Here is a 55,883-nt window from a genome sequence, read left to right as displayed (position 1 = left end):
TACATTTTGCGTGTGTTGATAAGTAAGATAGGTTGAATCTTTAAGTTAAGTTTTTGGGCGAGAATCTTTGCTCCGGGTTTAAACGGGAGTAATTTTTCGTTGCCTCTACCCCTCGTGCCTTCCGGGAATATAACAATAGGGCGATTTTGGGCTAGTTTTTCTTTGGCTTGTTTGAGGAGAAAAATAATACCATTTTTATCTTCTCTATCTATCAAGATCATTTCAGGTAGGGTAAGTGCAAGTCCATAGAGTGGAATCTCACCTAATTGTTTTTTTGCCACCCAACAAATATTGCTTGGGTGGAAGCCCTCTAAAAACATAATATCATTGACGCTTTGGTGATTTAACACAATAAGTTGCACACTCGTATCAAATTCCCCTATGCAATCCATATGAAAGCCATTGAGAGTGTAAAAATAACGGCATTGTAATCGGGCTTTTCTCCCGTTTTGATGATGGCGTGTCCAATAGATTTGCAAAATGATTATTGGAAGATATAGGGCAATAAGCGCTGTAGCGAAAAGACCCTTAATTTTTGCTAACATATTCACTCCTTACCCAACCAATTTGAGAATCTCCTATAAGCACTTTATGTAACAATACGCTTTGTCCTTGCAGATCCATTTTTCGTTCTCCTACAATTTGTATGGGTATATCAGATTCTGCTACACGCACAATTGTTGAATCTTTCATCGGTAATATGCTTACTGATGCCCCAGATTTAAGCGTGCCATAGCTATTGCTAAATGCAAGGCTATAGATTAAAATCCCACACAACAACGCCACAATAAACAAAAAGATTGTATAGCGTTTCCAAAGAAATAGCCCCAAAAAGAGGATAATCAATACACCAATAATTACAAGCTTAAAGAATGCGTAACTTGCCTTGGGATTGAGATCGCTTTGTGTGCTTACAAGCTCGGAATTTACCACAACAATAGGGATATTCACGCTTTCAAAGCGACGCACATCGGAATTAAAATATTCAAATGAAAGCTCACGTAAACTTTTTGGGACTATCACATAATACACCCCATACATACCGCCGTTGCGTTGGCTTAGCTCTTCAAAGCCTTGTGTCTCAAAGCCTTTGATATTCATATCTTTTAGGTTTTGGGATTGCATTTCAAATTCAAAGACTATGATATTATGCAATTCATCATAGTTTTGGCTTTTGTTTCGTAAGAGCTTGAAGTCTTTACCTAAAATTCCTGCGTATCGGGCATTGCTTCCTAAATCGATCACATTAAGCGCAATAGAATCTACGCGCACTTGCTCTTCATAGCTTCCATCCGCGGATACGGCTACTACATTGAGTGCAGGTATTGTTGCAGATGAGGCTTTTAGCTTAAAAACATAGGTGGTTTGCAGGTGTTGAGAATCTACATTTTTCCAAGTTGCATTTTTGTTTTTGAGCTCAACTTTGTCTTTGGGGCTTTTTTCAAAATTGCTTCCCTTGAGACTTGCTCCGGCAAAAAGTGAAGCCTCATATACTATAGATATCTCTTGCCCAACATAAAATGTCTGATCTTGGAGGGTTTGAGTGGCACTAAGGGCTTTTGCATAAACAATTTTTGGAGATGTCGTGAGGTCTTGGTCTGCCTGTGTGTCTATGGCTACAATAATGCCTATGATGAAAAAAAAGCTTAGCAAGGCTTTAGAAAATAATTGCATCATTACCTTCCTAATATTTTAATATTACAATGCTGCGTGATAAAGGCTTGCAAGCATCTCTAAGCCATCAACTCCACCTAAGAGATTTTCTATTGCACGTTCTGGATGAGGCATAAGCCCAAAGACATTTTTTTGTTCATTACAGATTCCTGCTATATCCGCTACAGATCCGTTTGGGTTATCAACATATGTAAGCAGAATCTGATCGTTTTTTTGTAATGCGTGTAAAGACTGATCATCAATAAAATAGCAACCATCGGCATGTGCGATTGGTAGAGAAATGACACTTTCTTTTTGGTAATGAGATAAAAATGCGTTGTTAGTGTTTTTTACATAAAGTTTTTGATTTTGGCTAATAAAATGTAGTGAATTATTGCGTTTAAGCACTCCGGGTAGAAGTCTCGCTTCACATAGAATCTGAAAGCCATTGCAGATTCCAAGCACATAGCCACCCTGCATAGCAAACTCGCGTACCGCCTGCATAATAGGAGAAAATCTCGCTATAGCCCCACTCCGCAAATAATCTCCATAACTAAAGCCACCAGGCACAATTACTAGTTTTGTATCTTTGGGTAATACCTGATCTTGATGCCATACGATTGTATGGGGTGCTCCTATGCATTTGTAAGCATATGCCATGTCCATTTCACAATTTGTCCCAGGAAATTGAAGTATCGCAACGCTCATTTATTTTCTCATCACCTCAAAGTCTTCTATAACCGTGTTTGCCAAGAGTTCTTGACACATTTTTTCTACTTGCACAATCGCATAAGATTCATCTTGAGAATCTATATCTAGCACGATTTCTTTAGCCATTTTGACACTTCTTACATCACTAAAATTATGATCCAAAAGTGCGTGATGAATGGCTTTAGCCTGTGGATCTAAGACACCATTTTTTAAAGTAATGAGGGCTTTTATTTCCATATATAATCCTTACTTTTGCAAAATTCGTTTTAAAACTTCCTCATACGCTACTTTTACGCTACCGAGATTTTGACGGAATCTATCTTTATCAAGTTTGTCATTTGTATCTTTATCCCAGAATCTACAACTATCAGGGCTAATCTCATCAGCAAGTAAAATATTACCCTCGCTGTCTTTACCAAATTCAAGCTTGAAGTCAATAAGGCGGAGGTTGCGTGTGATGAAAAATTCACTTAGTATTTGATTAATCTTGCGTGCTTGTGTGCGTAAAAAATCTAGCTCTGTTGTGTCTTGTGTGATATTTAAAATTTTGCAATGTTCGTCATTAATGATAGGATCACCAAGCGCATCGTCTTTGTAATAAAATTCCACAAGGGCAAAAGGCAAAATTTTCCCTTCTTCTATACCTAAGCGTTTTGTTAGCGAACCTGTAGCGACATTGCGCACCACAACTTCTATGGGAATAATTTGCACTTTTTTGCAAAACATATGTGTAGAATCTAATTTTTTGATAAAATGTGTTTGTATGCCATTTTGGATTAAAAGTTCAAAAATCGCAGTGCTAATCTCACAATTAAGCGCACCCTTACCTTGTTCAGAACCTTTTTTTTCAGCGTTAAAGGCGGTTAAATCATCTTTAAATTCTACAAGCACCTCTTGAGGATTGTTTGTAAGAAAAAGTTTCTTGCCCTTACCCTCATACAGCATTTGTTGTGTATCCATAATGCGCTCCTTTTGGTTATGTTATTGTTTTGGTTTAAAGATATTCCAAGCTTTTAGAATATCTATTGCGGTTTTAAGCTGAATGTCTTTATATATGTCTTCTTGTGTGAAGCTTGCATTTTTTGTTGTATTTTTAGAATCTGCTGGTGCTTTTTCTTGGATTTTTTCTAATTCACCTTTTAAATGTCGCTTTAGATCGGCTTCTTTAAGTGAGAAATTATTGTCATTTTCTGGCACACTGCCTGGATATACGACGACATCTGGTTGGATTCCAACAGCTTGAATTGTCCTACCACTTGGGAGATAATATTTTGCGATTGTGAGTTTTATACCTTCATTATTATCAAGCTTAATAACCATTTGCACGCTACCCTTACCAAATGTCTGTTCACCTACAAGCACTGCTCTGCTGTGATCTTGTAATGCTCCCGCGACAATCTCACTTGCACTTGCGCTTCCACCATTGACAAGCACGACAAGTGGCACATCAGCGTATGGTGCGCTACCATTGGCTTTAAACTCTATATTTTCGCCTTTATTGCGTCCTTTTTGTGAGACAATAACACCATTTTTGATAAAGAGTTTTGAGAGATCCACGGCTTGATCGAGCAAACCCCCGGGATTAGAACGTAAATCTAGCACAATGCCATCAACTTTGCCTAGTGATTTCAAGCCATTTTTCACTTCAAGGGTTACGTTTTTATCAAATGAATTGACACGCACATAGGCAAAATTTGTTTCATTAATACCGCGCACTTTGACAGATTCTACACGAATAATGTCTCTTGTAAGCTGGACAACTATAGGTTTTGGCTCACCACTTCTTACAAGCGTAAGTTCAAGCTTTGTTTTTGGCTTACCGCGCATGAGATTTACCGCATCATCAATATTCATATTAAGTGCGGTTTCATTATTGATTTTTAGGATTACATCACCACTTTTTATACCTGCTTTGAATGCTGGAGTATCATCAATAGGGGCGATGACGGTTAGGGCTCCATCTTTCATACCAAGTGTGATACCTATTCCTCCAAATTCTCCCTCGGTTTGCGATCGTAAGTCATCAAATTTTTTCTTATCAAGGTAGGCAGAATGTGCATCGAGGTTGCTTAAAAGCCCATCTATGGCTTTATTAATAATTTCATCAATTTGCACTCCATCAACATAGTTTTCTTCTATGACATTAATAACTTTGCGTAGTTTTTTATGTGCATCAAGCCTATTTTGCTCTTTATTATCTGCACCAAATACAATCCCAAATCCAAGCACACAGCACACACAAAGCAATAATATCTTTTGGTATTTCATCAATCCTCACCTCTATTTTTTCGTTCTGTAACCTAAAGATTCTAAAAAATTTAGACTTTAGATTCTATCAAAAATTCTCTATTTTTCAGTAAATACTCATTTTTTTGCTATAATCCAAAACATAGCACATTTCAAATAAGGAATACTATGAAAGATAGGATAAAGAGTTTGGGTGCGGATAAACAGCGCTATATCACAGGTGCTTTGCTTGTTGTAGCACTTGCATTGATTTTGTTGCTTAATAGCACATTGCTTATTTGGTTTGTATTGGGTGTGCTTTTTGTGATTACTATTAGAGAATCTCTAGCTTTTTATTCTTTGGAATCTGCGTGGCATTTTTATGTATGGGGGGTGTTATTGTGGATTAGTGTGTATTTTACCAAAGCCCCTCTGTATAATGGTTTGTGTGTGCTTATCGTGTATGCTTCTTATATCGCTTATAATAAAAAACTTCCCTTGAAAGTGTTGCTACCCTTTTTGTATCCTACCTTGCCATTTTTGTGTATTTGGTCTGTGTATGAGTCATTTGGTAGATTGGGGCTTATTTGTCTTATTGTAGTGGTGGTTTGCACTGATATAGGTGCATATTTTGGTGGGAGACTTTTTGGCAAAACCCCATTTTCAGCTACATCACCAAAGAAGACTATTGAAGGTGTCGTTATAGGGGTTGCTTGTGGCACTGCTTTAGGATCTGTGTTGTGTCTTGGTATCACACATAACTTTTTTATAGCTGTGTTGATAACATGTTGTATTGCGCTTAGTTCCGTTTTTGGTGATTTATTTGAGAGTTATCTTAAGCGCGAAGTAAATCTCAAGGATAGTGGCTCGATTTTTCCCGGTCATGGTGGTGTGCTAGATAGAGTTGATGCATTATTATTTGGTGGTGTTATGATGCTTTTTGCGCTTTCTACTTTATCGCCCTATAGCGAAATATATTTTCCATAAACATTGCTTCTAGTATATGATTCTTTTAGGTAGCACTGGTTCTATTGGGACAAATACCCTTAAGGTCGCAAATGTCTTTGGGCTTCCTATAGAATCTCTTAGCGCAGGTAAGAATATTGCACTTTTTAATACACAAATATATCAATACCACCCAAAAAATATCTGCATAGCTGATACAAATGATGTAACAAGGCTTGATATGGAATATATCAAGGCACAGAATATACGCGTTTTCTTTGGAGAAGAGGGGCTTTTGGATATGATTAAAGCTTCTCAAAGCACGTTAGCGGTTAATGCTTTGGTGGGTTATGCTGGACTTGCTCCAAGCCTTGTGATTAAGCAATGTGGCAAAAAACTTGCTCTTGCAAATAAAGAAAGCCTTGTGAATGCTGGGTGGCTTTTTGCTGATTATCCAATCACACCTATTGATAGTGAGCATTTTGGATTATGGTATCTACATACTACACGAGAAATACATAGGCTTTGTATTACTGCTAGTGGTGGGGCATTGCGTGATATGCCATTAGAAAAACTACCTTTTGCCACACCTGCTGAAGCACTCAAGCACCCAAATTGGTCTATGGGACAAAAAATTACGATAGATAGCGCAACAATGGTCAATAAGCTTTTTGAGGTTTTGGAGGCATATTGGCTGTTTGGCATACAGCATATTGACGCATATATCGAGGAGCACTCTGCGATACACGCACTTGTGGAGTTTGCAGATGGATCTATCACGGCACATATTTCTCACGCTGATATGCAACTTCCCATAGCATATGCACTTGATGAGCAAAAGGCAAAGTCTATGCGCCTTATCCCACGCTTTGACATGAGTACGCTCACAAACATACATCTTAAGCCCATAGATTCTAAACGTTATCCTGTATGGGATCTTAAATCAACACTCTTAGCGTATCCAAAGCTTGGTATTGTGCTGAATGCTAGTAATGAAATTGCAGTGAGTGCATTTTTGGATTCACGCATTAATTTTGGGAGAATTAGCGCGTGTATTTTGGAAAGTATGCGATATTTTGATAGTATCAAAACACACGCACTTACAGATATTCAAGACATTAGGGCTTTAGATTCTGAAGTGCGCACCTTTAGTGCATCGTGGATTCATGCCATGCGCCCATAAGACATATTGCACTAAAAGAGAGCATTATCCATTTCTTTTGGTTTTGGTAGATTCATAAGTTTGAGGATCGTTGGAGCGATATTATTTAGCCCGCCTTCTTTTGCCACTTCTTTGACGTTTTCATCAAGCACAAAAGCCCATACATCACCTATGGTATGGTTTGTTAGCGTATTGCCTTGTGAATCTTTCATTTCTTCACAATTACCATGATCGCTTGTAATCACAACAGCATAACCCAATTTTTTTGCAGATTCAATAATCCTGCCTAATTGTGTATCAACTGCTTCTACAGCCTTGATGGCGGCTTGAAAATTCCCAGTGTGTCCCACCATATCACCATTTGCAAAATTAACCACAACAAAATCATAACCTTCTTGCATAGCTTCAAGCACGGCATCACCCACCGCTTCTGCGCTCATTTGTGGTTGTAAATCATATGTTGTAACCTTTGGTGAAGGGATAAGCACACGCTTTTCGCCCTCAAACTCTTCCTCGTGTCCGCCATTTAAAAAGAATGTAACATGTGCATATTTTTCTGTTTCTGCAGTGTGGAATTGCTTTAGTGATGCGCTTGAAATTACTTCGGCTAGAGTATTTTGGACCTTATCTTTGGGGAACATAATGGGAAACTCAAAGCTACTATCGTACTCACACATTGTTGCGATATGCAGTTTTAGTACGCGTTTTCGCACAAATCCATTAAATGATTTATTGCCAATCGCATCAACAATTTGCCTTGCTCTATCTGATCGAAAATTAATGAAGATAAATCCATCATTATCGTGCATACCTTGATATGGAGCAAAGCTCACAGGTGGGATAAATTCATCAAAAATTTCTTGTTTATATTGGGATTGGATATATTCTTTTGGCGTTTTGGTCGTTGCATTATCTGCGCATACAATGGCATTATATGCAGATTCTATACGATCCCAGCGTTTATCTCTATCCATTGCATAGAATCTCCCGCTAAGTGTGGCAATATGAATATTTGGATACGCATTAATGGTGTGTTGCACTTCGTTAAGATATTCTAAGGCACTTTGAGGCAAAACATCTCGCCCATCGGTAATAAGATGAAGCCATACGTGTTTATTTTTTGTCGCACAGATTGTAGCAAGACCTAGTAAGTGCGAGAGATGAGAATGCACACCACCATCACTCATAAGCCCACAGAGATGTATATCCTCACATGAATCTGCAACACGTAAAAATGCTTGGTTGTGTTGTATCTCACCATTTTCTAAGGCAAGCGATATTTTGACAAGATCTTGATAAAGCACACGCCCAGATCCTATGCACATATGTCCTACTTCAGAGTTACCCATTTGTTCTTCTGGCAATCCTACACTTAGTCCATATGTGTGAATCATTGCATAAGGGACATTTTCAAAGAGATAATCATAAGTAGGTTTTTTGGCGTGATAAAAGGCATTATATGTGGTATGTTGGCTATAGCCAATACCATCTGTGATAACCAAAACAGCTTTTTTATGCATTCTTGCTCCTTAAGTAAGAGGGTTGAAGTTTGTTGGCAAGGATTTTAGTCTAAAAAACATTAAAATTTAGCCTAGTTTTACAAAATTAGAGATACAATCCCTGATTTATTTTGTGTAAGTTTATGGGGGGATGGATATGCTATATTGGCTGTGGAGCACGGCACATATTAATTTGTTTCAATATATTACATTTCGTGCAGGTGTAAGTTTTTTTCTCGCTTTTATTCTAAGTATTGCATTATTTCCCTATTTTATTCGTTGGGCAAAAGCCAAAAAAGCCAATCAGCCTATCTCGCATTTTGTCCCTCACGAGGAGAAAAAAAATACTCCAACTATGGGTGGCGTAGTGTTTGTGTTTTGCACTCTTATTGCGACATTTTTGTGTGCAGATATGACAAACTCATATATTATATTGGGTATTGTTGGGCTTGTAGGCTTTAGTCTCATTGGTGCAAGAGATGATTTTATGAAGATCTCGGCTAACTCTAATGCCGGTATGAGTGCCAAAGTCAAAATGCTTTTGCTTGTTGTGTTATCGTGTTGTATTGCCTTATGTCTTGCAAATCTTGGGCATGCTGGGAATTTTTATCTCCCTTTTATGAAAGAGCCACTTTTTGATATGAGTGCTTTTGCAAATATCCGCGTAGATTCTATCCATATCCCTATTGTGAGTATTATGTTTTGGATGCTTGTATTTGTAGCAAGTGCAAATGCCGTCAATATTACCGATGGACTTGATGGTTTGGCGACTGCACCAAGTATATTTGCACTCTTTAGTCTTTCTATATTTGTGTATATTGGCGGACACATCGGGCTATCATCATATTTGTATTGGCCTAAAGTTATTTATAGCGGAGAACTTATCGTGATGAGTTGTGCGCTTATAGGTGCACTTTTTGGCTTTTTGTGGTATAACTGCCACCCTGCGCAAGTATTTATGGGAGATAGTGGCAGTCTAGCACTTGGCGGATTTATCGCATATATGGCAATCATTTCACATAATGAAATTTTGCTTATACTCATTGGTATTGTGTTTGTGTTTGAAACCCTTTCTGTAATGCTCCAAATTGGGAGTTATAAATACAGACAAAAGCGGATTTTTCTTATGGCACCCATACATCATCACTTTGAGAAAAAGGGTTGGGCGGAGAATAAAATCATTGTGCGTTTTTGGATTGTTGCTTTGCTAGCAAATCTTATCGCGCTTCTTACACTCAAACTTAGGTAGATTCTATGATACGTATTTTTGGTTATGGCGTTACGACAAAACCTCTTGTGCGATTTTTGAACTCTCTTGGGATACGCGTTGCAATTTATGATGATACATTTGAGGGCACACGCAGTGATGAATTTGGCAATACTTTGTTAGATTCTGCACTTTTTAGTGATGATGGCACACCTACGCCTATTGTGAGCCTTACGCAAGATTCATTACAGACATGCGATGTATCTATCATCTCACCAGGTATTCCACCTACACATATGCTTGTGCGTAAGGCTTGTAATCTTATTGGTGAATATGATTTTTTTTATTTTTTGTTACAACATTGGCAGATTCCACCAAAAAGTGTGTGGATTAGCGGCACCAATGGCAAGACAACCACTACACAGATGACGACCATACTCTTAGAATCTTTTGGTGCAAAAAGTGGTGGTAACATAGGCACTCCACTAAGTGAGCTGTATGTCAATCATACGCCACTTTGGATTTTAGAGACAAGTTCTTTTAGTTTGCATTATGCTACATATGCCACGCCAGATGTGTATGCGCTTTTGCCAGTGCGAGAGGATCATATCACTTGGCATGGAAGTTTTGAGGCATATGTGGCAGATAAACTTAGTGTGCTAGGGCGTATGTGTGAGGATACAAGCGCTATTTTGCCTTTTGAGTTTGCAGAACACCCTGTATCTAGGGCATTTAAGGGCAGAGCGTATTTTTATAAAGATTCGCAACACTTAGCCACGCAGTTTGGGATAGAGATTACATCTGTGCATGTCAAAGAGCCATTTTTGCTTGATGGTCTCATTGCGCTTGGGATTGCCAAGATTTTGTATGGTGTGTGTGATATAGAGGCGCTTAATGCCTTTAAGATTGGTGCGTACAGGATAGAAGAGTTTAGAGATTCACAAAATTATTTGTGGGTTGATGATAGCAAGGGTACTAATGTTGATGCTACTATTGAAGCAGTGCGTCGGTATCAGGATAAACACATATGGCTTATTTTGGGAGGCGATGATAAGGGTGCGGATTTACGCCCACTTTTTAGATTCATGCAGGGTAAATCTATTAGTATTTTTGCCATTGGTAGTAATGCATATAGGCTTTTAGAATTAAGTATGGAATATGGTATATCTTGTGAGGTTTGTAATACGCTTGATGTAGCGGTGGGGGCAATCAAAAAAGCACGATATGCTAAAGATTCTCACAAAGAATTTGATGTTGCCTTGCTTTCTCCAGCTGCTGCGAGTCTTGATCAATTTAGCTCTTACAAGGAGCGTGGAGATGTATTTAAACAATACGCTCTAACTTTAAGATAAGGGATTTTTATGAAACACAAAAAACAAACAACCTTAACAACTATCAATAAATTGCGATCTTTGCTTACAAGGCGTGATAAAATAATTTTGCTTTTATTATTTTTTGCCACGATTACGTATTCTGTGATTGAAACCTTTAGTATTAGTATTATTATGCCTTTTATTAGCTTTGCAAGTAACCCTAATCTCATTACTAGCCATTCTATTTCTCACGAGATTTATACATTTTTTGGGTTTAAGGATAGTTTTGAATTTATGATTGCTTTTAGTGTGGCACTCATTATGTTTTATATTTTTAGAATGCTCTACAGCATTGCATTTACATATGCGCAAAATCGCTTTGCGTATAGAAAATTTCATTTTTTTGCATACCGATTGTTTAGCAAGGCAGTAGAGATTAATTATGATGATTTTGTCAAACGCAAACTTGATAAAATCCGTGCTAATATCACTCAAGAATCGTTACAAGCTTCTATGTATGTGCAAAGTCTTTTGCAAATGTGTGGAGAGCTTTTTACAATTGGTATTTTGTATGTTTTGCTACTTATCACAAGCTGGAAAATGACCTTGGCACTCACCATTATTGTGGGATTGCAAGTTTTTTTAGTGATAAAGATGCTAGGCAAAAAGATTGAAAAAATGGGACAAGTGCGCAGTGCCATGAATGCAAGGTTTAATGAGATTATTTCTAAAACTTTTGGAAATTTTAAGATTATCAAGCTAAAGGGCAATCAAAAACAAGTTTTTGAAGAATTTGAGGAAGCAAGTATGAAGCGCACAAATGCAGAGATCCTTACTCAAACTATGCTTACCACGCCACGCTTTTTGCTTGAATCTATAGGGTTTAGTATGCTTATTGGTTGCGTGGCATATATCCTTGTAACCTATAGGGATGTTGATGCAGTGTTGCCCATTATCTCGATGTATGCTCTTGCCTTATATAGAATCTTGCCTGCTGTAAGCAGAATATTATCGACATATAATCTCATGGGGTATTTTGCGAATTCTGTAGCACTTGTGTATGAGGATTTGTTATATCATACAGATTATGAGGATAATGAGCCCTGTGTATTTGAAAAAAGCATTGAGCTTAAGGGCATTACCTTTGGCTATGGGCCAAACAAAGCGATTTTGCGTGATTTTAGTCTTATAATACACAAAGGCGATAAGATTGCCTTTTGTGGCGAAAGTGGTGCTGGTAAAAGCACATTAGTAGATCTTATCATCGGGATTTATAAACCACAACAAGGCGTGGTGTATATCGATGGCAAGGAGCTCAATAATCACAATCTCCGCTCTTGGCGTAAGAAAATTGGCTATATTCCTCAAACGATATATCTATTTGATGGTAGTGTGGCAGAAAATGTGGCGTTTGGGAGCGAGATGGATGAAGATCGTGTGATAGAGGCATGTAAAAAGGCAAATATTTATGAATTTTTACAAGAACATGCTGGAATTTATACGCGTGTAGGTGAAGGTGGTTTGTTACTAAGTGGTGGGCAAAAGCAACGTATAGGCATTGCGCGTGCTATTTATGATAATCCTGAAATTTTGGTGCTTGATGAAGCTACAAGTGCGCTAGATACAGCAACAGAAGAAAAGATTATGGATGAGATTTATGATGTGGCACAAAATAAAACATTGCTGGTTATTGCGCATAGGCTTAATACTACCGAGCGGTGTGAGCGTAGAGTTGAGATTATTAAACAAAAATAATTGCTTACACACAAATGCGCATTATTACTAGCGGAAGTTTTCCGCTAGTTGTTATAGGGGTTATGGTACATCGATTTTACTTACTTTTTTGTCTATCATTCTTGGTATCCAAAGGCTTACTCCATCGCTATACATATCTGCAGGTCCGCCCATAGATTCTATTGCAATGGTGCTTACTTGCCCTTTAGAATCTATGCGATAAATAACGCCTTGTAGATCTGTGCCCCAATCACTCACAAGTAAATCACCATTTTTAGCTACCGCAACGCCATCAAGCGCACCTAGTGGTTCTGTGATTGCGCGTACTTTTTTGCTTTTAAGATCAATGCTTACAACACTTCCTTTTTGTTTGCCTGCTGGATCATACCCTACTACAATAAGAGCTTTTTTCTTAGGATCAAGTAAAAGTCCATTTGGTCTGGCATATTGAGAATCTAGCTTAGCAAAAGTTTGGTATTGTTTTTTGGCAAGATTAAATTGATGAATGATACCTGTGCCAGTGTCGCTTACTAGAAGTGTATTGTTATCAAGCACTACGATATCATTTAAAAACACCGCACCATCTACAGGAAGATTTAGCACTTCTTTTTTGCTTTTGATGTCAAAGCCTTTTAGTGTATCAATATCCACGACATACAATGTGTCATTAATCACATTCATACCTTTTGGGGCATTAAGATTTGTGATCCATGTAAGCTCTATAACATTGCTATTTTTATCAAGCTTAGAGATAAAGCCATTATTATCTTTTGCCGTTGGCTCAAGTTTTTCACCGATGTTGCTCACATATACTTCATCTTTGTTTACAAAAACGCTTTCTGGATGTGAGAATCCATCGATATGTTGAGGTTGTGTCGCATTTGCACTCATAGCAAGCCCACTTGAAACAATCCCTGTAAGCACAAAGCTTTTAAGCGATTTTGTTATCATATATTATCCTTTGTGTATAGATTCTCAACTCATAAAGATTTGAGAGATTTTCTATGAGTTGAGTTGGGCATAATTATAAATAAAAAGCGTGTTGTTAAGATAACACTTTTTGTACAAAAAATACAAGTTTTTTGATTTTTTTATTCTTTAAAATTTAGAATCCCATAAGGTTGACTTATGTTTTCTTTATTGTTTTCATATTATAATCCCGCGAATATTTACAAAAAGCAAAATGCGTGTTAGTGGCTTATTGTAAAATCAAAAACCCTCCAAAGAATACATACAAGGATTACTATGAAGTTTATAAAATTGTTTTTTGTGTTATTTTCGTTGATTATTTTTAGTGCTTGTTCTGATTCAAATAATACAAGTATCAAGGTGGGCAGTGAAGGTGCATATAAACCATTTTCCTATGTAGGCAAAGATGGAGAGATGATGGGTTATGATGTTGATGTTCTTAGAATCTTGCAAGATATCGATCCAACCTTGAACTTTATGCATAAACATGCACCTTGGAATGCTTTATTTTTGGGGTTAGATTCTGGGAGATTTGATCTGTTAGCCAATCAGATCATAAAAACGCAAGAGAGGGAAGAGAAATATCTTTTTACAACACAAAGCTATTTTGTGAGCACTTCGCAATTTGTGGCAAGATCTGATGATGAGGCTATCAAAAGTGTAGTAGATTTAGCAGGTAAGGTTGCTGGTTGTGTTGTAGGTTCAGCACACACAAAAATACTTCAAGATTGGAATGCTAAAAATGGTAATATCCTAGAGATACGCTATTATAAGGATTTAATCCCACTACTACAAGATTTAGTGAATAAAAGAATTGATGTGCATCTCAATGATCCTGCCTCCATTGCTGATATTATCAAAGAACAGAATCTAAGCCTAAAAGTGCTTGATGAACGCATTTCACAAAGCCCTGTATATTTGGTTTTTAGAAAAGAAGATTTTTCAAAAGCATTGATTAAAAAGATAGATACAGCAATTCTTAAAGCCAAAGAATCAGGCAAATTAAGCGAACTTTCTATGAAATACTTTGGGGTAGATCAAAGTAAATAATGCAACTTTTTGACTTCAGCTATGCCTTTAGTGCTCTTCCTATTTTGTTTAAAGGTGTCCCAATCTCTCTAGCCATTGCCATTGTTGGGTTTTGTGTTGGTGCCTTATTGGGATTGGTCTTAAGCTTAGTAAGGATTTATAAAATCCCTATTGTATTTCAACTTGCTACCATATATATTTCCTTTTTTAGGGGCATTCCTGTTTTGGTGCAGATTTTTTTGGCATATTATGGGATACCATTAGTATTTAGATATTTGAATTATACATATGGCTTTAACATTGATATTTCAGGTATTGATGCTATATATTTTATGTATCTTGTGTATTCTTTATATTGCTCAGCTTATTTGAGTGAGATTTTTAGAAGCGCAATTCTAAGCATTGACAAAGGTCAGCTAGAGGCTGCTTATAGTGTAGGTATGAATACTACACAAGCTTTACTCATTATCATTTTGCCACAAAGTATGCTTGTTGCCCTGCCAAATATTTTAAATTTTTTCATCATGCTTATCAAAGAAACCTCACTTGTTTTCGCTGCCTCTGTTCCAGAAATAATGGGCATAGCGACATTAGAAGCCGATAGAAGCTCTAAATTTTTAGAAGTCTATATTATGGCAGCACTCATTTATTGGGTTATTAGCATTGCGTTAGAAAAAGGATTTATGATATTTGAGAAAAAACTTCATTCTTATAAAAAGATTGTGGGAAAAGCATGATAACAATACAACACTTATCTAAAAGCTTTCATAATCACAAGGTTTTAAAAGATATTGCACTACACATGCAAAAAAATAAAACCTATGTTATTTTGGGTCCAAGTGGATCTGGTAAAAGCACACTTTTGCGATGTATGAATCTCCTTGAGTATGGCAATAGTGGGACTATGAATGTAGATGGCGTAGAAATTGATTTTTCTTCCAAGCCAAAAAAGCGAGAACTAATGCAGATTCGCAAAAGCACGGGAATGGTTTTTCAAAATTATAATCTTTTTGCCAACAAAACCGCACTACAAAATATCACCCAATCTCTCATTACGGTGCATAAATATAACAAAAAAGAAGCTCAAGATATTGCATATACATATTTAGAAATGGTTGGACTAAAAGACAAGGCAAATCATTATCCAAGTATGTTAAGCGGAGGACAACAGCAACGCATAGGTATAGCTAGAGCTTTGGCGTTTAATCCCAAGGTTATGCTTTTTGATGAGCCGACTTCTGCACTTGATCCAGAACTTGTCGATGAAGTGTTACATGTCATAAAAATGATCAAAGATAAAACAATGGTTTTGGTAACCCATGAATTAAATTTTGCAAGAAAAATAGCAGATAGAATCTTATTTATGACCGATGGAGAAATTTTGGAAAACACAACACCCCAAGAGTTTTTTACCAAACCCCAAACACAAAGAGCCAAGCAATTTTTGGACAAATTTACAAAAATGGATTGTGAGTATATCATCTAAATTATTGTATGGGATTCTCATACAATAAGTATGACCATACAAGATTCTAAAGACCATAAAGAAAGTTGTATAATAATTGACTACCAAACTCGCTTAGTATAGATTCTGGGTGGAATTGCACCCCAAAGACATTGTATGTATCATGCTCAATTCCCATTATAACCCCATCTTCACTCACAGCATTAACACGCAATGGCGTAATAACATCATCGACTATGAGTGAATGGTATCTAGTTGCCAAAAATTCTTGCTTCATATTTGCATAGATTTTGCTATGAGGATTGAATCTAATACGACTAACTTTTCCGTGCATAGGTATTTTGGCTTGTTGCACATTGGCACCAAAGTAATGCCCAATACACTGATGTCCCAAGCAGATTCCAAGAATATTTTTAGTTTTGTAAAAAGATTCTATGACCTGCAAGGATATTCCGGCATTTTTTGGATTGCTAGGTCCAGGAGAAAGTATAATGTGATGAAAATTCATACTTGATAGTGAGCATATATCTATCTTATCATTTTTAAACACAAGTGGTATGCAACCAAGATCTCTTAAGCAATGGACTATATTGTATGTAAATGAATCATAGTTATCTATGAGGATAGGAGAATGGTTATTGTATTTCAAGCTTTACCTCTACCATACCACGAACAGAATTGATACAAAAAATCTTATCCGCTTCTAAGAGATCTTGCACGTAAAGTGTTTGTTCAAGGCATTGTTTGTTTGCGATCAATACGCTACGCAAGATTCCATTTAGCACTCCGCTATGTAATGGTGGCGTGTATAGTATTCCATTTTTTTGAATCACGACATTGCTTCGAGATCCCTCTGTAATTTCATTGCGTTCATTAAGGAATATTTCATCATAAAGTTCATTGTGCTCAATTTTTGTCTTGGTGGCGTTATACCAAGGGCGAATAGTTGTTTTGTGGTATAAGAATGTTTCTTGAGAATGCACTGCATGTTGTGCAATACAAACCTTGTTGCTTTGATGTTCTCTAAAATCATGTATATCAATCTTATAACTACCATCTTTATACAAAAGCACTCTTATAATGCCATTTTCTATTTTGGGAAAAGTAATTTCTTTGTGTGCAAAACCCAAGTGTGATGCAGAATTTCGCAATCTCTCTAAATGCTCTTGTAGATACAAAATCTCACCATTTAGCACTCTCATAGTTTCTATGAGTTGATACTCTAGGGTTAAAAATTTTGCCTTTAGCAAAACTTCCTGCCACTCATCAAAAGGATTGGAATCCCAAGTTATCCCACCACCACTTTTATAACACCATTGATTATCTTTGTGATCTTTTTGCAAGATTCTAATAGGGACACTAAATACCATTTCATTTGGAGACATATATCCGATAGCACCACAATACACGCCTCTATTATGCGTTTCTATTTCATCTATGATGCGCATTGTGCTAAGTTTTGGTGCTCCAGTGACCGATCCACAGGGGAATAAAGCACAAAATATATCAAACAAAGTAGTATGTGGCATGAGATGAGCCTGAATCTCTGAAGTCATTTGATGAAGTGTTTTGTGTGTTTCTACACAAAAGAGTTTTGTTGTCTCTACTTTGTGTGCGATTTTACTCAAATCGTTTCTCAAAAGATCGACTATCATCACATTTTCAGCCATATTTTTTGGATCGTGTTGCAAAAACTGAATCTTTTGCAAATCATCTTGTGGATTCACACCTCTAGCAATTGTCCCTTTCATAGGTTTTGTAATAATGATATTATCTTTTCTTTCAAAAAATAATTCTGGCGAAAATGACGCGATACTCTCATATTTATTTGTGATAAAAGCACTATATGGCGTGGCTTGCATTTGCAATAAATACTCAAACAACCCAAGATCCGCACCATTGTATCGGACATCAAAATGTATTGTGTAATTCACTTGATAGGTATTGCCTTTGGCTATCTCATTTTTGATATACGAGATTGCAGCACAATATTCCTCATACGAAAGCTTAGGAGTAACCTCTATATTCTGTATTAGCGGATTTTTGGGAGGGCTATACATCGAATATGTTTCATAGACTTCAAAATAGAGTAGTGGTTTATGAGAAGAGATGTCTTTGTCCAATACAACATCTTTAAGATCGTATCTAAGATACCCAAGGAGATAATATTTTTTTGCATAAGATTCAATTTTTAGCAAGGCTTTTTTGAGATTGCTTGTATCAAAGATGCATATAGTATCAATCGGGTTGCTAAAAGCTTTGTCTTTAAAGATATTCAAAATACACCTTAGTAAGAAGTACGTATCATATGAGAGTGGTACGCCCAAGAGGATTCGAACCTCTGACCTACGGCTTAGAAGGCCGTTGCTCTATCCAGCTGAGCTATGAGCGCATATCTGATAGTGGTTACCAAAGAAGCATACCAAAATACAGAGGCAGGATTATACTATAAAAACCTTAAAAGAACAGCACTAACTTAGGTAGTCAGCAAAAGTTTTTACTTTAAAAAATAACATTCACATTTTTATGATTTATACAGAAAAAGACTTATTTCTTATAGGCGATCAAGGAAAAAGGTTAAATGAGAAACAGAATAAGGGCAATGCTAGTAGTCTCACAGATTCACACTCTCTCAAAAGAAGTGTGTTTGTAGCTTGATCCATAGAGATCGCTATGAAGTAAGAAATATAACAAAGCTTACAAATTGGCAAGACTATAAGATATAGATATAACGACTTATGAGAGTAGATAGTTAAGCACACTTGTCGTAGGATTTATTTACTTGCGCTTAATATAATGAAGTTCTCGAATTTTTGTAAAAAATTATTTTTATGTTATAAAAACATTTTACTTTGATGATAACAGGGAATTTTAGTGAAAAGAGCACTTGTTTTATTTTTTGCGATGATGACGCTAGGGCAAGGAGCTGATGAAACAATACGAGAACATATAGAAAAAAGCTATAACACAATAAATTATGATTATAGCAAAATAGCCCAAAAAGGAACTGGCGTAGCAATAGGTTTTATTGATTCTGCTTTTATTTTAACTCATCCAAGTTTTTTAGGGAAAGTTGGAGATACTAGGGGGCCAAATTATATTAGTGAAGTTCCAAGTAAATCACTTGCTGCTATGCATGGAACTCATGTAGCAGGTATTGCGTTAGGGAATTTTATACATTTAAGTAGTTCAAATGCGGATATATATGGTATAGCTTCAAAAGCTGCATTATTTGGGATTTCAAATCTAAACCCAGATAGTCCAAATCAAGTTGATTATGATGAAGTAATATTTTTTTTTAAAAGTAATAATGTAAGAATTGTAAATAATAGTTGGGGGCTTACTTATTATCCAAATGCTGGTAAAAAAATAGATAATCAAATCTCTTTTGCATATTCTTATGTTGATTTTCCATCAAATACAAATGAAGTGTTTAAAGTGGCAAATGGAGAGATTGATTTAAAGGCTACAATGGAGCTTGCTAAATCCGGAATTCTACAAATTCATAGCTCAGGCAATGAAGGTCAGCGTGCACCTACGATAAATGCCAGTATTCGCTCTTATGATGAAAGCTTACAGGCATGGATAAATGTAGGTGCAATAGACCAAGGCTATTTTACTAAAACAAATGATTATTTTACAATAGACAAAAGTGTTAAAAAAAGTAAGTATGGCAATAATGATGTATATATAAGAAGTGCTTTTACTGATTTTTCAAACTCTTTTAAAGGAGCACAAGCTTATAGTATTTTAGCGCCAGGTTATGAAATACTTTCGGCAAATGCCTATTTTGAAAAAGGCGTATCCCCGTATTCTCAGTATTCAGTAAAATGTATAGAAAATGATGAATTTTGTGCTTTTTCTGGCACAAGTCAAGCAGCGCCTTTTGTAAGCGGTGTGGCTGCTCTGGTGGCTGAAAAATATCCTTTTGCTGATGGTAGGCTTTTGGCTGATATTATTTTAAGCACAGCAAATTCAAATATCGCTGATGACCAATTACCAAAAATAATTGTAAAACAAAGTGACCAACAATGGACAGCTGAGCAAGATAACTGGCAAAAACATTATTATTACGATATTATTTATACACAAGACATAAAAGCAAATGAAAAAAATAATAATGATTTAATACAAGATTTAAAAACAGAGTTACAATTAACAGAAGAAGAGGCAAAGGTTGTAGTATCTCACCTTATGAACGGCACGGCTACTTATATGACAAAAGATGAGCTTATCGGTCAAGGAATTCTAGATGCAGAAAAGGCTTTAAAAGGTCTTGCTAAGCTTGATGTAAATAGGCTTTTAGATAGTGATATAAAAACTGCGCCAAGTGGCGATAAACAAGCGTTTTACACTATAAATACAAAAGGACAAAACGGCGAATTTAGCAATGATGTTTCACAAGTGGAATGGAAGCCTGAGTGGCATAATGAAAATGCGTATAACGCACCAAAAGAGCTAAAAAATATCGCAAAAATCGGCTTAGAGAAAACAGGTGCTGGGACGCTAACGCTTAGTGGTACAAATAGTTATTTAGGCGATACTATCGCAAGTGGTGGAATTCTAAAACTAACCGGTAGCCTTACAAATAGCTCAGTATTTGCGCAAAATGGGGGAATTTTTAATTTAGCTAGTAGTGGAAATGTAGCAAATGATGTAACTGCTATGAATAATGGTATCGTTTTGCTTTCTGGTGGGACGATAGAGCAAAAACTATACTCTAAAAATAATGGTATCATACAATTAGCACAAGGTGGAAGTGCCACAATTAAGGGTGGTGTAAATAACGCTGGAATTCTAAAAGGTAATGGGACAATAATTGGAAATGTAGAGAATACTGGCACTATAATGTCTGGTTTTTATAATGAAATTGATGATATAAAAGGTGGTGAAAAGCTAAATATTCAAGGCAATTTCACGCAGTCGTTAGAGAGTGCAAAACTTCAAATCGCATTTTTAAAAAACGGCACAAATACTGATTTTAGTGCTACAAATTATGCAATATCAGGTGGAATTTTGGAATACATACCACTTCAAAAAGCAAATGAACTAATAAAAGCTGGTGAGACAATCACAATTAACCTTGAAAAAGCATTACAAGATAAGCTAGATGATTTTAAGGAAGTAAGAGCTGGTTCTACAAACATTTTAAATTTTAAAGTAGATGAACAAAATAAAAATATATTAAACGCTTCTATGAAACAAACAGCGTTTTATGGCGGAAACAGCGACCTTGCAAATGCTTTAAAACAAATATTTATGAACGATCACTCGCCTGAGTATGATGCTGCGTTTGCTGCAATTGAGCAACTGAGTCCAGCTATGTATCAAGAATCTATGGAAAGTATAGCCGCTTCTCCTAAAAAACAAAACTTAAATTCTATTGATGGGATACAAAAAACACTTAGTGTGAAAAATGTAGTATTTATAATTGATCCATCTGATAATATTGGTGATTTAAATCCTTCAAGTGCTGTGTTTAAACCAACAGCAGCACTTGGAGATGCTCACTTACAAAATATAGATGATGCGTTTATAAAAACAAAATTAAATAGTGGTTTTACATATCAAAAAACGGAGCATGATGAATATAATCAAGTTTTGCAGCTATTTGATATCCAAGCCAAAAAAGAGATTGATAAAAACTCTAAATTTGGTGCTTTTGTAGGGCTTGGACATAGCAACACAGCAAATGATATTTTGGAAACAAAGTCCAATATACTATCAGTAGGTTTTAGCTATGTGCGTGATTTTGACATAGTTAGTATGCTTTGGGTAATCAGTGGTGGTGTAAGTTTTAATGACCTTAAGCAAAGCGTAAGGTATTTGCCAAACAGCACAACAAATGCTAGATATGATAACTATTTTCTGACTGCTCAAACTGGTATTTATAAAAATTTTGGTATCACTCAAAATATCATTATGACACCAATTATGATGTTTGAATACAATTTCATTCACCAAAATGGTTTTAGCCAAAGTGGCGGAGTTTTTTCAAGAGATTTTAAAGCAACAAATAATAACTTTGCTAGAATTTGGGTAGGTGTTGAAACTTCACAAAAGTGGGTGTTAAATGAGTATGAACTTACGGGTTCTTTATATGCTTTTTATTGGCATAGATTTAATAGAAAACAAAGTGAAGAATTAAGTTTTAGTGTAGCCCCTGATTTGCGATTTAGCAATCATTTTAACGCTGAAAAAGATGGTTTTTATGGTGGTGTATCACTACAGGCTAATAGAAAAAATTTCTTCTTTAAGCTTAGTCTTAGTGATGAAAAAGCAAGTGCATATAATCAATACGCAATTATGTTCCGTGCCGGAATTTATTTTTGATTTATAAGGATTCTAATTTTTAAATTATAACTCTAAAGACCATCACGACAAATAAAAGAAGTAAGAGTATCAAAGCCCTGTTATTACTTTTGTGCGTGGAGTATTTTTTAAAAGCTAGGGTATTACATATGTAACTATATTTAGTGTAGTTCGCTTTATCGTAGATTCTGTATGAAAGCATTTGAGCATAAAAAGCTATCAAAGAATATAGATAATCGTTATTTTTTGGTTATGTTGGAGTAAGGTATGCATATATGAGGAGAATAGACTTTAGTTTGCATATAAAACCCATTGTGTTGGTATTTATGAGACAAAACATTGCGTTAGTTTTGTATAGGAATATTATATTGTCGGATCATGTTTTCTAAGGGTGGTACGCTCGGAGGGAGTCGAACCCCCAACCCTCAGATCCGAAGTCTGATGCTCTATCCAATTGAGCTACGAACGCAAATAAACATGATTAATATTTGGAGAGAATGGGGTGGGTGATGGGGCTCGAACCCACGACCCTCAGTGCCACAAACTGATGCTCTAACCAACTGAGCTACACCCACCATAAGCACAAAAAATGGTCGGGGCGAAAGGATTCGAACCTTCGACCCCTTGGTCCCAAACCAAGTGCGCTAACCAGACTGCGCTACGCCCCGACTAAAAATAAAAGGCGTATTATAGTTTGAGAGACTTTAAAAAAGGCTGAAATCAAGAATACGCGTATAAGCACCCACTTAGTAACAATTGTCAGAATCTAGATTATATTGTAGTATGCTAACAAGGTTAGATAGTTGCTATACATTCAATCTCTACAAGAGCATTTTTTGGTAGAGTTTTTACCGCTATTGTACTTCGTGCAGGTTTGTGATCATCAAAGTATGTTGCATATATAGCGTTCATTGCACCAAAGCTTTCCATGTCTGATAAAAATACACTTGTTTTTATGACCTTTTGGAGTGAGCTTCCTGCTTGTTCTAAAATTGCTCTTAGATTCTCAAATACCTGTGTAGTTTGCGCTTGTATATCACCCTCATTCATTATGCCTTGAGAATTGAGTGCGATTTGACCTGATGTGTAGACAAGTCCATTATGCACGATAGCTTGTGAATATGGTCCTATAGCTTCAGGAGCGTTTGGTGTAAAGATGGTTTGCATAATTTTCCTTTCATATGACTTGAGTGCGCATTATAGCATAGCGACACTTGCTTTTTATCTGAAAATCGTTATAATTCAAGGTGATGATAATTATGGAGTGTGGCGTGAAGAAGATATGGTGTTGTGTATGTGTGATGTGCGGAGTGCTGTGGAGTGATAATTTTATCATAGATTCATATTCCCTTAAAGATTTTGAATTACTTCTTAAGCCTAATCAAACATTGATTATTAACCATCAAACAAAAGCACTACTTGGGATTTTAGAAACTCTTGATGATGGCACGATGAAGCGATTGCCTATTCCAAAAAAATGGCTTAGTAAACATGAAGAGCATGCCTCAAGGCTTAAAATATATTCGGATTACACAGAGACAAAAACTACCATAGGTTCTAGCACTACGACAATTTACCAAAAAAATCAAGACTTTGAATCTAAGGATGTTAGCAATAATCCTGCTTTGCAGTCTTCTTATGCTGTGCCAAAAAACTTACCCACACCACAGCAATCTCAATCAACAAGACAACAAAACCCTTCCTCTGTTAAACCTCAAGCTACAAATAATAAGATACAAAATACTAGAGAATGGGATAAGAAAAAGATTATCTATGAGCAAAAAACCGAAGTTATAGACTTGGGACATTAGATAACTTTATATTTCTTGCATTGCTTGTTTGATACTTTTGGCGTATGCTCCTATGTGCTTGGGAGCATCTTTGCCATGTTGTGCGCAGAGCTTTACAATCGCGCTACCTATGACTACGCCATCGGCATAGCGACTAATCGTTTTGGCTTGTTCTGGCGTAGAAATACCAAACCCTACAGCTACGGGTATATCACGAATACTTTTTATAGAATCTACCATGGCTTTAACATCATTATTGATATTTTCACGCACACCTGTAACGCCATATGAGGACACACAATATACAAATCCTTTGGCTTCTTGTATGATTTGTATAAGTCTTTTGGCTGATGTGGGTGCAACAAAAGAGATAAGATTAATGCTAAATGCATCGCACACTTCCTCAAATTCTTGTTTTTCCTCAAATGGCACATCAGGCAATAAAAGAGCTTGTATGTCTAGAGCATTGGCTTTTTGCATAAATTTTGTACTTCCATAGGAAAACACTACATTAGCATATGTCATAAAGGCTAATGGCACATTGCATTTGCGACGCACGCGCGCTACCATATCAAATATTGCATCTGTGCTCACGCCATTTTTAAGTGCTTCTTCACTTGCTTTTTGTATGACTGCTCCCTCCGCCACTGGATCTGAAAATGGGATACCAAGTTCGATGAGATCTGCACCATTTTCTGCAAGGGTATAGATGATTTCTTCGCTTATGTCTAGATTGGGATAACCACAAGTAATAAATGGAATAAATGCTTTATGCGTAAAAATATCATTCATAGATTTTTGCTCCTCTATATCGTGCTATAGCCGCACAATCCTTATCGCCTCTACCAGAGAGATTCACTACTATGATATGGTTTTTTGGCATGGTGGGGGCAATTTGTATTGCGTAGGCTAATGCGTGTGCACTTTCAATAGCTGGGATTATACCCTCAACTTTTGCAAGATATTCAAATGCTTCTACTGCTTGTATGTCTGTGATAGGGACATATGTAGCGCGACTACTATCTCGTAAAAATGCGTGCTCTGGTCCAATGCCCGGATAATCAAGTCCTGCAGATATACACTCTACAGGTGCGATTTGTCCATATTGATCCTGACAAAAATATGATTTCATACCATGAAAAATGCCTACTTTTCCCACACTAAGTGTTGCAGCGCTTTTTGGGGTTGTTATACCTGCACCTGCACCCTCGCACCCTACAAGCTTTATATGTGAATATTCTAGGAAATGATAAAAGGCTCCAATGGCATTAGAACCACCACCTACACAAGCAATAACCATATTTGGTAGGCATCCCTCAAGATGTAGGATTTGTTCTCTAATCTCTTGTGAAATGATTGCCTGAAAATCACGCACAATGGTAGGAAAAGGGTGGGGACCCATGACAGAACCAAGTACATAATGCGTGTTGGCTATGTTGCGCGTCCATTCCTTGAGTGTTTCGGACACTGCGTCTTTGAGTGTAGCGGTGCCACTTTCTACTACATTGACTTTAGCACCTAAGAGATTTATGCGATAGACATTGAGTGCCTGGCGTATGGTGTCTTCTTTGCCCATAAAGATTTCACACTCCATACCCAAAAGGGCTGCGGCAGTTGCAGTCGCTACGCCATGTTGTCCCGCACCTGTTTCGGCGATAAGGCGTGTTTTTCCCATTTGTTTTGCTAATAGGGCTTGTCCTAGTGCGTTATTTATTTTGTGTGAGCCTGTGTGGTTTAAATCCTCGCGTTTAAGATAGATTTTTGCACCACCCAGATTCTCGCTCATTGCCTTAGCAAAATATAATGGCGATGGGCGATTGACATAATCTTGCAATAAAGTTTTTAGTTGTGTCTGGAATGTAGTATCATGTTTGTAGTGCGTATAGGCTTCTTGTAGTTCAAAGAGTGGTTGCATAAGTATCTCTGGCACAAATGTGCCTCCAAATTCTCCAAAATATGCTTTATTCATGGGTGTTTCCTCGTATGGTGTGTATGATGTGTGCCATTTTTTCAAAGTCTTTTATTCCTTGCGATTCTATACCACTTGAAACATCAATCGCATAAGGCTTGTGTGATATGGCTTGTGCGAGATTACTTGCATTAATACCACCTGCCAAAAAATATGGTTTTGTGTTATGTATCTCATCTAAGAATTTCCAATCAAAACATAAGCCACTGCCGCCACTGCTACTATCATAGAGTATATGGTCTGCAAGTGTGGTGGTGTGTATATCGTGTATATTTTGCACACGCACTGCTTTGATAATAGGTACATTGCACAATGCTTTAAGTTCAGCTATGTATTCCTCACTCTCGTTTCCGTGAAGTTGTATGATGTCGATTAATCCTTCTTGGATAATCTCAAGGATTCTCTCTTTTGGACTATCAACAAAAACCCCCACTACTTGGATAGAATCTATAAGGTGTTTTTTATATTCATAGGCTTGAGAAATGCGTATTTCTCTCTTGCTTGGAGCAAAAACAAAACCTATGAAATCAGGTTGTAGTATGTTGGCAAAAGTAATATCTTCTTGTCTAAAAAGCCCACAAGTTTTTATTTTCACTGATGTGTATCCTTGGTGCGTAATTTTGTGAGTGTAGCGCCTTTGTCTTGTGTACTCATAAGTGTTTGTCCTATCAGCACCGCATTAAAACCACAAGATTCTAAGAGACAAATATCATCTGCAGTTTTTATCCCACTTTCACTGACAAGTATAACATCATTTGGCACAAGCTTTGCAAGTTTTGTGCTTGTGTGAATATCAACACTAAAATCTCGCAAATCGCGATTATTAATCCCAATAATGCGTGCTTTAGAATCTAATGCAACGCGTAGCTGCTCCTCATCATGTACTTCTGTAAGCACACAGAGCCCTAGAGTATGAGCTATGTCTAAATATTCTTGGATTTGCTGTGGTTGGAGCATTGCTACTATCAAAAGGATAGCACTTGCACCAAGCACTTTGGCTTCATAAATCATATACGAATCTAATATGAAATCTTTTCGTAATATAGGGATATTCACACATTTTGCTATGTCTTGTAGATATTTATCATTACCCAAAAAGTGTTTTGGTTCGGTTAAGCATGAGATACAATCCGCTCCAGATTCTTGGTAGGTCATAGCAATTTGCACAGGGTCGAAGTCTTTGGCGATGATACCTTGCGAAGGCGAGGCTTTTTTGACTTCACAAATAAAGCTCATTCGTTTGTGGGAGAGGGCTTGTTCAAACCTCCCATAACACTTATCTAATGCCAAAGCTTGTGTGCGTATATGTTCTAATGATAGTTGTGCTTTTTTGTGTGCTATGCGATCTTTAGTATCTTGTGTTATTGTATCGAGGATAGTCATCTGTTGCTCTCTGCAATAAAGCATTCTAATTGTTTGCTTGCCATGCCTTCATCAATGAGATTCTCCGCCATTCTTACACCTTCTTTTATGCTTTGTGCTTTGTTTGCTATGTATAGCGCAGCTCCAGCATTAAAACACACAGCTTGGCGTTTTGCTCCTTTTTGTATGCCATAGAGAATATCTCTGGTGATTTGTGCATTTTCTTGTGCATCTCCACCTTTTAAATCTTCTTTGTCGCAGTATGTATAGCCCACATCATTTGGATCTATTTCATACATACTGAATTTACCATTATCGACTTCACATATTTTTGTGGGCGCACTCATTGAGATTTCATCAAGTTTGTCTTTGCCATATACAACCATACCACGCTTAACCCCTAAGTTACACATAACTTTGGCTAATGGCTCTACAAGGCTTTCATCATATACACCCATAAGTTCCATATTCGCCCCAGCAGGATTACATAATGGTCCTAAAACGTTAAAAATTGTCTTTATGCCTAGTTCTTTGCGAATTGGCGCTACATATTTCATTGAGATATGATAATTTTGTGCAAACAAAAAACATATATGAATCTTATGTAAAAGGGCTTGAGATTGTTCAGGCGAAAGAGAAATATTCACGCCCAAAGCCTCTAGCATGTCCGCCGCACCACTTTTAGATGATGCTGCACGATTGCCATGTTTGGCGACTGATACACCTGCGCTAGAAACTACAAGTGCAGCAGTTGTGGAGATATTAAAAGAATTTGATCCATCACCACCTGTGCCTACAATTTCTAGCACATCCATATTATGAAGTAATTTTATGCAGTACGCACGCATACTTTTTGCTGAAGCAGTGATTTCCTCGATACTTTCACCTTTGAGCGCTAGGGCAGTGAGATATGCAGACATTTGCACTGCACTTGCTTCACCGCGCATAATCTCGTGCATGACTTCTTGGGCTTGTTCAAAGCTAAGATCTTTTCTGTGTGAGAGTTGTATAATGGCTTCTTGTATCATTGCTTATGATCTTGTTGCATTTTCATCATAGGATTGCTTTTGAATCTCCTCAAACTCTAGCTTGGCAGATTCTAGCATTTCTTGAGCCTTTTGGAGAGTTGCCATACCATTTTTATATAACTCTACACCCTCTTTGAGACTCACATCGCTTTGTCCCAAACGCACAATGATATTTTTGGCATTTTCCACAAGTTCCTCAAAACTTTGGTTTTCTACATCTTGCATTATTTCTCCTTGTATTTACAGAAAGTCTTGTAGCGCAGTGGCTTGATTAATATCTGTATCTACCATTGCTTCAAGAGCCAAGACTGCCATATTTGCTGCACTAAGTGTTGTAAAATATGGGATATTGTCTTTTAGAATCTGCGCACGAATAAGGATTGTATCGCCTTTGTGTGATTGCATATCACTTGTATTTATTGCCATAGCAATATCATTATTTGTCATTAGATCCGTGATATTTGGGCGTCCTTCAGAAATTTTTAGCACCAATTCAGATTCTATGCCTTCAGATGCAAATGCCTTATGCGTGCCACCTGTCGCACAGAGTTGGAATCCTAGCGCAAGAAGTTTTTTGGCAAATACACATCCAGCCTGTTTATCTCGTTGGCTTAGTGAAATAAAGACTTTGCCCTTTGTTGGAATAGCGTTTTTACATGCAATTTGTGATTTGGCAAAGCTCACACCTACATCTTTAGAGATTCCCATTACTTCACCAGTGCTTTTCATTTCAGGACCTAGCGACATATCCGCACCACTTAGTTTATTAAATGGGAATATAGATTCTTTGATAGCCACACATTTTAGGGTTTTGTGTTTAAGAATTTCATCTGTGTAATCGACATTATCAAAGCTATCATAATATGCTAGCGCTTCTCGTAGATTGCCTTGCCACATTACCCTTGTAGCAACTTTAGCTAATGGAATCCCTGTGGCTTTGGAGACAAAAGGCACGGTGCGTGAGGCTCTAGGATTAACCTCAATGAGATATAGTTCATCTTTATAGATAGCATACTGCACATTCATAAGCCCTATTACACCGAGGTTTAGCGCAATTTGGGCTGTGGTAGATTCTATGTTTTGTAGCATACTAGCGCTAAGCCCAAATGGTGGTAGGCAACTAGCGCTATCCCCACTATGAATCCCTGCTTCTTCGATATGTTGCATAATGCCACCGATATATACGCTAGATCCATCGCTAATGCAATCTACATCAAGTTCTAATGCAGAATCTAAGAATTTATCAATAAGCACTGGTGAATCTTCACTCACTTTGACGGCTTCTTCCATATAGGTGCGTAATTCTTCTACGTTATCCACAATACGCATAGCGCGCCCACCAAGCACATAACTTGGGCGGACAAGCACAGGGAATCCAAGTGTATTGGCAATATTATATGCTTCATCTTTAGTGCGTGCTATGCCATTTTTTGGTTGCAAGAGATTATGTTTTTCCACAAATGTAGCAAACTTTTCCCTATCTTCGGCTGTATCAATAACTTTGGCACTTGTGCCAATGATATGTGCACCGATGAGGTTTAGAGATTTGGCAAGTTTGAGTGGTGTTTGTCCGCCAAAATGCACAATCACTCCATCGGGCTTTTCTTTTTCAATCACACTCCGCACACATTCAAAAGTGATGGGTTCAAAATACAAGACATCACTCGTGTCATAGTCTGTGCTTACCGTCTCTGGATTGCAATTATACATAATGCTTTGTATGCCCATATCTTTGAGGGCAAAACTTGCATGCACACAACAATAATCGAACTCAATGCCTTGACCGATTCGGTTTGGTCCGCCACCGATGATTAAGACTTTTTTTTGTGTGTGTTTGTCTGCATTGCCTTGTGTGTGAATATCTACAAAGGATTGTGTGTTAAAAGGTGTTGTGCCATATAAATATGCTGTTTGGGTGCTAAACTCTGCCGCACAAGTATCTACTTCATTGTATTGTAGTTGCACATGCAATTTTTGTCGCAACACATATATATCTTCTTCTCGTAATTCTAAACCCTCGTTTTTATTGATAAGGAATGCTAACATTTTATCACTAAAGCCATATTGCTTGGCGAGTCGTAAAAACTCTGAATCTTGCAAGGCTTCAAAAGAGATTTGCTTCTCTAATGCAATAATTTCTGCAATTTGGTGTAAAAAATATGGATCGATTTTGCACCATTGATGAATTTCTTCTACGCTTATATCATTTCGTAATGCCTCTGCAATATACAAAAGTCTATGAGCATTTGGGCGACGAACTTCCCTTTGGATCTCGCTTAAATCGTTACTAATTGGATTAAATCCAAAGATTCCTGTCTCTAAGCTCCATAGGGCTTTTTGCAAGGATTCTTTGAAACTCACGCCAATTGCCATAACTTCCCCAATGGATTTCATAGAGGTGGTGAGTGTTGAATCTGCTTGTGGGAATTTTTCAAAGGCAAAGCGTGGGATTTTTGTCACAATATAATCAATACTAGGTTCAAAACTCGCAGGTGTGCCTGTGATGTCATTTTTGATCTCATCAAGTGTATAGCCTACCGCAAGCAATGTTGCAACCTTTGCAATTGGATAGCCTGTGGCTTTGGAGGCTAAAGCAGAGCTCCTAGAAACGCGTGGATTCATCTCAATAACCGTCATTCTACCAGTTTTTGGATTGATAGCAAATTGCACATTGCTTCCACCTGTATCTACACCAATTTCTCGCAAGATTTTAAAACTTGCATCACGCATTCGTTGATATTCTTTGTCTGTAAGCGTAAGGGCAGGGGCGATCGTGATAGAATCTCCTGTATGCACACCCATAGGATCTAAATTTTCAATGCTACACACGATAATGCAGTTATCACTTTTATCGCGTATTACTTCCATTTCAAACTCTTTCCAACCAAGTAGCGATTCTTCAATTAAGATTTCGCTAATTGGGCTTGTATCTAAGCCATTTTGCGCGAGCGTTTTAAATTCATCAATATTATATGCTACGCCACTACCGCCACCAGCAAGCGTGAAACTTGCACGAATGATAAGTGGAAATCCTATTTCTTTGGCTGCTTCAAGTGCTTCTTCTATAGTGTAGGCATAGCGAGATTTTGGTAAATCCATACCGATTTTTAGCATTGCTTCTTTAAAAGCCTGTCTATCTTCACCCTTTTTAATCGCGCTAGGATTTGCACCTAGAAATTTTACACCCTCTAACATGCCTTTTTCATACATACTCATTGCGACATTTAGTGCGGTTTGCCCACCCATAGTAGGCAAAATAGCATCAACTTTTTCTTGTTTGATAATATTAGCAATCACTTTTTCGGTAATAGGTTCGATATAGGTGCGATCAGCAAGATTTGGATCGGTCATAATTGTTGCAGGATTGGAGTTTATAAGCACCACGCGATAGCCAAGATTTTTGAGTGCTTTGGCTGCTTGTGTGCCAGAATAATCAAACTCACATGCTTGTCCAATGACAATAGGTCCCGAACCAATGAGTAAAATAGTGTGGATATCTGTGCGTTTTGGCATTGCCTGTCCTTTGAGATACAGAAATATTTGCAAATGCTGTATTGTATCTAAAACGCGCTTAAAATGCGATTTACCTAAATCAGGTTATAATGGATTTGCATAAATGACGGGAGCTTGTAAGACAGGCTGAGAGTAAGCTAGAGAGCTTAGACCGAACCGGATCTAGATAATGCTAGCGACGGGAATGTTTACCTACCTATTTCTACTTTCTACACTTATGATACTTGTTAGTATCTCTTGCACCCCCGTGTTTATCATTATCTACTTATTAAGGAATGGAATATGAAAACACAAATGGCGTATGCAAAAGAGGGCGTTTTTACTACACAAATGCAAGCTGTAGCACAAAAAGAAGGTGTGAGTGAAGCATTTTTACTAGAATCTATAGCACAAGGCACGATTATTATTCCTGCCAATTGTAATCATATCAATCTTGATCCACATGGCATAGGTGCAGGGTTACGCACAAAGGTTAATGTGAATCTTGGTGTATCTAATGACTGCGTGGATTACACTGAAGAAATGCAAAAGGTTACGCTCTCTCATGATTTTGGTATAGAATCCATAATGGATCTTAGTAATTATGGCAAAACTAGTCATTTTCGCGATGAGCTAATCAAAGTATCCAAGGCGATGATAGGCACCGTCCCTGTGTATGATGCAGTCGGGTTTTTGGAAAAGGATTTAAAAGATATTACTGCCAGAGATTTTATTGATGTCGTATATCATCATGCCAAAAGTGGTGTGGATTTTATGACAATTCATGCGGGGATAAACTCACGCGCTGCATTTATGTTTGAGCAATCCCACAGACTCACAAATATTGTTTCTCGTGGTGGGAGTGTGCTGTATGCGTGGATGAAAATGAAAGAAGCTGAAAATCCATTTTATGAATATTTTGATGATTTATTAGAGATTTGTGCGCGATTTGATGTAACACTTTCTTTGGGTGATGCATTGCGTCCAGGATCTACACATGATGCAAGTGATAGCGCGCAGCTCGCTGAACTTTTGGAGCTTTCACTCCTTACACAAAGAGCGTGGCAAGCCAATGTGCAGGTGATGATTGAGGGTCCTGGGCATATGTGTATTGATGAGATAGAATCTAATGTCAAGCTACAAAAGCGTGTGTGTAAGGGTGCGCCATTTTATGTGTTAGGACCACTTGTGACGGATATTGGTGCGGGTTATGATCACATTAGTGGTGCGATAGGTGGTGCGGTAGCAGCTGCAGCTGGAGCAGATATGCTTTGCTATGTAACACCTGCAGAACATTTGCGACTTCCTAATCTTACCGATGTGCGTGATGGGATTGTAGCGACCAAAATTGCTGCACATGCCGGAGATATTGCCAAATTACCAAAAGAGCGAGATATAGATGATAAGATGAGTATGGCACGCCAAGCAATAGATTGGGGTAAGATGTTTGGGTATGCTATAGATGGCAAAAAAGCACGTGCAATGTTTAATGAGCGCAAACCTGAAGAATTACATTCTTGTTCGATGTGTGGCAAAATGTGTGCGATGAATACGATGAATACTATTTTAAAAGGTGAGGAGGTAAGCTTAAGCTAAGCTTTGGATTAGCTTGATTATAATGCAGAATCTAAGCTATATACAAGGAGGCATATATGAAGTTTATAAAAAAGATTTTGTTGTGTGTTGGTATGTTGTCATGTTTTGGTGCTAATGCTGCTGATATAGAAGTGGCAGATGTGTTTGTGCAGTTTGTGCCACACAATAGCAAGGCAGCCGCAGCATTTATGCGGATTCATAACAATACAGACAAGGACATCGCACTTGTTGGTGGAAAAAGTGCAATCTCTGAAAACACAGAGTTTCATACGCATATATACAAAGATGGTATGAAAAAAATGGTGCAAGTGCCAGAGATTCTTGTGAAAGCTTATGGTGATGTAAATTTGGAACCAGGCGGGTATCATGTAATGTTTATTAACCTCATAGAGCCTTTGAAAGAAGGACAGAAGGTTTCTTTTTCTTTGCAATTTAGTAATGGCAATACTATCGAGCTTAAAGATATTGGCGTGATAGAAGCAAAAGGACATACAAAGCACACACACCATTAATTATGATTATATGTGTTTGTTTTGTGATTAAGGATTTAAAATCAGAGATTCTCACATAGTATGAGAATCTCTGTGAAGTTATGTTAGAGAGAGAGGCGTAAGAAGGCAATAGCGTTGTTTCGTCGCTTGTCAAAATCAAGTGAAGCGTTTGCATCCCAATTTCGACCTTTTGTGCTTACAAATCCTGCACCGATTTTGAGGTTTGTTTTATCAGCCTTTCCAAGTAGACGGTATTGAGCAACTGCAGAAAGCTCAGAATAGGAACCGCCAGCAAAGAGCAGATCAAGTTCTAGGCGAGAATCCGGTTTTAATCCAGCAAACACATAATATGTGCCAGAGTTTCCACCATAATACAACGGATTACCTGAGCTATATATACCACCACTGCTCATACCAACAGATCTATATCCATAGAATCTACTTTTATCATGACCATAGAGTAATGCACCATAATCGTTTGTCTTAATGTACCCAGCCCCAACTTTAAAAATTTCATTAAAGATTAATTCTTCATCAACCCAAAGCACGAGTGGGCTTACATCACGATTTCCTACTTGGTATTGTTGCCATAATCCTCGGAGCGTTGTGATAGATTCTACACCATTGCCTTTTATATCAAGCACGACTTTAGCACCTGCACTCAAGACACTTCGTGATCCTGGAGTATTGCTGTGTTGGTAATTAGTATCATACATCACAAACGGGCTAAACTTAAATACATCGTAATCAAAGTCAATACCTCCCATAAACACTTCACCAACGTGAATATGTTTAAATGCAGAGAATGTGCCAAATGATGCCATATCATAAGCTATTCTATTGTAATTACCATTGACACCAAGCTTTGAGTTCATCCACAACGCCCAAAAACCGATATTCTTAGATTTTGTGTTGAAAGCCACACCTTGAATATTGCCCCACAACCAATCCATACCAGTGTATTCTTTGCCATCTTGACCATGATAAAAACTACCAATATCAAAACGACCACCAACGATAGAAGTTGATTTGTTATCAAACTTTAGATACGCATCAGATACATCCCACTTTTTCTGATAGAATCTATCACCCACTGGCACATTGCCATAATGGGTTTCATAGAGTGGTAATCCACCCCAAAAACCTAAGCCAAAACTTACATTAGAGGTAAGCCCTATATCAAGCCCAAGATGTGCAGCTATAGAAGCATAAGATTCTCCTACTTCCTTACCATTTGAAGTGTTATTTTGAGTAGGCATATTGCTGAACCCTTGAGAATAATATCCACCGATAAATCCAAACGGATTGACTTCCGCTGCCATTGCGCCTGAACCCAAACTTGCTACCAAAGCAAGTGAAACAGAAAGTTTTTTCATCACTACTCCTTTTTTGTTAGTATTAGTATTAAGATGGTTAAAAACCAACGCAAAAGCATATCGACTTTTGTATAATGTTGTTTAATTTTTGGTAGAAAACTTACATAAATTATAGTTAAGGATACACGATGGAAATTTTACATATTAATCCTTTGGATTCACAAACACTAGAGGAAATTGGGTTAGGATGGCATACGGATTTGGATAATTCGGCATATATTGCTGATGAAGTCGTGTGCATTTCACAAGATGAGGCGGAGGCATTTTATAATGCAGGTAATGAATTATATGATATGTATGTGGAGGCTGGAGAATATGTTTTGGACAATGATCTGCTTTTTGAACTTGATATACCACCAAGTTTGCATGATATGATTCACCAGAGTTGGGAAGAGGACATACATTGGCATTTATATGGGCGATTTGATCTTGCTGGTGGGCTTGATGGCAAACCTATAAAGCTTTTGGAATTCAATGCTGATACACCAACAATGCTTTATGAAAGCGCACTTATTCAATGGGCGTTACTAAAGGCAAATGGTTTTGATGAACATTTGCAATTTAATGACATTTCCCAAGCTTTGCGTCAAAATTTTAAGCGTCTTATTACTTTGAGTTCAGACACAAGTTTTTTTGATGAGCTGTATGAGGGTTGGAAAATTCTTTTTTCGAGTATCAAAGGCAATATTGAAGAAGAGATTACTACGCGATTTTTGTGTCAATTAGCCAAAGAAGCAGGATTTGAAAGTACATATGCACCCATAGATGAAGTAAGCTTTAGTCCGCAAGATGGCGTGATATATGATAATACGCAATATGAGTTTTTGTTTAAGCTAATACCCTGGGAGTTTATTGCCATTGATGAGCCTGAAATGTTGGCATTAATGCGTGAAATGATGAGTAATAAAAACACAATTTTTCTTAATCCTGCGTATACATTGATGTTTCAAAGCAAAAGAATGCTAAAGATTTTGTGGGATCTTTTTCCACGACATCCATTGCTCTTAGAATCTAGTTTTGAGCCTCTTGGACGCAAACAAGTAAGTAAGCCATCATTTGGTAGAGAAGGTGAGAATGTAGAGATTTGTGATGCACAAGGCAAGGCAATGTATGCAAAAGAGGGTATGTATGGTGTGCAAAAGCGAGTGTATCAGGAATTTTATGAGTTAAATAGTCATAATGCTTCATATTATCAAGCAAATGTCTTTTTTGCTCATGAATCTTGTGGTTTGGGATTCCGCAAAGGTGGAGACATTTTGGATAATTATGCAAAATTTGTTTCGCATATGGTTAGCTAAGGTGCGTTATGTCTGGGTCTTTATCTCATGGAGGGAATCTAGATTCTCATATGAATCTCACACTTTTGCAGTATGGAGTAGCGCTTACAGGTTGTATTGGTAGTGGCAAAAGTAGTGTATCAGCGATACTTAGGGGCAAAGGTTATGTTGTTTTATGTGCTGATGAAATTGCACATACGATATTACAAGCAAGTGTTAATGAGGTGGCGCTCACTTTTGGATCGGAGTTCGTGCGAGAGGGTATCGTGGATAGAAAAGCATTGGGCACACTTGTTTTTGGTGACAAAAACGCACGCAAGAAGTTAGAATCTCTTTTGCACCCCAAGATTCACCAAGCAATTTTATATGCTACACGAGAACTAGAATCTCAACAAAAATGCTATTTTTTAGATATTCCGCTGTTTTTTGAATCTGGAGGGCGAGAAAAATATCCTGTATGCAAGATTCTTTTGGTATATGCACCAAAGGATCAATGTTTGGAGCGAATTATTGCGCGTGATTCCCTAAGTAGAGAATCTGCACAAGCACGCATTGACGCCCAAATGGACATAGAGCAAAAATGCGCGATGAGTGATTATGTGATTAAAAATGTAGACAATAAAATGGCTTTAAAAGCCCTTGTGGAAGAGGCTTTGGAAAAGTTAGAAGATTCTATGCAAACAGGGAAGTGATGATGAGACTTGTAAAATATTGTGCTAATGGAAATGATTTTTTACTCTATAACGCATTTGCTGATACGCTAAAGGCAGACTATAGGCAATATGCACAAAAATGGTGTGCAAGACATAGCGGTATAGGAGCTGATGGTTTTGTGGTGTTGTCACCAAGCCAAAAAGAGCGTATTGCTTATGAATGGATTTTTTTAAATGCTGATGGTAGTATAGCAGAAATGTGTGGTAATGCGAGTCGGTGCGTGGGGAGCTTTGCTTATGTTGAAGGTATAGCACCAAAAGAGCATACATTTTTGAGTTTGGCAGGTGAGATTGGGATTGTCGTAGATTCTCAAAATCCACTTTTGGTTGAAAGTATGTTAGGGGAATATACCTTTATACAACAAGTGCAAGAACCTAGCTTGTGGGGTGAAAAATGGTATCTTTTGGATACTGGAGTGCCACATTTGGTATGTCTCACAGACACACAATCTCATATACCAAAATCTAATAGCCAACACAACGCATTCTTAAGAGGATTACGCCAAAAGCATGATGTAAATGTGAATATCGCCTATGTCCAAGATAGGAAACATATCGTATATGCAACCTATGAGCGTGGTGTGGAGGATATTACCCTAGCGTGTGGCACAGGTGCAGCAGCAGTGATGGCATTGGCATATAGATTTGGATTGGTAGATTCACAAACCATCATCACACCACCAAGTAAAGAACTTTTGGAAGTGCGTATAGATTCGCACAATGTTGTATATCTCAAAGGTGCAGTGCAACGCGTAGCAGTATGTGAAGTAGAGGCTTAAGTTATTTAAAGATTACAATAGCTTTGCGCACTCCCAAGCATCAAGCGGAGTGTCTTTGTGTAATGCCAATACATCATAATAGTAGATGTGTTTGTTGCTTTTGCGTGTATAATCTAGGATTAAGGAAAGGTTTGAGATGTCATCTGAATGTAAGACAACAAGAAGATTTCCAAAGTTATCAAAGATGAGTAATTGTGTATAACCCAAAGAGTTCAGATATGTAAAAATACTTGTGGGATTTTCGTCTTGAGCTTGAAGAAAGAAAAGATCCCATTCAAAAAAGAGTGTGCTTTTATAGGTTTTTAGGGTATTTTCGGCACTGCGAATGACTTTAAAATCAAAACCATCAGTATCAACTTTGATGAAGTTTGGTTTAAAATCATGTTTGTTAACAAGAAAGTCTAATGTGTGAAAAACAATATTATTTTCATTGCCCTGAGAATCTTGGGTTTGAGTTTGCTGGAGTCTAGCACTTCCATCATAACGTGTGATTGTATAAGTATTTTGTGTGTCGGTAATGAAAGTATTTTCTATAATAAGCCTATTCCCCCCCCCCTAGTAGCCGACCATAATGCCTATAAAAATTCTCCTCAATGAGATTGTTGTAGCGTGTTTCACCTTCTACAAGTAGGAATTGTGCTTTGGGCATATCCATAAAAACAGCGGTATCACCAATGTTTGCGCCTATATCTATGATGTGTATAAAGCCCATTTTTTGAGCTATGTAATTAGCTACTTTGTGGAGTTGCATATCATATGTTGGATAGATTTTTTGATTGAGAAATATTGTATGAGAAAATGGCATACTCAATGTATAACCACGAAAACTTAAGGTAATGAGAGGATCGGTAAATTTTAAAATTAAGGTGCGAAGCTTCACATAAAACTTAAAGCTTATCTTTCGATTTGAGGTAAGAATTCGTTGATAAATAAAAGTGGCAATTTCTGTAAACATTGGGATGCTCCTTAGTGGGATTGATGATGATTTTGTAATCATACACTAAATATAAAGTTTATGCAAGGTAGTTTTAGGATTGTGCAAAAATGTCACATAATTCTAGATAAATGTGATTACACTAGATAAAATTGTCCTTATAAAAAGGAAATAAATTTTTCTTTCTTTGCGAAAAATAGGGAAGAGTCTTGCAAAAAAAGTTTTTTTTGACTACAATTCGTGCTTTTAAATTGCATTGCATTTGTGTTTTTGAATGGATTTTGAGCCAAATGTGATGAGTTCTTTCATATAAAAAGGATGGCAAATGGAAAAAATTAGATTAAAGTTGAAAGCCTATGATTATAGGGTTTTGGATCGTTCGGTAGCTGCAATTGTTGAAGCTGTGAAACGCACTGGATCAGAGATTAGGGGACCTATTCCACTTCCTACTAAAAAGCGTCGCTATACAGTGCTTAAATCTCCACATATCAACAAAGATTCACGCGAACAATTTGAGATTAGAGTACATCATCGTATCATTGACATTATGTCTGCGACACCTGATACCGTGGATAGTCTTATGAAACTTGATTTAGCTCCAGAAGTAGATGTAGAAGTTACTTCCATGAGTAAGTAGGGAATTTAGAAATTAGACAAGGAAAGAGTTATGGAATTTATCGTTGAAAAGATTGGTATGAGCCGAACCATTGGTGCAAAGAGTGAAGCAGTTACACTACTTCGCGTGCTTAATATGAAAGTATGTGAAGTATATGACAATGGAAAGGCATTGGTGGCTTACTCAAAAGGTAAGGCTATGAATAAAGCTATTGCAGGGGTTCAGAAAAAATATAGCTTAAGCAAAGAATTTAATAGATTTGCCACGCTCAAGGTTGCCAATACAGAACGAGGGGATCTTAACATAGAGGTTCTAGAAAATGCAAAGAGTGTGAAAAGCATTTTTAACTCTAAAGGTCGAGGCTTTAGTGGTGCGATGAAAAGATGGAATTTTCAAGGTGGTCCTGCTGCGCATGGTAGTAGATTTCATAGACGACTTGGATCTATCGGAAATCGTGAGTGGCCAGGAAGAGTGCAGCCGGGTAAAAAAATGGCAGGGCATTATGGTGATGAGCGTGTGAATACAAGAAATACTGTGCTTTCCTTTGACAAGGAAAGCAATATTTTGGTATTGAAAGGTTCTGTAGCAGGCTACAATGGAGCTTATGGCAGAATCCAAATTATACAATAAGGTGCGGTGTATGAGTAAGGCGATTGTATTAGATAATAATCTTAAAAAAAGTAGTGAGATTGAATTACCAAAGGAATATGAGCAGGTTAGTGAACATAACTTGTATTTGTATGTGAAGTCCTATTTGGCATCTTTGCGTGCAAATAGTGCATATGCCAAAAATCGTGGTGAAGTCAGCGGTGGTGGTAAAAAACCATGGAGACAAAAGAAAAATGGTCGTGCACGTGCAGGGAGCATTACTTCTCCTATTTTTGTGGGCGGTGGTGTTTCTCATGGACCTACAAAACGCAATTATGATTTGAAAATCAATAAAAAACAAAAACGTTTAGCACTTGAGTATGCTTTGGCGCAAAAAGCACAAATGAATAAGCTTTTTGTTGTAGATTCTATAGCAATACAAAGTGGTAAGACAAAGGATGCGTATGCGAAATTTTGTGCACTTGGTGATAAGAATGCACTTTTTGTGGGGCAATTTAGTGATGAAAAAACATTTTTAGCATACCGAAATTTACGAGAATGTTATGTTGTGGATTCTAATGAATTAAATGCTTATTTAGTTGCTACATTCCGTTGTGTGGTTATCGAGAAAGTAGTGCTTGATGAGATTATAGCTACTAAAAAAGCTAGCAAATAAGTGGAGGAGAGGCAATGGCAGATATAACAGATATTAAATCAATCCTTTACACAGAAAAGTCTTTGGCTTTGCAAGAAAAAGGAATGCTTGTGGTGCAAACTGCAAGTGGTGTTACTAAAAATCAATTAAAAGCAGTGTTTCAAGAGTATTTTGGCTTCACTCCTCTTAAGATTAACTCTCTTAAGCAAGAGGGCAAAGTAAAGCGTTTTCGAGGTAGAGAAGGTAAAAGAGCATCTTTTAAAAAATTTTATGTAAAAGTTCCTGAAGGCGCCAAGATTGACGCTCTTTCGGTGTAATGATAAAGGAGAATAGAAATGGCAATCAAAACATATAAGCCCTACACTCCTAGCAGGAGGTTTATGAGTGGGTTGAGCTCCAAAGATATTACTGCAAAGCCAAGCGTGAGAAGTTTGCTTGTAAAACTTCCTATATCTGCTGGACGTAATAACAATGGACGAATTACAAGTCGTCATAGAGAGGGAGGAGCAAAAAAGCTCTATCGTATTATTGATTTTAAGCGCAACAAGTTTGGTCTTGAAGGCAAGGTAAGTGCTATTGAATATGATCCATACAGAAATTGTCGCATTGCACTTATTACGTATCCTGATGGGGAAAAACGCTACATCATTCAACCATCTGGTTTGAAAGTGGGTGATAGTGTTATGTCTGCAGAATTAGGATTGGACATCAAAGTAGGTTTTGCAATGAAACTTAAAGCAATTCCTATAGGAACTATCGTACATAATATTGAGATGCATCCTGGTGCCGGAGGTCAGCTTGCTAGAAGTGCAGGAGCTAGTGCGCAAATCATGGGGCGTGAGGGAAAATACATTATTTTGAGAATGCCAAGTGGTGAAATGCGTTATATTTTGGAAGAATGTATGGCAACTATTGGTGTTGTAGGGAATGAAGATTTTATCAATATTTCTATCGGTAAAGCTGGACGAAACCGCCATAGAGGTATTCGACCACAGACTAGAGGTAGTGCGATGAACCCTGTAGATCACCCACATGGTGGTGGTGAAGGTAAGACTGGATCAAGTGGGCATCCTGTATCTCCTTGGGGAACACCTGCGAAGGGCTTTAAAACTCGTAAGAAAAAAACGAGTGATAAGCTCATTATTTCAAGAAAGAAAAAATAAGGAAGTAATATGTCACGATCAATTAAAAAAGGTCCATTCATCGATAGCTCTTTGTTAAAAAAAGTTTTGAAAGCAAGAGATTCTAAAGATAATAAACCAATCAAAACATGGTCAAGACGTAGCACGATCTTGCCTGATATGATAGGTTTAACTTTTAATGTGCATAATGGCAGAGCATTTGTTCCTGTATATATCACAGAGAATCATGTTGGATATAAGTTGGGTGAATTTGCTCCCACTAGAACTTTTAAGGGACATAAAGGTAATGTCCAAAAGAAAATTGGTAAATAAGGAGGAAGTATGAGCAAAGCATTATTACGATATATTAGACTTTCTCCTACAAAAGCTCGTTTAATTGCTAGAGAGATTCAAGGAATGAACGCCGAACTTGCAATTGCAAGCTTGGAATTCACACCAAACAAAGCAGCAAGAATTATTTCTAAAGTGCTTGCTTCTGCAGTAGCAAATGGTGGTTATGATACGCAAGAAGTTGTAGTGTTATCTTGTAGAATTGATGCCGGTCCTGTTTTGCGACGCTTTATGCCAAGAGCCAAGGGTCGTGCTACACCTATTAGAAAACCTACATCTCATGTGTTTGTAGAGGTAGGCATCCCAAAAGATTCTGCAAAAAAGACCAAAGGTGCTAAAAAAGTTGTTGGTGCCCAAAAAATATCTAAGGCGACAAGCACAAAATCTGAAATTTCAGAATCTAGACCTAAGCAAGAAAAAGCTAAGGTAACAGAATCTAAGCCAACAAAAAAAGCAATTACGAAATCAACTGCGGCAAAAGCAAGCAAAACAACAGAAGGTGAGGGCAAGTAAGTATGGGTCAAAAAGTCAATCCAATAGGTTTAAGATTAGGAATTAATAGGAATTGGTCTTCTCGTTGGTTTCCTGCTACACAGGCGACTCCTTCAAACATCTTAGAAGATCATATGATACGCAAGTTCTTAAAGAGCGAGATGTATTATGCCGGTGTGAGTGAGATTATTATTGAGCGTGCTGCACACAAGGTGCGTGTGACTGTGGTGGCTTCCAAACCCGGACTTATTATAGGTAAAAAAGGTGTTGATATTGATAAACATAAGGAAGCTTTGAAAAAGTTCCTCAAAAAAGAAGTTAGCATTAATATCAAAGAAGCTAAACGCCCACAAACAAATGCGCAATTAGCTGCAGAAAATATTGCCACACAACTTGAAAAACGCGTAGCATTTCGACGCGCGATGAAGAAAGTTATGCAATCAGCACTTAAATCTGGGGCTAAGGGCATTAAAGTTAAGGTATCCGGTCGTCTAGCTGGTGCTGAAATGGCACGAACTGAATGGTATATGGAAGGTAGAGTACCTCTACATACGTTACGTGCAAAGATTGATTATGGTTTTGCAGAAGCAATGACAACATATGGAATCATTGGCGTAAAGGTTTGGATTTTTAAAGGTGAAGTGCTACATAAAGGGATTCAGCAAGAAAGAAGTGAGAGAGAATCTACGAGAGAAGCACATACCGATAGAGGCGAAAAAGAACCGAGAACTAGAACAAGAAGAGGGAGGCAATAATTATGTTGATGCCAAAAAAAACAAAATATAGAAAGCAGATGAAAGGTCGCAATCGTGGCAAATCATTTCGCGGTTGCTCTCTTGCATTTGGGAATATAGGTATTAAAGCATTAGAACATGGACGCATAGATTCTAGACAAATAGAATCTGCACGTATTGCGATGACCCGTCACATCAAGAGAGCTGGTAAGGTGTGGATACGAGTTTTCCCAGATAAACCACTAACAGCAAAACCTCTTGAAGTCAGAATGGGTAAAGGTAAAGGCGGTGTCGAAAAATGGGTTATGAATATTAAACCTGGTCGTATTATTTATGAAATGATAGGTATTGATGAAGGATTGGCACGTGAAGCTTTGGCATTGGCACAAAGTAAACTTCCATTTAAAACAAAAATTATAACAAGCGAGAGCGAAAATGAAATTTACTGAATTGAAGGACAAAGATATTGTCGAATTACAAAAGTTGCTTAAAGAAAAGAAGTCATTGTTGTTTGAAACTAGACTCAAATTAAAGACTATGCAATCAACAAATCCTAGTGAGCTTAAATTTGTGCGTAAAGATATAGCACGGATTAATACAGCGATTAATGCCAAAAAGGATGTCAAATGAGTGAAAAACAAGCGCACAAAAGAGTGATACAAGGGAGAATTATAAGTAAAGCAGGGGATAAAAGTGTGGTAGTGCTTGTAGAGAGAAAAGTTCTCCACCCAAAGTATAGAAAAATCGTTAAGAGATTTAAAAAATATACAATCCATGATGAAAACAATCAAGCTAAGGTTGGTGATGTGGTGAGCGCAATCGAGTGCAGACCAATTTCTAAGAGTAAATCTTTTAGACTAAAAGATATTGTGGTGAAAGGAGTAGAGCTATGATACAGAGTTTTACAAGACTAAATGTAGCTGATAATAGTGGCGCTAAAGAGATTATGTGTATCAAAGTTCTTGGTGGTAGCCATAGACGTTACGCACGTGTTGGTGATGTGATTGTTGCATCTGTAAAAAAAGCAATTCCAAATGGAAAAGTTAAAAAAGGGCAAGTAGTTAAGGCGGTAATTGTGAGAACAAAAAAGGAGATTCATAGAGAAAATGGATCTTTAGTTCGGTTTGATGAAAATGCTGCTGTAATTCTTGATGCAAAAAGGGAACCTATTGGCACAAGGATTTTTGGACCAGTTAGCAGAGAAGTGCGATATGCAAATTTTATGAAAATAGTATCGTTAGCTCCGGAGGTGTTATAGTGAAATGCAAAATTAAAAAGGGCGATGTAGTTGTAGCTATCGCTGGCGATGATAAAGGCAAAAGTGGTAAGGTGATTCAGGTATTACCAAAAAAGGGACAAGTTATAGTTGAGGGTTTGAGGGTAGCTAAAAAATCAGTCAAGCCTAGCGACAAAGATCCCAAGGGTGGCTTTGTAAACAAAGAGATGCCAATAGATATCTCTAATGTGAAAAAAGCGGATGGAGATAAATAATGTTTGAGTTACGTAGAAAATATAAAGAAGAGCTTGTCTCGAAGCTTAAAGAAGAGCTGCAAATTACAAATGCAATGCTTGTCCCAAGACTAGAAAAAATTGTGATTAGTGTTGGTGCGGGAGATTATGCAAAAGATAGCAAAATTATACAAAATATTGCCGATACAATTTCTCTTATTGCTGGACAAAAGGCAATTATTACGAAAGCTAAAAAATCTGTAGCAGGATTTAAGATGCGTGAAGGTATGCCAATGGGTGTGAAAGTTACGCTTAGGGGCAATATGATGTATAACTTCTTGGAAAAACTTATTGTTATTGCATTACCTAGAGTGAAGGATTTTAGGGGTATTAAGCGCAATGGTTTTGATGGGAGGGGAAATTATAGTTTTGGTCTTAATGAGCAGCTTATGTTCCCAGAAGTAGTGTATGATGATATTATGGTGACACACGGTATGAATATCACGATCGTAACATCAACTAATAGCGATAAAGAGGCTTTCAAACTACTTGAAATGTTTGGCATGCCTTTTGCAAAAGGACGATAAAATGGCAAAAAAATCTATGATAGCAAAAGCTAAGAGAAAAGCAAAATTTAGTGCAAGAGCCTATACAAGATGTCAAGTGTGTGGTAGACCGCATTCTGTATACAGAGATTTTGGGTTATGTCGTGTATGCCTACGTAAAATGGGCAATGAGGGATTGATCCCAGGACTTAGAAAAGCAAGCTGGTAAGGAGTGGATGATGGTAAATGATATTATTGCAGATTCTTTGACACGCATTCGCAATGCTTCCATGAGAAGACTAGAAGTTGCAAATTTGTATTATGCAAAAATTGTTGTTTCTATTTTGGAAGTTTTTAAAACAAAAGGCTTCATCAAAGACTATAAGGTGATTGACAAAGATGGTAAGCAATTTATTAGTGTGCAGCTTGAATATGATGAACAAGGCAAGAGTGCCATTAATGAAATTAAAAGAATTAGTAAGCCTGGTAGACGTGTGTATAAGGGACATAGCGAATTAAAACGCTTCAAAAATGGTTATGGGACTATCGTGGTAAGCACAAGCAAAGGTGTAATCGCAAATGATGAAGCATATAAGGCTAATGTCGGTGGCGAAGCACTTTGCAGTATATGGTAAAAGGAGGAATAGTGATGTCAAGAGTTGGAAAAAGACCAATTAGTATTCCAAATGGTGTAGAAGTAGTATTGGATGGGAGTAAGTTGCTCTTTAAAGGCGCTAAATTTCAACAAGAATTAGAAACTTTTGGACGTGTCAATATTGAAATAAAAGATGGCAATATTTGGTTTGCTAAAAGTGATGACACTCCACAATCTCGAGCATATTGGGGGACATATCGCGCGTTAGCCAATAATATAGTGATAGGCTTGAGCAGTGGTTTTACAAAAGTTTTGGAGATTAATGGTGTCGGATACAAGGCAAATGTTAGTGGCAAGAATCTAGAACTTGCACTTGGTTTTTCTCACTCTGTAGTGTATCCAATACCTCAGGGTGTTGAGATGAGTGTAGAAAAGAATGCTATCATCATTAAGGGTAGCGATAAACAACAGATAGGGCAGATTGCTGCTGAAATTAGAAAATTTAGACCACCAGAGCCTTATAAGGGTAAAGGTATTAAATATTCTGATGAAGTGATTATCCGCAAAGCTGGTAAAACTTCTAAAAAATAAGGTGTAAGCAATGAGAGAAAATATGTTAGAAAGAAAAAAAGTATTACGCGCTAAGCGTAAACTTAGAACAAGAGGTAAGGTTTTTGGTGTTGCAGGTATGCCCAGAGTGACGATTTTTAGATCGAATAAATATTTTTATGCACAGGCGATTAATGACGCAGAATCTAGCACATTAGTGGCAGTTGATGGTAAAAAAATAGGACTTGGCAACAATAAAGAGAGTGTTGCTAAAATTGCTCAAAGCTTTGCACAAGAACTTGCTAAGAAAGATATTTCTAAGATAGTGTTTGATAGAAATGGCTATTTGTATCATGGCGTAGTTGCAGTGTTTGCGGATACTTTGCGAGAAAATGGTATCGCATTTTAGTGTAAAGTGAAAGGAAGCTTATGGAAATTAATAGAGAAGAATTTAGTGAAGTAGTAGTAAACATTGGCAGGGTTACAAAGGTCGTAAAGGGTGGTCGTCGCTTTAGATTCAATGCATTAGTTGTTGTTGGTAACAAAAATGGTCTCATAGGCTTTGGATTAGGAAAAGCCAAAGAAGTTCCTGATGCTATTAAAAAGGCAATTGACGATGCTTTTAAAAATATCATCAAAGTCAATGTTAAAGGCACAACTATCGCACATGATATTGAATGCAAGTATAATGCAAGTCGTATTTTGCTAAAGCCTGCAAGTGAGGGAACAGGTGTTATTGCAGGTGGGTCGGCACGATCCGTGATTGAATTGGCAGGTATTAAGGACATTTTGACAAAATCTCTTGGCTCAAACAATCCTTATAATATCGTTCGTGCTACGGTTGATGCGTTATCTAGGATTAAAGCTTAAGCGTTATTAAGGAGTTTTTCGTGGCATTAGAAAATATTAAACCCGCAAAGGGTAGTGTAAAAGATATAAAGAGAATTGGTCGTGGTCAAGGCAGTGGTATGGGAAAAACTTCTACAAGAGGTGGAAAAGGACAAACTGCTAGGACTGGTTACAAAGCAAAGAGAGGCTTTGAGGGTGGTCAGCAACCACTACAAAGACGATTACCTAAAGTTGGGTTTACTTCTAGGGTGTCAAAACCTTATGTTGTGAATGCGGATAAGGTGAGCGTGTTAGATTCTCTCACAGAGATTACTATGGTAAGTTTGAAAGAAAAAATTACTATACCTTCGTATGTAATGCGTATCAAGATTATTGGGACAAAGGCAAAAACACTTGTTGCTAAAATTAAGGATGAGTCTATTACAACTAGCGGAAATAAATAATGAATAGAGCGATTTTTAATAAAATTCTTATTACTTTAGCATTTTTATTTGTTTATAGAGTTCTTGCGTATGTCACTGTTCCAGGCGTTGATGTGGGAGTAATTCAGAGTATTATTAGTAATTATTCGGATGGCGTTTTGGGCTTATTTAATATGTTTAGTGGGAATGCCATTGAGCGTTTTAGTATTATTTCTTTAGGTATTATGCCTTATATTACTGCATCCATCATTATGGAACTTCTCTCGGCTACATTTCCGGGTTTAGCAAAAATGAAAAAAGAGCGTGATGGTATGCAAAAATATATGCAAATCATCCGTTATGTCACTATTGTTATTACCATTGTGCAAGCCATAAGTGTAAGCATAGGTCTTGGTAGTATTCAAGAGGGTGCACGTTCTGCTGTAACAATTGATTTGCCAGTCTTTGTAACTATAGCAGTTTTTTCTATGCTTACAGGCACTATGTTGCTTATGTGGATTGGTGAGCAAATCACACAAAGAGGTGTTGGTAATGGTATTAGCCTTATTATTTTTGCTGGTATCGTATCAGGTATTCCTCAAGCGATTGCTACAGTATTTGATTTGGTAAATACAGATCAAATTAGTATTATTGCGTTTATAGGGCTTTTGCTTGTGGTGATTTTTACTATCTTGGCTATTATCATAGTGGAGCTTTCAGAACGCAGGGTGCAAGTTTCTTATGCGCGTAAGGTTATTATGCAAAACCAAAATAAGCGTATTATGAATTACATACCTATCAAAATTAACCTTAGTGGTGTGATTCCTCCTATATTTGCATCTGCAATTTTAGTCTTTCCTTCGACGCTTTTGCAAGCTTCTTCAAATGAAGTGGTGCGTAAGATTGCTGATATTTTAAGTCCGACTGGATATACCTATAATCTCCTTATGTTTTTATTGGTTATTTTCTTTGCATATTTTTATTCTTCGATCGTTTTTAATGCTAAGGATATAGCAGATAATCTCAAACGACAGGGTGGATTTATACCAGGTATGCGCCCCGGAGAAGGCACGGCGACATTTTTAAATAATGTTGCGAGTAATTTAACATTGTGGGGCTCTTTATATTTGGCACTTGTTTCTACACTTCCTTGGCTTATTGTCAAAGCTACGGGTATTCAGTTTTATTTTGGTGGGACAGCAGTGCTTATTGTAGTGCAAGTAGCTATAGATACTATGCGAAAAATTGAAGCACAGATTTATATGAGCAAATATAAAACTCTTAGTGCGGTTGGGTTGTAATGGCGATAAGCATTAAAAACCCCAAAGAAATTTCAGCATTACAGATTCCAAATCGCGTCGTTGCACAATCTTTGGAGCTAGCACGAAGGAGTGCAAAAGAAGGTATGAGTCTAAAAGAATTAGATTCTATTATAGAGGATTTTATTCTCTCTTGTGGTGCAAAGCCTTCTTTTAAAGGTTTGTATGGCTTTCCTTGTGCTGTTTGTATTTCTGTGAATGAAGTCATTATTCATGGTATCCCAACTGATTATAGACTAAAAAATGGGGATATTGTGGGTGTGGACATAGGGGCAGAATCCAATGGATGGTTTGGTGATGGAGCTATTACTTTTGGTATAGGCGAGATTACCAAAGCAGATGAACAGCTTATACAATGCTCTAAAGATGTTTTGTATGACGCTATAGATTCTATACATGTAAATATGCATTTCAAGGAATTGAGTAAGTTTTTACAAGATCGTATTATAGCGAGTGGCTTTGTGCCATTGCAGGGGTTTTGTGGGCATGGAATTGGTCGTGCACCCCATGAAGAACCAGAGATTCCAAATTTTTTGGAAACACCAAATCCTAAACAGGGACCTAAGATCCGTGAGGGAATGGTGTTTTGCATAGAGCCTATGATTTGTCAAAAAAGTGGCGAACCCAAAGTATTAAGTGATAATTGGTCGGTGGTTTCTGCCGATGGGCTTAATGGAAGCCATTATGAACATACGGTTGCAATTATTGGTGGCAAGGCGCAGATATTAACGGAGGCATAAATGGCAAAAGATGATATGATAGAGGTTGATGGCAAAGTTATAGAGGCATTGCCTAATGCTACCTTTAAAGTTGAAATTGCAAATGGTAAGGTTGTGCTATGTAGAATAGCAGGTAAGATGCGTATGAATTACATTAGGATTTTACCTGGCGATAAGGTACGTATCGAGTTAACACCTTATAGTGTGGATAAAGGACGGATTGTCTATCGAAACAAATAATATAGCCTTTTAGAATCTAGCTCTTAGATTTTGTATGAGAAGTTTAAGAACTAGATTTTACAATTTAGTGAGATCTAAGTGGCTTTTAATGATTTTTTGCATACAATCCCAAGTTTTATTAAAATCGAGCTTCTGTTTTAATAGAGCCTAGATTTTGCAAATTCAAGCAAGGAGTAGGTATGAAAGTAAGACCTTCGGTTAAGAAAATGTGCGATAAATGTAAAATTATCAAACGTAAGGGTGTGGTTAGAGTGATTTGCTCAACCCCAAAACACAAACAAAGACAAGGATAGACAATGGCGAGAATTGCTGGTGTAGATTTGCCAAAGAAAAAAAGAGTAGAGTATGCATTGACTTATATCTATGGAATAGGTTTGAAAAGTTCCAGAGATATACTCACATCTGTTAATATTTCCTTTGATAAGCGAGTTCATGATCTCAGCGAGGACGAAGTTTCTACTATAGCTAAAAAGATTCAAGAAAGCTATATGGTGGAGGGTGATTTGCGTAAGAAAGTTACAATGGATATCAAGGCACTTATGGATTTAGGAAGTTATCGCGGTTTGCGCCATAGAAGAGGATTGCCTGTCCGCGGTCAAACAACAAAAAACAATGCCCGAACACGTAAGGGTAAGAAAAAAACCGTTGGAAGTAAATAAGGAGTAGAGAATGGCAAAACGCAACGTAACAAAAAAGAGAGTGGTGAAAAAAAATATCGCTCGTGGGATTGTGTGTATTTCTGCAACCTTTAACAATACAAATGTAACCATCACAGATGAAATGGGCAATGTTATTTGTTGGGCTACTGCGGGTGGCTTAGGTTTTAAGGGAAGTAAAAAATCTACTCCTTATGCGGCACAACAAGCAGTCGAGTCTGCATTAACTAAGGCAAAAGAACATGGCATTAAGGAAGTTGGTATTAAGGTTCAAGGACCAGGAAGTGGACGCGAAACTGCTGTAAAAAGCGTAGGCGCAACAGAGGGAATCAAGGTATTGTGGCTCAAAGATGTAACGCCATTGCCACATAATGGTTGTAGACCACCAAAAAGAAGAAGAGTGTAAGGAGAAAAGATGGCAAGATATAGAGGTCCGGTAGAAAAACTAGAAAGACGTTTTGGTGTGTCTCTCGCACTAAAGGGTGAGCGCCGTTTAGCTGGTAAGGGTGCGCTTGAAAAGCGTGCATATGGCCCTGGTCAACATGGGCAAAAACGAGGTAAAATCTCAGAGTATGGATTGCAACTTGCAGAAAAGCAAAAAGCAAAAATTATGTATGGCACAAGTGAAAAGCAATTCCGGGCACTTTTTAGAGAAGCTAATAGACAAGAGGGGAATACAGGAGAGAATCTTATTCGTCTTATTGAATGCAGGCTTGATAATGTTGTGTATCGTATGGGTTTTGCAACTACAAGAAGATTTGCACGTCAATTAGTAACACATGGACATATTTTGGTGGATGGTAAGAGAGTGGATATACCTTCATATTCTGTGCGTGTTGGACAAAAAATCGAACTTAAAGAAAAAAGCAAAAAAAATCCTCAAGTCATTCGTGCTATTGAACTTACTGCACAGACAGGGATTGTACCATGGGTTGATGTCGATAAAGATAAAGCTTTTGGAATCTTTACACGCTTCCCTGTGAGAGAAGAAGTAGTAATTCCTATCGAAGAGAGACTTATTGTTGAGTTGTATTCTAAATAATATGTAAAGGTGGTAATTAGGATGAAAACAATTAAAACACAGCCCTATATTCCTGAAGATATAAAAGTAGAGGAAGTGGGGGAAAACCGCACTATGATAAGTGTTTCACCTTTTGAATCTGGCTATGCTATTACTTTTGCTCATCCATTACGACGTTTGTTGCTTTCGAGTTCGGTAGGATATGCAGCAATAGCTCTAAAAATTGATGGCGTAACACATGAATTTGACTCTATTCGAGGAATTGTTGAGGATGTATCGCAATTTATAGCGAATCTCAAGAATATTCGTTTTAGTATTAAAGATAAGAAAAACGATTCTTCTGCGGAGCTTAGTTATAACTTTAAGGGTCCAATGGTATTAAATGGTAAGGATCTTATTAATGATTTAACAGATGTGGTGAATTCAGATGTATACCTAGCGACTATTAATGAAAATTTTGAATTAAGTTTTTCTCTCACGATCAAAAAAGGTATAGGGTATGTACCTAGTGAAGAGATTAGAGCTGATATACCAGAAGGGTACATACCTCTTGATGCGTATTTTACGCCGGTAAAGCGTGTTGTGTATGATATTAGTAATGTCTTACTTGAAGATAATCCAAACTTTGAAAAGCTTGTATTTGATATTCAAACAGATGGGCAAATTAAGCCATTGGAAGCTTTTAAAGATGCGATTGCGATAATGTATAAACAAATGGCTGTTTTTGGTGTGGATCTTCAAGAATCTAATACACCAAGCAGAAATACAGAAGATAGTGGAGAACTAAAGACACTTTTAATGACTTTGAGTTCTTTGGATTTGAGTGCACGTTGTTTTAATTGTCTTGATAGATCGGGGCTTAAGTATGTTGGCGAGCTCACATGTATGGAAGAAAATGATATAAAAAATATCAAAAATATGGGCAAGAAATCTTTTGATGAAATTGCTGAAAAACTTCAGGAGTTGGGTTATCCTATAGGTGTAGACCTCTCAGAAGATCTAAAAGCAACATTCTCTCGCAAACTTGCCAAACTAAAAGCTTAAGGAGAGTACAATGAGACATAATCATGGATACAGAAAACTTGGTAGGACTTCAGCACATAGAAAGGCGTTGCTTAAGAATCTTGCTATTGCACTTATAAAATATGAAAAAATTGAGACAAGTGTATTTAAAGCAAAGGAACTTCAGTCTTATATTGAAAAGCTCGTGAGTGTCGCTCGAGTTGAAGATTTAAATACACATCGCTTTGTATTTGCATCTTTACAAGATAAGGAAGCCACCAAGAAACTTATCGCACAAATAGCACCAAAATACAAAGATCGTAACGGTGGTTATACGAGGATTCAAAGAACACGTATTCGTAGAGGTGATGCGTCACAAATGGCTATCATTGAGTTTGTATAGCTTAAAGAATAATGAAAGGGCTACGCGTAATAGTATTTGTGTGTAGTCTATTATTGCTTGGCTGTTCTAGCTATCATATTACTGCAATCCCACAGGATTCTTTACAAAGAGAATTTGATAGTGGGGTAGAGATTTTTACCTCCCAAACATCACAATCTTTAGTTCGTTTTGAAGTTGCTCAAAACCTCGTAGGAGAAAGTGACAATATACCCTTAGCTATATTTATTGTAGCCCAAATAAAAAAAGGTGGTCAATTTGTGTTTGATTTAGATTGTATATGGGCATTACAAAATGGCAAACAAGTAGAGATTCTAGATTATGAAATGGCTAAACAATCAAGTCTCAATTTTGGTAAGGTTATAGAATCTTTTGGTATCTTTACTCCCAAAGAGCGAACTTCTTCACAATCTGTTTTGATTTCTTCACCTATACTTATTTATCGTGGTCATCCTAGATTTTTCCTATATACGCCTTGGGTATATAGCGCACGGGATCGTCTTGAACAATCTGAACGCCTTGAAGAAAAGAGAAGAGAAAGATCAGTTATTCTTTCTAGTTATTTGCGTAAGAATACACTTAAGGTTGGTAATCCACCAAGGGGAGGCTTTATCGTGATTGATCCTCGTGAATTACAAAGTGGTGTTTTAGGGCTTTATGTAAGGGTTGATACACAAATACATACCTTAAAGCTTATGCTAGAAAAATAGAGGATGTCATATGGATATTATGCAGTTTGTCAAAGAGGCTTTGTCTGAAGATCTAGGGAGAGGAGATTTATTTGCGTATGTAGCGCAAGATAGAGATGCTTGTGCGCATATTATAGCCAAAGAGGCGGGAATTTTTTCTGGTCAAATATATATCGAAGCTTTGTGTAGCGCGCATAATGTTACACTAGAATTATTTGTGCAAGATTCACAAGCCTTTGAATCTCATAAGATTTTAGGAATTGTGCGTGGGAGTTATATTGCAATTCTCCAAATTGAGCGCACCTTACTTAATATCATTGCCCATAGCAGTGGAATAGCAACACACACTCACGCTTTTGTGCAATGTGCCAAAACACATATCAAGATTCTTGATACGCGCAAAACACGCCCGCTATTGCGCGTATTTGAAAAATATTCCGTGCGTAATGGTGGCGCAGATAATCATAGATTCGGATTAGATGACGCACTTATGCTAAAAGATACGCATTTAGCACTTATCCAAGATTTAGAATCTACAATTGTGCATGCACGCAAGCAGATTCCTTGGACATGTAAGATTGAAATTGAAGTTAATGATTATACGATGGCGCACAAAGCTTTTGAGGCTGGTGTTGATATTGTGATGTGTGATAATATGGTGATTGATGAGATTAAAAAAGTTGTGGCATTACGCAATGAGAGCTATCCACATATTGCATTAGAAGCTAGTGGCAACATCACATTGCACAATATTAGTGAATATGCCAAAAGCGGGGTTGATGCCTTAAGTATAGGATCGCTTATACATCAGGCAAAATGGCTTGATATAAGTTTAAAAATGCAAAAATAGTTATGCAAAGTATAGAAGAAATTTTTCTAAAAGGATTGCAAAAGAGCGGAATCTGTGCTAGGCTTGATGATGATGTGCATACATTTGGTTTTGATACTTTTCGAGATTCTAGGCGTTGGATAGTTGCTCTTGATGGATTTTGTGAGGATATTCACTTTAAGCGATCATGGTTTAGTGTTTATGAGGCGACTAGAAAGGCATTTTTGGTAAATATTTCAGATGTTCTTGTCAAAAATGCCTTGCCAAAATACGCGTTGTTAAGCCTTGTGATACCAAGGGATTTTACGCCAGAAAAAATCCAAGAGATTATTAATGCTACAAAAACAATTTGTCAAAAATTTGCTATACAAATTGTGGGTGGCGATACCATGTGCGGGAATAGATTGGAATTTCATATATGTATTTTTGGTCAAGCAAAACGTGTAATTCCTCGTGTAGTAAAGCAAAATGGATTGGCAATATTTTGCACACAGGATAGAATCTATGGGCTTGGAGAATCTTTTCGAACTCTTAAGTATCTGCTCTCTAACAAGGATTTTTCAAATACTAATTTTAAGCGACACACTTTGTGCGGAGACAATCCAGATTCTATGAGAGTACATATTAATCGTTTTTTGTGTCCAACATTACGCGTGGCATTTATGAAGCGTTTTGGCAAAGACATAAAAGCGAGTATGGATCTTTCTGATGGGCTTTTGCAAGATGTGACAAAGCTTTTGGGCGGATATGGCATGAGCTATAGCAGTTTTTTGCGATCCATGTCTATGGGCAAACAAAAGTGGCGTTTGCAAGGTGGCGAAGAGTATGAAATTCTTTTTACAATTTCTCCAAAACAAAAAATCGCCCTATACAGAATCCTTAAGATATGTCGAATTGGTGTGTTAGAAGTAGGTAAAGTAACGCGAGGTAGGATCAAAACACATACAAAAAAATGGCATTAAGTGTATATATATTTAGTTTATAATTTTTGATTTTTTATGATATTTCAAATATCCAAAAGCAAACTTTAA

General features: G+C 37.3%; 67 protein-coding genes, 4 tRNA genes, 2 pseudogenes and 1 riboswitch (1 of these 74 running past the window's edge). Of the genes and pseudogenes, 48 read left to right on the top strand and 25 right to left on the bottom strand.

Annotation, left to right across the window (positions count from 1 at the left end; translation table 11 throughout):
* The 6 genes and pseudogenes from C6H22_RS07175 to C6H22_RS07150 all read right to left on the bottom strand — a co-directional run.
* Positions 1–545, bottom strand: partial view of a lysophospholipid acyltransferase family protein gene (locus C6H22_RS07175; RefSeq protein ID WP_104694621.1) — the 5' portion only. Its footprint begins 160 nt before the window's first position; only the first 545 of its 705 coding nucleotides appear in the window; the start codon lies at positions 543–545; its stop codon lies beyond the left edge, outside the window.
* Positions 529–1,677, bottom strand: a complete 1,149-nt coding sequence (locus C6H22_RS07170; protein ID WP_104694620.1) for a hypothetical protein — start codon at positions 1,675–1,677, stop codon at positions 529–531. Before C6H22_RS07170 ends, C6H22_RS07175 begins: the two co-directional genes overlap by 17 nt.
* Before the next feature lie 21 nt (positions 1,678–1,698).
* Positions 1,699–2,361, bottom strand: coding sequence for a phosphoribosylformylglycinamidine synthase subunit PurQ (gene purQ, locus C6H22_RS07165; protein ID WP_104694619.1), 663 nt, complete (start codon positions 2,359–2,361; stop codon positions 1,699–1,701).
* Positions 2,362–2,601 carry a phosphoribosylformylglycinamidine synthase subunit PurS gene (purS, locus tag C6H22_RS07160; protein ID WP_104694618.1) on the bottom strand — a complete coding sequence of 80 codons (240 nt, stop codon included), beginning with the start codon at positions 2,599–2,601 and terminating at the stop codon, positions 2,362–2,364.
* A 9-nt stretch (positions 2,602–2,610) separates the two neighbouring features.
* A complete protein-coding gene (gene purC, locus C6H22_RS07155; RefSeq protein WP_104694617.1) occupies positions 2,611–3,324 on the bottom strand; it encodes a phosphoribosylaminoimidazolesuccinocarboxamide synthase in 714 nt (237 codons plus the stop codon).
* Positions 3,325–3,345: 21 nt separating this feature from the next.
* Positions 3,346–4,545 (bottom strand): annotated as a pseudogene (locus C6H22_RS07150) (S41 family peptidase); the annotation flags it as partial.
* Between the two features lie 234 nt (positions 4,546–4,779).
* On the opposite strand from C6H22_RS07150, the gene C6H22_RS07145 reads away from it, so the two are divergent.
* The gene (locus C6H22_RS07145; RefSeq protein ID WP_104694615.1) at positions 4,780–5,577 is read left to right on the top strand and encodes a phosphatidate cytidylyltransferase; all 798 of its coding nucleotides are present in this window, start codon (positions 4,780–4,782) and stop codon (positions 5,575–5,577) included.
* 16 nt (positions 5,578–5,593) lie between these two features.
* On the top strand, positions 5,594–6,718 hold the full coding sequence (dxr, locus tag C6H22_RS07140; protein ID WP_104694614.1) for a 1-deoxy-D-xylulose-5-phosphate reductoisomerase: 1,125 nt from the start codon (positions 5,594–5,596) through the stop codon (positions 6,716–6,718).
* 11 nt (positions 6,719–6,729) lie between these two features.
* On the opposite strand, the gene gpmI is transcribed toward dxr, so the two are convergent.
* Positions 6,730–8,217 carry a 2,3-bisphosphoglycerate-independent phosphoglycerate mutase gene (gpmI, locus tag C6H22_RS07135; RefSeq protein ID WP_104694613.1) on the bottom strand — a complete coding sequence of 496 codons (1,488 nt, stop codon included), beginning with the start codon at positions 8,215–8,217 and terminating at the stop codon, positions 6,730–6,732.
* 136 nt (positions 8,218–8,353) lie between these two features.
* Between gpmI and mraY the strand changes: the two genes are divergently transcribed.
* From mraY to C6H22_RS07120, 3 genes are read left to right on the top strand one after another with little or no spacing between them, the layout of a single operon-like run.
* Positions 8,354–9,445 carry a phospho-N-acetylmuramoyl-pentapeptide-transferase gene (gene mraY / locus C6H22_RS07130; RefSeq protein ID WP_104694630.1) on the top strand — a complete coding sequence of 364 codons (1,092 nt, stop codon included), beginning with the start codon at positions 8,354–8,356 and terminating at the stop codon, positions 9,443–9,445.
* 5 nt (positions 9,446–9,450) lie between these two features.
* Positions 9,451–10,755, top strand: coding sequence for a UDP-N-acetylmuramoyl-L-alanine--D-glutamate ligase (gene murD, locus C6H22_RS07125; protein ID WP_104694612.1), 1,305 nt, complete (start codon positions 9,451–9,453; stop codon positions 10,753–10,755).
* 9 nt (positions 10,756–10,764) lie between these two features.
* Complete coding sequence (locus C6H22_RS07120) at positions 10,765–12,471, top strand: ABC transporter ATP-binding protein (RefSeq protein ID WP_104694611.1); 1,707 nt, start codon at positions 10,765–10,767, stop codon at positions 12,469–12,471.
* Between the two features lie 60 nt (positions 12,472–12,531).
* Here the strand turns inward: C6H22_RS07120 and C6H22_RS07115 are convergent, their stop codons facing one another.
* On the bottom strand, positions 12,532–13,401 hold the full coding sequence (locus C6H22_RS07115) for an NHL repeat-containing protein (RefSeq protein WP_104694610.1): 870 nt from the start codon (positions 13,399–13,401) through the stop codon (positions 12,532–12,534).
* Between the two features lie 294 nt (positions 13,402–13,695).
* Here C6H22_RS07115 and C6H22_RS07110 point away from each other — a divergent pair, with 294 nt between their 5' ends.
* Genes C6H22_RS07110 through C6H22_RS07100 form a run of 3 tightly spaced genes read left to right on the top strand, consistent with a single transcriptional unit; the run spans position 13,696 to position 15,934 of the window.
* Positions 13,696–14,469 (top strand): transporter substrate-binding domain-containing protein, encoded by a 774-nt coding sequence (locus C6H22_RS07110; protein WP_104694609.1) that lies wholly within the window; start codon positions 13,696–13,698, stop codon positions 14,467–14,469.
* A complete protein-coding gene (locus C6H22_RS07105) occupies positions 14,469–15,185 on the top strand; it encodes an amino acid ABC transporter permease (protein ID WP_104694608.1) in 717 nt (238 codons plus the stop codon). The genes C6H22_RS07110 and C6H22_RS07105 overlap by 1 nt, the downstream gene beginning before the upstream one ends.
* Positions 15,182–15,934, top strand: a complete 753-nt coding sequence (locus tag C6H22_RS07100; protein WP_104694607.1) for an amino acid ABC transporter ATP-binding protein — start codon at positions 15,182–15,184, stop codon at positions 15,932–15,934. The genes C6H22_RS07105 and C6H22_RS07100 overlap by 4 nt, the downstream gene beginning before the upstream one ends.
* Before the next feature lie 46 nt (positions 15,935–15,980).
* Here C6H22_RS07100 and C6H22_RS07095 read toward each other — a convergent pair whose 3' ends face one another.
* The 3 genes from C6H22_RS07095 to C6H22_RS07085 form a co-directional block, all read right to left on the bottom strand.
* Positions 15,981–16,562, bottom strand: a complete 582-nt coding sequence (locus C6H22_RS07095) for an anthranilate synthase component II (protein ID WP_233707080.1) — start codon at positions 16,560–16,562, stop codon at positions 15,981–15,983.
* On the bottom strand, positions 16,549–18,192 hold the full coding sequence (locus C6H22_RS07090; RefSeq protein WP_104694606.1) for a chorismate-binding protein: 1,644 nt from the start codon (positions 18,190–18,192) through the stop codon (positions 16,549–16,551). Before C6H22_RS07090 ends, C6H22_RS07095 begins: the two co-directional genes overlap by 14 nt.
* A gap of 36 nt (positions 18,193–18,228) precedes the next feature.
* A tRNA-Arg gene (locus tag C6H22_RS07085) sits at positions 18,229–18,305 on the bottom strand.
* A gap of 482 nt (positions 18,306–18,787) precedes the next feature.
* Between C6H22_RS07085 and C6H22_RS07080 the strand changes: the two genes are divergently transcribed.
* The gene (locus C6H22_RS07080) at positions 18,788–22,246 is read left to right on the top strand and encodes a S8 family serine peptidase (RefSeq protein ID WP_104694605.1); all 3,459 of its coding nucleotides are present in this window, start codon (positions 18,788–18,790) and stop codon (positions 22,244–22,246) included.
* A gap of 371 nt (positions 22,247–22,617) precedes the next feature.
* Here the strand turns inward: C6H22_RS07080 and C6H22_RS07075 are convergent.
* The 4 genes from C6H22_RS07075 to C6H22_RS07060 all read right to left on the bottom strand — a co-directional run bounded on the left by C6H22_RS07075 (position 22,618) and on the right by C6H22_RS07060 (position 23,392).
* Positions 22,618–22,694, bottom strand: a tRNA-Arg gene (locus C6H22_RS07075).
* 29 nt (positions 22,695–22,723) lie between these two features.
* Positions 22,724–22,800: transfer RNA gene (locus C6H22_RS07070), tRNA-His, on the bottom strand.
* Between the two features lie 15 nt (positions 22,801–22,815).
* A tRNA-Pro gene (locus C6H22_RS07065) sits at positions 22,816–22,893 on the bottom strand.
* A gap of 127 nt (positions 22,894–23,020) precedes the next feature.
* Positions 23,021–23,392, bottom strand: a complete 372-nt coding sequence (locus C6H22_RS07060; protein WP_104694604.1) for a RidA family protein — start codon at positions 23,390–23,392, stop codon at positions 23,021–23,023.
* On the opposite strand from C6H22_RS07060, the gene C6H22_RS08685 reads away from it, so the two are divergent.
* Both C6H22_RS08685 and C6H22_RS07055 read left to right on the top strand, forming a co-directional pair.
* Entirely contained in the window at positions 23,382–23,549 is a 168-nt protein-coding gene (locus C6H22_RS08685; protein ID WP_158654662.1) for a hypothetical protein, read from the top strand. The two genes, C6H22_RS07060 and C6H22_RS08685, sit on opposite strands and share 11 nt — an antisense overlap.
* Positions 23,497–24,036 (top strand): hypothetical protein, encoded by a 540-nt coding sequence (locus tag C6H22_RS07055; protein WP_158654661.1) that lies wholly within the window; start codon positions 23,497–23,499, stop codon positions 24,034–24,036. Before C6H22_RS08685 ends, C6H22_RS07055 begins: the two co-directional genes overlap by 53 nt.
* 6 nt (positions 24,037–24,042) lie before the next feature.
* Here C6H22_RS07055 and trpA read toward each other — a convergent pair whose 3' ends face one another.
* The 7 genes from trpA to carB are packed head-to-tail and all read right to left on the bottom strand — an operon-like array spanning position 24,043 to position 31,887.
* On the bottom strand, positions 24,043–24,807 hold the full coding sequence (gene trpA / locus C6H22_RS07050; RefSeq protein ID WP_104694602.1) for a tryptophan synthase subunit alpha: 765 nt from the start codon (positions 24,805–24,807) through the stop codon (positions 24,043–24,045).
* The gene (trpB, locus tag C6H22_RS07045) at positions 24,800–25,984 is read right to left on the bottom strand and encodes a tryptophan synthase subunit beta (RefSeq protein WP_104694601.1); all 1,185 of its coding nucleotides are present in this window, start codon (positions 25,982–25,984) and stop codon (positions 24,800–24,802) included. Before trpB ends, trpA begins: the two co-directional genes overlap by 8 nt.
* Entirely contained in the window at positions 25,977–26,579 is a 603-nt protein-coding gene (locus tag C6H22_RS07040; protein ID WP_104694600.1) for a phosphoribosylanthranilate isomerase, read from the bottom strand. Before C6H22_RS07040 ends, trpB begins: the two co-directional genes overlap by 8 nt.
* Complete coding sequence (trpC, locus tag C6H22_RS07035; RefSeq protein WP_104694599.1) at positions 26,576–27,367, bottom strand: indole-3-glycerol phosphate synthase TrpC; 792 nt, start codon at positions 27,365–27,367, stop codon at positions 26,576–26,578. Before trpC ends, C6H22_RS07040 begins: the two co-directional genes overlap by 4 nt.
* A complete protein-coding gene (trpD, locus tag C6H22_RS07030) occupies positions 27,364–28,374 on the bottom strand; it encodes an anthranilate phosphoribosyltransferase (protein ID WP_104694598.1) in 1,011 nt (336 codons plus the stop codon). Before trpD ends, trpC begins: the two co-directional genes overlap by 4 nt.
* Before the next feature lie 3 nt (positions 28,375–28,377).
* Positions 28,378–28,599, bottom strand: a complete 222-nt coding sequence (gene xseB / locus C6H22_RS07025) for an exodeoxyribonuclease VII small subunit (protein ID WP_104694597.1) — start codon at positions 28,597–28,599, stop codon at positions 28,378–28,380.
* Between the two features lie 15 nt (positions 28,600–28,614).
* The gene (gene carB / locus C6H22_RS07020; RefSeq protein ID WP_104694596.1) at positions 28,615–31,887 is read right to left on the bottom strand and encodes a carbamoyl-phosphate synthase large subunit; all 3,273 of its coding nucleotides are present in this window, start codon (positions 31,885–31,887) and stop codon (positions 28,615–28,617) included.
* 96 nt (positions 31,888–31,983) lie between these two features.
* A riboswitch (TPP riboswitch) is annotated at positions 31,984–32,089 on the top strand.
* A gap of 80 nt (positions 32,090–32,169) precedes the next feature.
* Between carB and thiC the strand changes: the two genes are divergently transcribed.
* On the top strand, positions 32,170–33,462 hold the full coding sequence (gene thiC, locus C6H22_RS07015) for a phosphomethylpyrimidine synthase ThiC (protein ID WP_104694595.1): 1,293 nt from the start codon (positions 32,170–32,172) through the stop codon (positions 33,460–33,462).
* 56 nt (positions 33,463–33,518) lie between these two features.
* Positions 33,519–33,974 (top strand): copper chaperone PCu(A)C, encoded by a 456-nt coding sequence (locus C6H22_RS07010; protein WP_104694594.1) that lies wholly within the window; start codon positions 33,519–33,521, stop codon positions 33,972–33,974.
* 83 nt (positions 33,975–34,057) lie between these two features.
* Here C6H22_RS07010 and C6H22_RS07005 read toward each other — a convergent pair whose 3' ends face one another.
* Positions 34,058–35,329 (bottom strand): hypothetical protein, encoded by a 1,272-nt coding sequence (locus C6H22_RS07005; protein WP_104694593.1) that lies wholly within the window; start codon positions 35,327–35,329, stop codon positions 34,058–34,060.
* Between the two features lie 128 nt (positions 35,330–35,457).
* Between C6H22_RS07005 and C6H22_RS07000 the strand changes: the two genes are divergently transcribed.
* From C6H22_RS07000 to dapF, 3 genes are read left to right on the top strand one after another with little or no spacing between them, the layout of a single operon-like run.
* The gene (locus C6H22_RS07000; RefSeq protein WP_104694592.1) at positions 35,458–36,627 is read left to right on the top strand and encodes a glutathionylspermidine synthase family protein; all 1,170 of its coding nucleotides are present in this window, start codon (positions 35,458–35,460) and stop codon (positions 36,625–36,627) included.
* 8 nt (positions 36,628–36,635) lie between these two features.
* Positions 36,636–37,298 (top strand): dephospho-CoA kinase, encoded by a 663-nt coding sequence (gene coaE / locus C6H22_RS06995; protein ID WP_104694591.1) that lies wholly within the window; start codon positions 36,636–36,638, stop codon positions 37,296–37,298.
* A gap of 2 nt (positions 37,299–37,300) precedes the next feature.
* The gene (gene dapF / locus C6H22_RS06990; RefSeq protein WP_104694590.1) at positions 37,301–38,098 is read left to right on the top strand and encodes a diaminopimelate epimerase; all 798 of its coding nucleotides are present in this window, start codon (positions 37,301–37,303) and stop codon (positions 38,096–38,098) included.
* A gap of 12 nt (positions 38,099–38,110) precedes the next feature.
* Here dapF and C6H22_RS06985 read toward each other — a convergent pair whose 3' ends face one another.
* Together C6H22_RS06985 and C6H22_RS06980 are read right to left on the bottom strand one after the other, a co-directional pair.
* The gene (locus C6H22_RS06985) at positions 38,111–38,632 is read right to left on the bottom strand and encodes an FkbM family methyltransferase (RefSeq protein ID WP_158654664.1); all 522 of its coding nucleotides are present in this window, start codon (positions 38,630–38,632) and stop codon (positions 38,111–38,113) included.
* A gap of 7 nt (positions 38,633–38,639) precedes the next feature.
* Positions 38,640–39,053 (bottom strand): class I SAM-dependent methyltransferase, encoded by a 414-nt coding sequence (locus C6H22_RS06980; protein ID WP_104694588.1) that lies wholly within the window; start codon positions 39,051–39,053, stop codon positions 38,640–38,642.
* Between the two features lie 304 nt (positions 39,054–39,357).
* Here C6H22_RS06980 and rpsJ point away from each other — a divergent pair, with 304 nt between their 5' ends.
* From rpsJ to C6H22_RS06820, 32 genes and pseudogenes are all read left to right on the top strand, one after another.
* Complete coding sequence (gene rpsJ / locus C6H22_RS06975; protein ID WP_095627589.1) at positions 39,358–39,669, top strand: 30S ribosomal protein S10; 312 nt, start codon at positions 39,358–39,360, stop codon at positions 39,667–39,669.
* A gap of 30 nt (positions 39,670–39,699) precedes the next feature.
* On the top strand, positions 39,700–40,278 hold the full coding sequence (gene rplC, locus C6H22_RS06970) for a 50S ribosomal protein L3 (protein WP_104694587.1): 579 nt from the start codon (positions 39,700–39,702) through the stop codon (positions 40,276–40,278).
* Positions 40,279–40,288: 10 nt separating this feature from the next.
* Positions 40,289–40,912: a 50S ribosomal protein L4 gene (gene rplD, locus C6H22_RS06965; RefSeq protein ID WP_104694586.1), complete on the top strand. Its 624-nt coding sequence runs from the start codon at positions 40,289–40,291 to the stop codon at positions 40,910–40,912.
* Positions 40,913–40,926: 14 nt separating this feature from the next.
* Positions 40,927–41,208, top strand: a complete 282-nt coding sequence (locus C6H22_RS06960; protein WP_095627586.1) for a 50S ribosomal protein L23 — start codon at positions 40,927–40,929, stop codon at positions 41,206–41,208.
* A gap of 18 nt (positions 41,209–41,226) precedes the next feature.
* Positions 41,227–42,054, top strand: a complete 828-nt coding sequence (gene rplB, locus C6H22_RS06955) for a 50S ribosomal protein L2 (RefSeq protein WP_104694585.1) — start codon at positions 41,227–41,229, stop codon at positions 42,052–42,054.
* Positions 42,055–42,063: 9 nt separating this feature from the next.
* Positions 42,064–42,345: a 30S ribosomal protein S19 gene (gene rpsS, locus C6H22_RS06950; RefSeq protein WP_104694584.1), complete on the top strand. Its 282-nt coding sequence runs from the start codon at positions 42,064–42,066 to the stop codon at positions 42,343–42,345.
* A 9-nt stretch (positions 42,346–42,354) separates the two neighbouring features.
* A pseudogene (gene rplV / locus C6H22_RS08920) lies at positions 42,355–42,705 on the top strand (50S ribosomal protein L22); the annotation flags it as partial.
* Between the two features lie 173 nt (positions 42,706–42,878).
* Complete coding sequence (gene rpsC, locus C6H22_RS06940; protein WP_104694582.1) at positions 42,879–43,610, top strand: 30S ribosomal protein S3; 732 nt, start codon at positions 42,879–42,881, stop codon at positions 43,608–43,610.
* A gap of 2 nt (positions 43,611–43,612) precedes the next feature.
* A complete protein-coding gene (gene rplP / locus C6H22_RS06935) occupies positions 43,613–44,038 on the top strand; it encodes a 50S ribosomal protein L16 (protein ID WP_095627581.1) in 426 nt (141 codons plus the stop codon).
* Positions 44,025–44,219 (top strand): 50S ribosomal protein L29, encoded by a 195-nt coding sequence (rpmC, locus tag C6H22_RS06930; protein ID WP_095627580.1) that lies wholly within the window; start codon positions 44,025–44,027, stop codon positions 44,217–44,219. Before rplP ends, rpmC begins: the two co-directional genes overlap by 14 nt.
* Positions 44,216–44,482, top strand: a complete 267-nt coding sequence (gene rpsQ / locus C6H22_RS06925; RefSeq protein ID WP_104694581.1) for a 30S ribosomal protein S17 — start codon at positions 44,216–44,218, stop codon at positions 44,480–44,482. Before rpmC ends, rpsQ begins: the two co-directional genes overlap by 4 nt.
* Entirely contained in the window at positions 44,479–44,847 is a 369-nt protein-coding gene (rplN, locus tag C6H22_RS06920) for a 50S ribosomal protein L14 (protein WP_095627578.1), read from the top strand. Before rpsQ ends, rplN begins: the two co-directional genes overlap by 4 nt.
* Positions 44,844–45,080 carry a 50S ribosomal protein L24 gene (gene rplX, locus C6H22_RS06915; protein ID WP_104694580.1) on the top strand — a complete coding sequence of 79 codons (237 nt, stop codon included), beginning with the start codon at positions 44,844–44,846 and terminating at the stop codon, positions 45,078–45,080. The genes rplN and rplX overlap by 4 nt, the downstream gene beginning before the upstream one ends.
* Positions 45,080–45,625, top strand: a complete 546-nt coding sequence (rplE, locus tag C6H22_RS06910) for a 50S ribosomal protein L5 (protein ID WP_104694579.1) — start codon at positions 45,080–45,082, stop codon at positions 45,623–45,625. The genes rplX and rplE overlap by 1 nt, the downstream gene beginning before the upstream one ends.
* A 1-nt stretch (position 45,626) precedes the next feature.
* On the top strand, positions 45,627–45,812 hold the full coding sequence (locus C6H22_RS06905) for a type Z 30S ribosomal protein S14 (RefSeq protein WP_066387869.1): 186 nt from the start codon (positions 45,627–45,629) through the stop codon (positions 45,810–45,812).
* 10 nt (positions 45,813–45,822) lie between these two features.
* Entirely contained in the window at positions 45,823–46,218 is a 396-nt protein-coding gene (rpsH, locus tag C6H22_RS06900; RefSeq protein ID WP_104694578.1) for a 30S ribosomal protein S8, read from the top strand.
* A gap of 14 nt (positions 46,219–46,232) precedes the next feature.
* Positions 46,233–46,769, top strand: a complete 537-nt coding sequence (gene rplF, locus C6H22_RS06895) for a 50S ribosomal protein L6 (protein WP_104694577.1) — start codon at positions 46,233–46,235, stop codon at positions 46,767–46,769.
* Between the two features lie 10 nt (positions 46,770–46,779).
* Complete coding sequence (rplR, locus tag C6H22_RS06890; protein ID WP_104694576.1) at positions 46,780–47,136, top strand: 50S ribosomal protein L18; 357 nt, start codon at positions 46,780–46,782, stop codon at positions 47,134–47,136.
* Between the two features lie 20 nt (positions 47,137–47,156).
* Positions 47,157–47,597, top strand: a complete 441-nt coding sequence (gene rpsE, locus C6H22_RS06885; protein WP_095627572.1) for a 30S ribosomal protein S5 — start codon at positions 47,157–47,159, stop codon at positions 47,595–47,597.
* 20 nt (positions 47,598–47,617) lie between these two features.
* Positions 47,618–48,019, top strand: a complete 402-nt coding sequence (gene rplO / locus C6H22_RS06880; RefSeq protein ID WP_104694575.1) for a 50S ribosomal protein L15 — start codon at positions 47,618–47,620, stop codon at positions 48,017–48,019.
* Positions 48,019–49,278 carry a preprotein translocase subunit SecY gene (secY, locus tag C6H22_RS06875; RefSeq protein WP_104694574.1) on the top strand — a complete coding sequence of 420 codons (1,260 nt, stop codon included), beginning with the start codon at positions 48,019–48,021 and terminating at the stop codon, positions 49,276–49,278. Before rplO ends, secY begins: the two co-directional genes overlap by 1 nt.
* Positions 49,278–50,036: a type I methionyl aminopeptidase gene (map, locus tag C6H22_RS06870; protein ID WP_104694573.1), complete on the top strand. Its 759-nt coding sequence runs from the start codon at positions 49,278–49,280 to the stop codon at positions 50,034–50,036. The genes secY and map overlap by 1 nt, the downstream gene beginning before the upstream one ends.
* Positions 50,037–50,255: a translation initiation factor IF-1 gene (gene infA / locus C6H22_RS06865; RefSeq protein WP_095627568.1), complete on the top strand. Its 219-nt coding sequence runs from the start codon at positions 50,037–50,039 to the stop codon at positions 50,253–50,255.
* Positions 50,256–50,434: 179 nt separating this feature from the next.
* Positions 50,435–50,548: a 50S ribosomal protein L36 gene (gene rpmJ, locus C6H22_RS06860; protein WP_023927895.1), complete on the top strand. Its 114-nt coding sequence runs from the start codon at positions 50,435–50,437 to the stop codon at positions 50,546–50,548.
* Positions 50,549–50,551: 3 nt separating this feature from the next.
* Positions 50,552–50,914, top strand: a complete 363-nt coding sequence (rpsM, locus tag C6H22_RS06855; protein ID WP_095627567.1) for a 30S ribosomal protein S13 — start codon at positions 50,552–50,554, stop codon at positions 50,912–50,914.
* 10 nt (positions 50,915–50,924) lie between these two features.
* The gene (rpsK, locus tag C6H22_RS06850) at positions 50,925–51,317 is read left to right on the top strand and encodes a 30S ribosomal protein S11 (RefSeq protein ID WP_104694572.1); all 393 of its coding nucleotides are present in this window, start codon (positions 50,925–50,927) and stop codon (positions 51,315–51,317) included.
* A gap of 9 nt (positions 51,318–51,326) precedes the next feature.
* The gene (rpsD, locus tag C6H22_RS06845) at positions 51,327–51,953 is read left to right on the top strand and encodes a 30S ribosomal protein S4 (RefSeq protein ID WP_104694571.1); all 627 of its coding nucleotides are present in this window, start codon (positions 51,327–51,329) and stop codon (positions 51,951–51,953) included.
* A gap of 21 nt (positions 51,954–51,974) precedes the next feature.
* A complete protein-coding gene (locus C6H22_RS06840) occupies positions 51,975–52,976 on the top strand; it encodes a DNA-directed RNA polymerase subunit alpha (RefSeq protein ID WP_104694570.1) in 1,002 nt (333 codons plus the stop codon).
* A gap of 10 nt (positions 52,977–52,986) precedes the next feature.
* Positions 52,987–53,337, top strand: coding sequence for a 50S ribosomal protein L17 (gene rplQ, locus C6H22_RS06835; RefSeq protein WP_104694569.1), 351 nt, complete (start codon positions 52,987–52,989; stop codon positions 53,335–53,337).
* Between the two features lie 11 nt (positions 53,338–53,348).
* The gene (locus tag C6H22_RS06830) at positions 53,349–54,044 is read left to right on the top strand and encodes a hypothetical protein (protein WP_104694568.1); all 696 of its coding nucleotides are present in this window, start codon (positions 53,349–53,351) and stop codon (positions 54,042–54,044) included.
* Between the two features lie 10 nt (positions 54,045–54,054).
* Entirely contained in the window at positions 54,055–54,873 is an 819-nt protein-coding gene (gene nadC, locus C6H22_RS06825; protein WP_104694567.1) for a carboxylating nicotinate-nucleotide diphosphorylase, read from the top strand.
* Positions 54,874–54,875: 2 nt separating this feature from the next.
* Positions 54,876–55,814, top strand: coding sequence for a thiamine-phosphate kinase (locus tag C6H22_RS06820; RefSeq protein WP_104694566.1), 939 nt, complete (start codon positions 54,876–54,878; stop codon positions 55,812–55,814).
* Positions 55,815–55,883 lie beyond the last annotated feature (69 nt).

The organism is Helicobacter equorum (assembly GCF_900198655.1).
Taxonomy (GTDB): Bacteria; Campylobacterota; Campylobacteria; order Campylobacterales; family Helicobacteraceae; genus Helicobacter_F; species Helicobacter_F equorum.
Note: the sequence above shows the minus strand (reverse complement) of the source record. Positions and strands in the feature narration are given on the sequence as shown.

Coding starts and splice junctions, on each gene's coding strand:
- rplP (WP_095627581.1), top strand. CDS start 43,613: ATGTTGATGCCAAAAAAAACAAAATATAGAAAGCAGATGAAAGGTCGC.
- rplD (WP_104694586.1), top strand. CDS start 40,289: ATGAGTAAGGCGATTGTATTAGATAATAATCTTAAAAAAAGTAGTGAG.
- dxr (WP_104694614.1), top strand. CDS start 5,594: ATGATTCTTTTAGGTAGCACTGGTTCTATTGGGACAAATACCCTTAAG.
- C6H22_RS07105 (WP_104694608.1), top strand. CDS start 14,469: ATGCAACTTTTTGACTTCAGCTATGCCTTTAGTGCTCTTCCTATTTTG.
- rplF (WP_104694577.1), top strand. CDS start 46,233: ATGTCAAGAGTTGGAAAAAGACCAATTAGTATTCCAAATGGTGTAGAA.
- C6H22_RS06980 (WP_104694588.1), bottom strand. CDS start 39,053: ATGTTTACAGAAATTGCCACTTTTATTTATCAACGAATTCTTACCTCA.
- rpsQ (WP_104694581.1), top strand. CDS start 44,216: ATGAGTGAAAAACAAGCGCACAAAAGAGTGATACAAGGGAGAATTATA.
- rpsH (WP_104694578.1), top strand. CDS start 45,823: ATGGTAAATGATATTATTGCAGATTCTTTGACACGCATTCGCAATGCT.
- C6H22_RS07060 (WP_104694604.1), bottom strand. CDS start 23,392: ATGCAAACCATCTTTACACCAAACGCTCCTGAAGCTATAGGACCATAT.
- xseB (WP_104694597.1), bottom strand. CDS start 28,599: ATGCAAGATGTAGAAAACCAAAGTTTTGAGGAACTTGTGGAAAATGCC.
- C6H22_RS06830 (WP_104694568.1), top strand. CDS start 53,349: ATGAAAGGGCTACGCGTAATAGTATTTGTGTGTAGTCTATTATTGCTT.
- secY (WP_104694574.1), top strand. CDS start 48,019: ATGAATAGAGCGATTTTTAATAAAATTCTTATTACTTTAGCATTTTTA.
- rplB (WP_104694585.1), top strand. CDS start 41,227: ATGGCAATCAAAACATATAAGCCCTACACTCCTAGCAGGAGGTTTATG.
- C6H22_RS07115 (WP_104694610.1), bottom strand. CDS start 13,401: ATGATAACAAAATCGCTTAAAAGCTTTGTGCTTACAGGGATTGTTTCA.
- thiC (WP_104694595.1), top strand. CDS start 32,170: ATGAAAACACAAATGGCGTATGCAAAAGAGGGCGTTTTTACTACACAA.
- rplR (WP_104694576.1), top strand. CDS start 46,780: ATGAGAGAAAATATGTTAGAAAGAAAAAAAGTATTACGCGCTAAGCGT.
- dapF (WP_104694590.1), top strand. CDS start 37,301: ATGAGACTTGTAAAATATTGTGCTAATGGAAATGATTTTTTACTCTAT.
- map (WP_104694573.1), top strand. CDS start 49,278: ATGGCGATAAGCATTAAAAACCCCAAAGAAATTTCAGCATTACAGATT.
- rplN (WP_095627578.1), top strand. CDS start 44,479: ATGATACAGAGTTTTACAAGACTAAATGTAGCTGATAATAGTGGCGCT.
- rpsS (WP_104694584.1), top strand. CDS start 42,064: ATGTCACGATCAATTAAAAAAGGTCCATTCATCGATAGCTCTTTGTTA.
- rplQ (WP_104694569.1), top strand. CDS start 52,987: ATGAGACATAATCATGGATACAGAAAACTTGGTAGGACTTCAGCACAT.
- C6H22_RS06840 (WP_104694570.1), top strand. CDS start 51,975: ATGAAAACAATTAAAACACAGCCCTATATTCCTGAAGATATAAAAGTA.
- purS (WP_104694618.1), bottom strand. CDS start 2,601: ATGGAAATAAAAGCCCTCATTACTTTAAAAAATGGTGTCTTAGATCCA.
- rpsM (WP_095627567.1), top strand. CDS start 50,552: ATGGCGAGAATTGCTGGTGTAGATTTGCCAAAGAAAAAAAGAGTAGAG.
- gpmI (WP_104694613.1), bottom strand. CDS start 8,217: ATGCATAAAAAAGCTGTTTTGGTTATCACAGATGGTATTGGCTATAGC.
- C6H22_RS07000 (WP_104694592.1), top strand. CDS start 35,458: ATGGAAATTTTACATATTAATCCTTTGGATTCACAAACACTAGAGGAA.
- rpsE (WP_095627572.1), top strand. CDS start 47,157: ATGGAAATTAATAGAGAAGAATTTAGTGAAGTAGTAGTAAACATTGGC.
- infA (WP_095627568.1), top strand. CDS start 50,037: ATGGCAAAAGATGATATGATAGAGGTTGATGGCAAAGTTATAGAGGCA.
- C6H22_RS07120 (WP_104694611.1), top strand. CDS start 10,765: ATGAAACACAAAAAACAAACAACCTTAACAACTATCAATAAATTGCGA.
- purC (WP_104694617.1), bottom strand. CDS start 3,324: ATGGATACACAACAAATGCTGTATGAGGGTAAGGGCAAGAAACTTTTT.
- rpsJ (WP_095627589.1), top strand. CDS start 39,358: ATGGAAAAAATTAGATTAAAGTTGAAAGCCTATGATTATAGGGTTTTG.
- rpsC (WP_104694582.1), top strand. CDS start 42,879: ATGGGTCAAAAAGTCAATCCAATAGGTTTAAGATTAGGAATTAATAGG.
- carB (WP_104694596.1), bottom strand. CDS start 31,887: ATGCCAAAACGCACAGATATCCACACTATTTTACTCATTGGTTCGGGA.
- rpmJ (WP_023927895.1), top strand. CDS start 50,435: ATGAAAGTAAGACCTTCGGTTAAGAAAATGTGCGATAAATGTAAAATT.
- trpB (WP_104694601.1), bottom strand. CDS start 25,984: ATGAATAAAGCATATTTTGGAGAATTTGGAGGCACATTTGTGCCAGAG.
- C6H22_RS07005 (WP_104694593.1), bottom strand. CDS start 35,329: ATGAAAAAACTTTCTGTTTCACTTGCTTTGGTAGCAAGTTTGGGTTCA.
- trpD (WP_104694598.1), bottom strand. CDS start 28,374: ATGATACAAGAAGCCATTATACAACTCTCACACAGAAAAGATCTTAGC.
- C6H22_RS07170 (WP_104694620.1), bottom strand. CDS start 1,677: ATGATGCAATTATTTTCTAAAGCCTTGCTAAGCTTTTTTTTCATCATA.
- rplC (WP_104694587.1), top strand. CDS start 39,700: ATGGAATTTATCGTTGAAAAGATTGGTATGAGCCGAACCATTGGTGCA.
- C6H22_RS07100 (WP_104694607.1), top strand. CDS start 15,182: ATGATAACAATACAACACTTATCTAAAAGCTTTCATAATCACAAGGTT.
- purQ (WP_104694619.1), bottom strand. CDS start 2,361: ATGAGCGTTGCGATACTTCAATTTCCTGGGACAAATTGTGAAATGGAC.
- trpC (WP_104694599.1), bottom strand. CDS start 27,367: ATGACTATCCTCGATACAATAACACAAGATACTAAAGATCGCATAGCA.
- trpA (WP_104694602.1), bottom strand. CDS start 24,807: ATGAATGATATTTTTACGCATAAAGCATTTATTCCATTTATTACTTGT.
- coaE (WP_104694591.1), top strand. CDS start 36,636: ATGTCTGGGTCTTTATCTCATGGAGGGAATCTAGATTCTCATATGAAT.
- C6H22_RS07010 (WP_104694594.1), top strand. CDS start 33,519: ATGAAGTTTATAAAAAAGATTTTGTTGTGTGTTGGTATGTTGTCATGT.
- C6H22_RS06820 (WP_104694566.1), top strand. CDS start 54,876: ATGCAAAGTATAGAAGAAATTTTTCTAAAAGGATTGCAAAAGAGCGGA.
- rplE (WP_104694579.1), top strand. CDS start 45,080: ATGTTTGAGTTACGTAGAAAATATAAAGAAGAGCTTGTCTCGAAGCTT.
- mraY (WP_104694630.1), top strand. CDS start 8,354: ATGCTATATTGGCTGTGGAGCACGGCACATATTAATTTGTTTCAATAT.
- murD (WP_104694612.1), top strand. CDS start 9,451: ATGATACGTATTTTTGGTTATGGCGTTACGACAAAACCTCTTGTGCGA.
- C6H22_RS07145 (WP_104694615.1), top strand. CDS start 4,780: ATGAAAGATAGGATAAAGAGTTTGGGTGCGGATAAACAGCGCTATATC.
- C6H22_RS06960 (WP_095627586.1), top strand. CDS start 40,927: ATGGCAGATATAACAGATATTAAATCAATCCTTTACACAGAAAAGTCT.
- C6H22_RS06905 (WP_066387869.1), top strand. CDS start 45,627: ATGGCAAAAAAATCTATGATAGCAAAAGCTAAGAGAAAAGCAAAATTT.
- rpsD (WP_104694571.1), top strand. CDS start 51,327: ATGGCAAGATATAGAGGTCCGGTAGAAAAACTAGAAAGACGTTTTGGT.
- rpsK (WP_104694572.1), top strand. CDS start 50,925: ATGGCAAAACGCAACGTAACAAAAAAGAGAGTGGTGAAAAAAAATATC.
- nadC (WP_104694567.1), top strand. CDS start 54,055: ATGGATATTATGCAGTTTGTCAAAGAGGCTTTGTCTGAAGATCTAGGG.
- C6H22_RS08685 (WP_158654662.1), top strand. CDS start 23,382: ATGGTTTGCATAATTTTCCTTTCATATGACTTGAGTGCGCATTATAGC.
- rpmC (WP_095627580.1), top strand. CDS start 44,025: ATGAAATTTACTGAATTGAAGGACAAAGATATTGTCGAATTACAAAAG.
- C6H22_RS07110 (WP_104694609.1), top strand. CDS start 13,696: ATGAAGTTTATAAAATTGTTTTTTGTGTTATTTTCGTTGATTATTTTT.